The sequence below is a fragment of the Chryseobacterium sp. JK1 genome (assembly GCF_050632815.1).
GTDB lineage: Bacteria > Bacteroidota > Bacteroidia > Flavobacteriales > Weeksellaceae > Chryseobacterium.
The window spans coordinates 230,687-287,850 of sequence record NZ_JBODRU010000004.1 but is presented as its reverse complement, the minus strand read 5'-3'; the positions used below and the strand labels follow the sequence as shown (position 1 = coordinate 287,850).

Annotated in this window: 61 protein-coding genes and 1 riboswitch (2 of these 62 running past the window's edge); of the genes, 36 read left to right on the top strand and 25 right to left on the bottom strand. The window is 36.3% G+C overall.

The genetic code is table 11. The features are described from left to right. From ACQ76T_RS20265 to ACQ76T_RS20165, 21 genes are all read left to right on the top strand, one after another. Nucleotides 1-21 carry the end of a hypothetical protein gene (locus tag ACQ76T_RS20265; RefSeq protein WP_431345046.1) on the top strand. 621 nt of this gene lie to the left of the window's left edge, so 21 of the gene's 642 nt are visible here — the last part of the coding sequence; its start codon lies beyond the left edge, outside the window; it ends in the stop codon at nt 19-21. Between the two features lie 11 nt (nt 22-32). After that, nucleotides 33-533, top strand: a complete 501-nt coding sequence (locus ACQ76T_RS20260; RefSeq protein WP_431345045.1) for a DUF2004 domain-containing protein — start codon at nt 33-35, stop codon at nt 531-533. A 198-nt stretch (nt 534-731) separates the two neighbouring features. Next, the gene (locus tag ACQ76T_RS20255) at nt 732-1,367 is read left to right on the top strand and encodes a DUF7079 family protein (protein ID WP_431345044.1); all 636 of its coding nucleotides are present in this window, start codon (nt 732-734) and stop codon (nt 1,365-1,367) included. A gap of 76 nt (nt 1,368-1,443) precedes the next feature. After that, entirely contained in the window at nt 1,444-1,719 is a 276-nt protein-coding gene (locus ACQ76T_RS20250; protein ID WP_431345043.1) for a hypothetical protein, read from the top strand. After that, complete coding sequence (locus tag ACQ76T_RS20245) at nt 1,664-2,089, top strand: hypothetical protein (RefSeq protein ID WP_431345042.1); 426 nt, start codon at nt 1,664-1,666, stop codon at nt 2,087-2,089. The genes ACQ76T_RS20250 and ACQ76T_RS20245 overlap by 56 nt, the downstream gene beginning before the upstream one ends. A gap of 10 nt (nt 2,090-2,099) precedes the next feature. Continuing rightward, nucleotides 2,100-2,828 carry a phosphodiester glycosidase family protein gene (locus ACQ76T_RS20240; RefSeq protein WP_431345041.1) on the top strand — a complete coding sequence of 243 codons (729 nt, stop codon included), beginning with the start codon at nt 2,100-2,102 and terminating at the stop codon, nt 2,826-2,828. 81 nt (nt 2,829-2,909) lie between these two features. Further along, nucleotides 2,910-3,449 carry a dihydrofolate reductase family protein gene (locus ACQ76T_RS20235; protein ID WP_431345040.1) on the top strand — a complete coding sequence of 180 codons (540 nt, stop codon included), beginning with the start codon at nt 2,910-2,912 and terminating at the stop codon, nt 3,447-3,449. A gap of 41 nt (nt 3,450-3,490) precedes the next feature. After that, nucleotides 3,491-3,865: a VOC family protein gene (locus ACQ76T_RS20230; protein ID WP_431345039.1), complete on the top strand. Its 375-nt coding sequence runs from the start codon at nt 3,491-3,493 to the stop codon at nt 3,863-3,865. Between the two features lie 20 nt (nt 3,866-3,885). Next, nucleotides 3,886-4,674, top strand: coding sequence for a hypothetical protein (locus ACQ76T_RS20225; protein WP_431345038.1), 789 nt, complete (start codon nt 3,886-3,888; stop codon nt 4,672-4,674). Between the two features lie 91 nt (nt 4,675-4,765). After that, nucleotides 4,766-6,376 carry a serine hydrolase gene (locus ACQ76T_RS20220; RefSeq protein WP_431345037.1) on the top strand — a complete coding sequence of 537 codons (1,611 nt, stop codon included), beginning with the start codon at nt 4,766-4,768 and terminating at the stop codon, nt 6,374-6,376. A gap of 130 nt (nt 6,377-6,506) precedes the next feature. Beyond that, nucleotides 6,507-6,890 (top strand): 5-carboxymethyl-2-hydroxymuconate Delta-isomerase, encoded by a 384-nt coding sequence (locus ACQ76T_RS20215; protein WP_431345036.1) that lies wholly within the window; start codon nt 6,507-6,509, stop codon nt 6,888-6,890. A gap of 31 nt (nt 6,891-6,921) precedes the next feature. After that, nucleotides 6,922-7,419: a DinB family protein gene (locus tag ACQ76T_RS20210; protein WP_431345035.1), complete on the top strand. Its 498-nt coding sequence runs from the start codon at nt 6,922-6,924 to the stop codon at nt 7,417-7,419. 36 nt (nt 7,420-7,455) lie between these two features. Next, on the top strand, nt 7,456-8,463 hold the full coding sequence (locus tag ACQ76T_RS20205; RefSeq protein WP_431345034.1) for a DUF2268 domain-containing putative Zn-dependent protease: 1,008 nt from the start codon (nt 7,456-7,458) through the stop codon (nt 8,461-8,463). Between the two features lie 520 nt (nt 8,464-8,983). Then, nucleotides 8,984-9,814, top strand: coding sequence for a hypothetical protein (locus ACQ76T_RS20200; RefSeq protein WP_431345033.1), 831 nt, complete (start codon nt 8,984-8,986; stop codon nt 9,812-9,814). Nucleotides 9,815-9,943: 129 nt separating this feature from the next. Then, complete coding sequence (locus ACQ76T_RS20195; RefSeq protein WP_431345032.1) at nt 9,944-11,188, top strand: hypothetical protein; 1,245 nt, start codon at nt 9,944-9,946, stop codon at nt 11,186-11,188. A gap of 35 nt (nt 11,189-11,223) precedes the next feature. Then, a complete protein-coding gene (locus tag ACQ76T_RS20190; protein WP_431345031.1) occupies nt 11,224-11,979 on the top strand; it encodes a hypothetical protein in 756 nt (251 codons plus the stop codon). Nucleotides 11,980-11,993: 14 nt separating this feature from the next. Continuing rightward, nucleotides 11,994-12,752, top strand: coding sequence for an ATP-grasp domain-containing protein (locus ACQ76T_RS20185; RefSeq protein ID WP_431345030.1), 759 nt, complete (start codon nt 11,994-11,996; stop codon nt 12,750-12,752). Between the two features lie 135 nt (nt 12,753-12,887). Next, nucleotides 12,888-13,013, top strand: a riboswitch (FMN riboswitch). A 92-nt stretch (nt 13,014-13,105) separates the two neighbouring features. Further along, entirely contained in the window at nt 13,106-13,753 is a 648-nt protein-coding gene (ribB, locus tag ACQ76T_RS20180) for a 3,4-dihydroxy-2-butanone-4-phosphate synthase (RefSeq protein ID WP_431345029.1), read from the top strand. Nucleotides 13,754-13,887: 134 nt separating this feature from the next. Further along, nucleotides 13,888-14,886 carry a T9SS type A sorting domain-containing protein gene (locus ACQ76T_RS20175; RefSeq protein ID WP_431345028.1) on the top strand — a complete coding sequence of 333 codons (999 nt, stop codon included), beginning with the start codon at nt 13,888-13,890 and terminating at the stop codon, nt 14,884-14,886. Nucleotides 14,887-15,133: 247 nt separating this feature from the next. Further along, nucleotides 15,134-15,886: a DUF3575 domain-containing protein gene (locus tag ACQ76T_RS20170; RefSeq protein WP_431345027.1), complete on the top strand. Its 753-nt coding sequence runs from the start codon at nt 15,134-15,136 to the stop codon at nt 15,884-15,886. A 110-nt stretch (nt 15,887-15,996) separates the two neighbouring features. Further along, nucleotides 15,997-17,289 (top strand): MFS transporter, encoded by a 1,293-nt coding sequence (locus ACQ76T_RS20165; RefSeq protein WP_431345026.1) that lies wholly within the window; start codon nt 15,997-15,999, stop codon nt 17,287-17,289. A gap of 54 nt (nt 17,290-17,343) precedes the next feature. Here ACQ76T_RS20165 and ACQ76T_RS20160 read toward each other — a convergent pair whose 3' ends face one another. Continuing rightward, the gene (locus ACQ76T_RS20160; RefSeq protein ID WP_431345025.1) at nt 17,344-17,559 is read right to left on the bottom strand and encodes a hypothetical protein; all 216 of its coding nucleotides are present in this window, start codon (nt 17,557-17,559) and stop codon (nt 17,344-17,346) included. A 227-nt stretch (nt 17,560-17,786) separates the two neighbouring features. Between ACQ76T_RS20160 and ACQ76T_RS20155 the strand changes: the two genes are divergently transcribed. The 5 genes from ACQ76T_RS20155 (at nt 17,787) to ACQ76T_RS20135 (ending at nt 21,196) form a co-directional block, all read left to right on the top strand. Continuing rightward, nucleotides 17,787-18,461: a DUF4919 domain-containing protein gene (locus ACQ76T_RS20155; RefSeq protein ID WP_431345024.1), complete on the top strand. Its 675-nt coding sequence runs from the start codon at nt 17,787-17,789 to the stop codon at nt 18,459-18,461. 219 nt (nt 18,462-18,680) lie between these two features. Then, entirely contained in the window at nt 18,681-19,532 is an 852-nt protein-coding gene (locus ACQ76T_RS20150) for an alpha/beta fold hydrolase (protein ID WP_431345023.1), read from the top strand. Beyond that, nucleotides 19,532-20,002 carry an RNA polymerase sigma factor gene (locus tag ACQ76T_RS20145; protein WP_431345022.1) on the top strand — a complete coding sequence of 157 codons (471 nt, stop codon included), beginning with the start codon at nt 19,532-19,534 and terminating at the stop codon, nt 20,000-20,002. Before ACQ76T_RS20150 ends, ACQ76T_RS20145 begins: the two co-directional genes overlap by 1 nt. Next, nucleotides 19,992-20,582 carry a hypothetical protein gene (locus tag ACQ76T_RS20140; protein WP_431345021.1) on the top strand — a complete coding sequence of 197 codons (591 nt, stop codon included), beginning with the start codon at nt 19,992-19,994 and terminating at the stop codon, nt 20,580-20,582. The genes ACQ76T_RS20145 and ACQ76T_RS20140 overlap by 11 nt, the downstream gene beginning before the upstream one ends. Continuing rightward, entirely contained in the window at nt 20,582-21,196 is a 615-nt protein-coding gene (locus tag ACQ76T_RS20135; RefSeq protein ID WP_431345020.1) for a class I SAM-dependent methyltransferase, read from the top strand. The genes ACQ76T_RS20140 and ACQ76T_RS20135 overlap by 1 nt, the downstream gene beginning before the upstream one ends. Before the next feature lie 160 nt (nt 21,197-21,356). Here the strand turns inward: ACQ76T_RS20135 and ACQ76T_RS20130 are convergent, their stop codons facing one another. After that, nucleotides 21,357-23,114 (bottom strand): ABC transporter ATP-binding protein, encoded by a 1,758-nt coding sequence (locus tag ACQ76T_RS20130; protein ID WP_431345019.1) that lies wholly within the window; start codon nt 23,112-23,114, stop codon nt 21,357-21,359. 367 nt (nt 23,115-23,481) lie between these two features. Further along, entirely contained in the window at nt 23,482-24,219 is a 738-nt protein-coding gene (gene truA, locus ACQ76T_RS20125) for a tRNA pseudouridine(38-40) synthase TruA (RefSeq protein ID WP_431345018.1), read from the bottom strand. 110 nt (nt 24,220-24,329) lie between these two features. Here truA and lpxK point away from each other — a divergent pair, with 110 nt between their 5' ends. The 6 genes from lpxK to ACQ76T_RS20095 all read left to right on the top strand — a co-directional run bounded on the left by lpxK (nt 24,330) and on the right by ACQ76T_RS20095 (nt 29,904). After that, the gene (gene lpxK / locus ACQ76T_RS20120) at nt 24,330-25,355 is read left to right on the top strand and encodes a tetraacyldisaccharide 4'-kinase (protein ID WP_422694158.1); all 1,026 of its coding nucleotides are present in this window, start codon (nt 24,330-24,332) and stop codon (nt 25,353-25,355) included. Further along, the gene (locus tag ACQ76T_RS20115) at nt 25,339-26,154 is read left to right on the top strand and encodes a purine-nucleoside phosphorylase (RefSeq protein WP_431345017.1); all 816 of its coding nucleotides are present in this window, start codon (nt 25,339-25,341) and stop codon (nt 26,152-26,154) included. Before lpxK ends, ACQ76T_RS20115 begins: the two co-directional genes overlap by 17 nt. Before the next feature lie 100 nt (nt 26,155-26,254). After that, entirely contained in the window at nt 26,255-26,770 is a 516-nt protein-coding gene (locus ACQ76T_RS20110) for a TlpA family protein disulfide reductase (protein WP_431345016.1), read from the top strand. A gap of 20 nt (nt 26,771-26,790) precedes the next feature. After that, nucleotides 26,791-27,243 (top strand): GNAT family N-acetyltransferase, encoded by a 453-nt coding sequence (locus tag ACQ76T_RS20105; protein WP_431345015.1) that lies wholly within the window; start codon nt 26,791-26,793, stop codon nt 27,241-27,243. 45 nt (nt 27,244-27,288) lie between these two features. After that, entirely contained in the window at nt 27,289-28,386 is a 1,098-nt protein-coding gene (dinB, locus tag ACQ76T_RS20100) for a DNA polymerase IV (protein WP_431345014.1), read from the top strand. Nucleotides 28,387-28,443: 57 nt separating this feature from the next. Then, nucleotides 28,444-29,904, top strand: coding sequence for an alpha-amylase (locus ACQ76T_RS20095; protein WP_431345013.1), 1,461 nt, complete (start codon nt 28,444-28,446; stop codon nt 29,902-29,904). Between the two features lie 69 nt (nt 29,905-29,973). On the opposite strand, the gene ACQ76T_RS20090 is transcribed toward ACQ76T_RS20095, so the two are convergent. From ACQ76T_RS20090 to ACQ76T_RS20070, 5 genes are all read right to left on the bottom strand, one after another. Continuing rightward, the gene (locus ACQ76T_RS20090) at nt 29,974-30,147 is read right to left on the bottom strand and encodes a hypothetical protein (RefSeq protein WP_422694164.1); all 174 of its coding nucleotides are present in this window, start codon (nt 30,145-30,147) and stop codon (nt 29,974-29,976) included. Nucleotides 30,148-30,174: 27 nt separating this feature from the next. Next, the gene (locus ACQ76T_RS20085; protein WP_431345012.1) at nt 30,175-30,462 is read right to left on the bottom strand and encodes a hypothetical protein; all 288 of its coding nucleotides are present in this window, start codon (nt 30,460-30,462) and stop codon (nt 30,175-30,177) included. A gap of 60 nt (nt 30,463-30,522) precedes the next feature. After that, the gene (locus ACQ76T_RS20080) at nt 30,523-30,783 is read right to left on the bottom strand and encodes a hypothetical protein (RefSeq protein WP_431345011.1); all 261 of its coding nucleotides are present in this window, start codon (nt 30,781-30,783) and stop codon (nt 30,523-30,525) included. 153 nt (nt 30,784-30,936) lie between these two features. Then, complete coding sequence (locus ACQ76T_RS20075; RefSeq protein ID WP_431345010.1) at nt 30,937-32,301, bottom strand: carboxylesterase family protein; 1,365 nt, start codon at nt 32,299-32,301, stop codon at nt 30,937-30,939. A gap of 651 nt (nt 32,302-32,952) precedes the next feature. Beyond that, the gene (locus ACQ76T_RS20070) at nt 32,953-33,855 is read right to left on the bottom strand and encodes a helix-turn-helix domain-containing protein (RefSeq protein ID WP_431345009.1); all 903 of its coding nucleotides are present in this window, start codon (nt 33,853-33,855) and stop codon (nt 32,953-32,955) included. Nucleotides 33,856-33,986: 131 nt separating this feature from the next. Here ACQ76T_RS20070 and ACQ76T_RS20065 point away from each other — a divergent pair, with 131 nt between their 5' ends. Then, on the top strand, nt 33,987-34,391 hold the full coding sequence (locus ACQ76T_RS20065; RefSeq protein WP_431345008.1) for a cupin domain-containing protein: 405 nt from the start codon (nt 33,987-33,989) through the stop codon (nt 34,389-34,391). Between the two features lie 30 nt (nt 34,392-34,421). Then, nucleotides 34,422-35,474, top strand: coding sequence for an NAD(P)-dependent alcohol dehydrogenase (locus tag ACQ76T_RS20060; RefSeq protein WP_431345007.1), 1,053 nt, complete (start codon nt 34,422-34,424; stop codon nt 35,472-35,474). A gap of 55 nt (nt 35,475-35,529) precedes the next feature. Here ACQ76T_RS20060 and ACQ76T_RS20055 read toward each other — a convergent pair whose 3' ends face one another. Beyond that, the gene (locus ACQ76T_RS20055; RefSeq protein WP_431345006.1) at nt 35,530-35,958 is read right to left on the bottom strand and encodes a winged helix-turn-helix transcriptional regulator; all 429 of its coding nucleotides are present in this window, start codon (nt 35,956-35,958) and stop codon (nt 35,530-35,532) included. Between the two features lie 171 nt (nt 35,959-36,129). Between ACQ76T_RS20055 and ACQ76T_RS20050 the strand changes: the two genes are divergently transcribed. Beyond that, on the top strand, nt 36,130-37,008 hold the full coding sequence (locus tag ACQ76T_RS20050; protein ID WP_431345005.1) for an NAD(P)H-binding protein: 879 nt from the start codon (nt 36,130-36,132) through the stop codon (nt 37,006-37,008). 95 nt (nt 37,009-37,103) lie between these two features. On the opposite strand, the gene ACQ76T_RS20045 is transcribed toward ACQ76T_RS20050, so the two are convergent. The 8 genes from ACQ76T_RS20045 to ACQ76T_RS20010 all read right to left on the bottom strand — a co-directional run bounded on the left by ACQ76T_RS20045 (nt 37,104) and on the right by ACQ76T_RS20010 (nt 43,312). Next, nucleotides 37,104-38,387, bottom strand: a complete 1,284-nt coding sequence (locus ACQ76T_RS20045; RefSeq protein WP_431345004.1) for an ectonucleotide pyrophosphatase/phosphodiesterase — start codon at nt 38,385-38,387, stop codon at nt 37,104-37,106. Nucleotides 38,388-38,491: 104 nt separating this feature from the next. After that, nucleotides 38,492-39,337, bottom strand: a complete 846-nt coding sequence (locus ACQ76T_RS20040; protein WP_431345003.1) for a GNAT family N-acetyltransferase — start codon at nt 39,335-39,337, stop codon at nt 38,492-38,494. Between the two features lie 170 nt (nt 39,338-39,507). Continuing rightward, complete coding sequence (locus tag ACQ76T_RS20035; RefSeq protein WP_431345002.1) at nt 39,508-40,266, bottom strand: T9SS type A sorting domain-containing protein; 759 nt, start codon at nt 40,264-40,266, stop codon at nt 39,508-39,510. A gap of 1 nt (nt 40,267) precedes the next feature. Then, on the bottom strand, nt 40,268-40,792 hold the full coding sequence (locus tag ACQ76T_RS20030; protein WP_431345001.1) for an ankyrin repeat domain-containing protein: 525 nt from the start codon (nt 40,790-40,792) through the stop codon (nt 40,268-40,270). Beyond that, a complete protein-coding gene (locus ACQ76T_RS20025) occupies nt 40,789-41,334 on the bottom strand; it encodes a YceI family protein (RefSeq protein ID WP_431345000.1) in 546 nt (181 codons plus the stop codon). Before ACQ76T_RS20025 ends, ACQ76T_RS20030 begins: the two co-directional genes overlap by 4 nt. Before the next feature lie 10 nt (nt 41,335-41,344). Further along, nucleotides 41,345-41,692 (bottom strand): c-type cytochrome, encoded by a 348-nt coding sequence (locus ACQ76T_RS20020; protein ID WP_431344999.1) that lies wholly within the window; start codon nt 41,690-41,692, stop codon nt 41,345-41,347. A 1-nt stretch (nt 41,693) separates the two neighbouring features. Further along, nucleotides 41,694-42,536: a DUF5777 family beta-barrel protein gene (locus tag ACQ76T_RS20015; protein WP_431344998.1), complete on the bottom strand. Its 843-nt coding sequence runs from the start codon at nt 42,534-42,536 to the stop codon at nt 41,694-41,696. A 125-nt stretch (nt 42,537-42,661) separates the two neighbouring features. After that, on the bottom strand, nt 42,662-43,312 hold the full coding sequence (locus ACQ76T_RS20010; protein ID WP_431344997.1) for a Crp/Fnr family transcriptional regulator: 651 nt from the start codon (nt 43,310-43,312) through the stop codon (nt 42,662-42,664). Between the two features lie 364 nt (nt 43,313-43,676). Here ACQ76T_RS20010 and ACQ76T_RS20005 point away from each other — a divergent pair, with 364 nt between their 5' ends. Beyond that, nucleotides 43,677-44,027 (top strand): hypothetical protein, encoded by a 351-nt coding sequence (locus tag ACQ76T_RS20005; protein ID WP_431344996.1) that lies wholly within the window; start codon nt 43,677-43,679, stop codon nt 44,025-44,027. An 86-nt stretch (nt 44,028-44,113) separates the two neighbouring features. Here ACQ76T_RS20005 and ACQ76T_RS20000 read toward each other — a convergent pair whose 3' ends face one another. The 8 genes from ACQ76T_RS20000 to rplK form a co-directional block, all read right to left on the bottom strand. After that, the gene (locus ACQ76T_RS20000) at nt 44,114-44,419 is read right to left on the bottom strand and encodes a DUF3467 domain-containing protein (RefSeq protein ID WP_027375539.1); all 306 of its coding nucleotides are present in this window, start codon (nt 44,417-44,419) and stop codon (nt 44,114-44,116) included. A gap of 87 nt (nt 44,420-44,506) precedes the next feature. Continuing rightward, nucleotides 44,507-48,772, bottom strand: coding sequence for a DNA-directed RNA polymerase subunit beta' (gene rpoC, locus ACQ76T_RS19995; protein ID WP_431344995.1), 4,266 nt, complete (start codon nt 48,770-48,772; stop codon nt 44,507-44,509). 126 nt (nt 48,773-48,898) lie between these two features. Continuing rightward, a complete protein-coding gene (locus ACQ76T_RS19990; RefSeq protein ID WP_431344994.1) occupies nt 48,899-50,449 on the bottom strand; it encodes a hypothetical protein in 1,551 nt (516 codons plus the stop codon). Between the two features lie 53 nt (nt 50,450-50,502). Further along, on the bottom strand, nt 50,503-54,324 hold the full coding sequence (gene rpoB / locus ACQ76T_RS19985; RefSeq protein ID WP_431344993.1) for a DNA-directed RNA polymerase subunit beta: 3,822 nt from the start codon (nt 54,322-54,324) through the stop codon (nt 50,503-50,505). A 683-nt stretch (nt 54,325-55,007) separates the two neighbouring features. Further along, nucleotides 55,008-55,373 (bottom strand): 50S ribosomal protein L7/L12, encoded by a 366-nt coding sequence (gene rplL / locus ACQ76T_RS19980; RefSeq protein ID WP_431344992.1) that lies wholly within the window; start codon nt 55,371-55,373, stop codon nt 55,008-55,010. A 46-nt stretch (nt 55,374-55,419) separates the two neighbouring features. Beyond that, a complete protein-coding gene (gene rplJ / locus ACQ76T_RS19975; protein WP_431344991.1) occupies nt 55,420-56,010 on the bottom strand; it encodes a 50S ribosomal protein L10 in 591 nt (196 codons plus the stop codon). Nucleotides 56,011-56,027: 17 nt separating this feature from the next. Continuing rightward, entirely contained in the window at nt 56,028-56,720 is a 693-nt protein-coding gene (gene rplA / locus ACQ76T_RS19970) for a 50S ribosomal protein L1 (protein ID WP_047099699.1), read from the bottom strand. Nucleotides 56,721-56,731: 11 nt separating this feature from the next. Further along, a protein-coding gene (gene rplK, locus ACQ76T_RS19965; protein ID WP_034702033.1) for a 50S ribosomal protein L11 crosses the window boundary here: on the bottom strand, nt 56,732-57,164 show its 3' portion. 14 nt of this gene lie beyond the right edge of the window; only the last 433 of its 447 coding nucleotides appear in the window; its start codon lies off the right edge, out of view — the gene reads right to left on this strand; it ends in the stop codon at nt 56,732-56,734.

Below are 57,164 nucleotides of genomic sequence, written 5' to 3'. Positions count from 1 at the left end.
ATTAACACCCCTTATCACTAAAAATTTTAATTATGTCAGAATATATTTTACCCCATTTCGGAGCCCTATCAACAGACAACTTAGAAGAATATTACAATGTCACTATAGATTGTAATGGAAAAGAAATTCAGATTGATTTGAACTTTGAAGATGACAATATAGCAACTACACAACTCGAAAAAGTAAAGAGTTATCTGGAAAATATCGAAAAATTTGATAAACTCAACAAAGCCTATATTGTGGAAGATTATCATGATGAAGATGGTGATACGGTGAGATTCTATTTGGAACATCACCTTGAAGAAGTTGAAAAACAAGACCTTTCCACATTAATTAATTTTGAAGATACCAACACTCGGCCAGACCAACAGCTTCTGACAAAACTGGAATTGGTAAGAATTGGACTTTATCCTGACAGTGAAGATAATTTTGCTATTTCAGACTATTCCATCGGACAAGATTTAACAGATTATTTGGTTGTTATTAATACTGACGAAAATGGTCAGTTAGAGTACATGGCCATGGAAAGCTAAAAAGCTTCAGTACATTCAACAAAAAAATAACGGATCGCAAACATTAAAGATGCAATATTGAAAAAGAACTGAAAATTTGCAAAACACAATAATCTACTCTTAAAAAAATAATAAAACCGTTCACTTCAACAGAACGGTTTTTATTTGTAAATTTATTTACAAAAGACAGTGCTTACATCTATATCCAAAAAAAGAAAAATGAAGTTTTTAAGGAGGTTTTTAAAACAATTTGACATATCAAATAATAGTAAAGTAACGTTCGACAATCCGAGACCTGACCAGCAAAAACTTTTTATCCCATTGGGACAGCTTACTCTTTTCGATGATTTTTTAAAAATAGAAAATTATCCATTCAAACCTTCTATAGCCTATAAACAGAACATTTTTAAATCGGCGGAAATGGATGATATAGACTTTAGGTCTTACCCTCCTAACTTCAGAATTGAAAATGAGCTCATCTTTTTACCCAAAAGTCAAAATAATGAAATTGAACTTTTTGCAAAAAGAAATACTATTAAGACCGTACAGAGACCTCCCATTTGGAGCTGGTTACTAGAACCATTTCTGGATACTGAATATACGCAGGGAACCGATCAAAAGCTGATGGAGAATCTAAGTGAATACGGATTATCAGTGGATCAAATCAGCCTCCTTAGAGCCGAAGTGGAGTCTCAAATGCTTCAGTATAATTTTGACACCATGCTTTGGGAATGGGTTTCCTTTGATACTTCAGATGTCCTCAGAGCAATGCGACCAAAATACAAAAAAAACGAATTTGAAAGCTTTTATAAAAGAGTGATGAAAGTAGCCTTACTGACAAAACAAACCGACTGATGTAAAAACATCCCTGAATATTTTACTTTATAACATTGAACTTCATTAATTCTAGACAAAAACAAATTATCCTTCTATGAAAATCAGAATTTTATTATTTTTCGTATTGGCTTTTGTAAAAACGTGGGCTTGCAAATGTAGTGAAACACCCTCTTTACAGTCTTCTTTTACCAATGCTGATTTTGTTTTCATTGGTGAGGTTTATGATATCATTGAGGTACCTTCAGGATTTAAAACCGCTCAAAGTGTTCTTAGTAAAGTAAAGATTAATAACATCTATAAGCCAGGAGGCTATAATGGATTTTATACTCAGACAGCTACTTTTAGCAGCTTCTCCCCTCAATTCGTGTGATGTTTTTTTTACTGAAAAAGGGAAATATCTCATTTTTGCTTATGACAAACAGGATTCTGACTTTCTCCATTCCAGTCAGTGCTTTGTTCAAAAAAGATTGGACCAACTTTCTCCACAAGAATTGAAAGAACTCGAAGCATTAAGTACTGCATATAAAAAGAAAGCTATTGAAAATAATCAAAAGTTGACTAACGATATTATTGAAGAGATAGACCAATCAGACACAAAAGTTCACGAACTTACCCATGAAATAGATTTTCTCAGGCACCAGAATGACAAATACAAAATAATCATCTACACATTCTCTTTAGTCATCATTCTTTTTCTCATTACACTCATCATAATCTGGAAAAGAAGAACTCATCGATAATAATAAATCTATGATCAAAACAATATTGAATATTTTCCTACCTTTCCTTCTACTCTTCTGTGCATGCCGTAAAGAGAAAATAACCTATGAAGATAATTTTGTCATTTTTAAGACTGATCCTCAAAAAGAAAACATAAAATTCTACTGGAAAAATAAGAACGATACCATTCTGGGAAGCATCGGTCAATTAAAAAAAGAAATTGAATCCAGAAACGAAAAATTACTGTTTGCAATGAACGGAGGAATGTTTGAACACGACAACTCACCAAAAGGGCTTTATATTGAAAATTTTAAAATTCTCAAACCAATTGATACTGTTCAAAAGGGTTCTGGAAATTTTTATCTTCCTCCCAACGGAATATTTTATATCACCCGAAATCATAAAGCTGGAATCGCAGAAACTCAAAAGTACCTTCAAAACAGCGAGATTCAATATGCGACTCAATCCGGACCAATATTACTCATTAACGGCACTATTAATCCGGACTTCAAAAAGGATTCTAAAAATCTGAATATCAGAAACGGGGTTGGAATTTTAGAGAATGAAAAAGTCGTTTTTGCCATGTCGAAAAAAAAAATAAACTTTTATAATTTCGCACAACTGTTTAAAGAATTGGGGTGTAAAGATGCTCTCTATCTTGATGGTTATGTTTCCCGAGCTTATCTTCCGGAAAAAAAATGGATTCAGACCGATGGAAATTTTGGAGTGATTATAGGTGTTTCAAAAACTGAGAAATAGAGAGTATTGCTTCGATTACATTTGAAATATTCATAACTTTAAGAACCAAAAATTCTTTATCAAAAAACAATCAAAGCATTCATGAAAAAAGTAGTATTAGACCTCGCTACCACCTTAGACGGATTTATTGAAGGACCCAATGGAGAAACGGATTGGTGCATCATGGATGATGACATGGATTTTGAGGAATTTCTTTCTGGTATTGATACCATTTTCTACGGAAGAGTGAGCTATGATGCCTGGGGAAATTATCAACCTGAAGAAAATGCAGCTGCGGAAGAACAGAAACTCTGGAAAGACGTTCACTCAAAAAGTAAATTTGTCTTTTCACATCAAAACCGAGAAGATGAACAAGCAAATTTTATCAGTTCCGATATTGCAGAAAAAGTTTCGGAAATAAAAAACCAGGGAGGCAAAGACATCTGGCTGTATGGCGGTGCAAGCCTCATCAAAACTTTTATACAGCTTAACCTGATTGATGTGTACAGAATCTCAGTTCATCCTATTGCTTTAGGAAAGGGGAAACCTCTTTTTGAAGATTTAAAGGACAGATTACATTTAAAATTGGTCAAAACCAATGTCTTTAAATCCGGTGTTGTTCAGCTTATTTATGAAGCTTAAAAAAGACCTAAGATTCAAACCGTTCTAAACAATTTCACTCCATGAATGTAAAGCTCGACACCCTCATTTTATACGTAAAAAATACGGAATTGCTTAAAAATTTTTATGTTGAAAACTTTAACCTGAAAGTGATTGAGGAAGATCATATTTGGGTTTTGCTTGATGCAGGATCCGCCAATATCGGACTTCATAAAATAGGAGATGAATACCTTAAACAGATAGATTCCACTCATACTTTCGATAACAATACCAAAATAGTTTTTGAAATTGATACAGACATAGAAACAGCGAGGAATGAGCTGATCGAAAAAAATGTTCAGGTAAGGGAAATTAAAACATTTGATCATTATCCTTTCTGGCTCTGTGACGGCAAAGATCCTGAAGGAAATGTATTTCAGTTAAAAAGCAGGAAATAAAAACTAATCTCTTTACAGCCATGAAAAAAATATTGGGAATTCTGTTCTGCCTTTTCTTTGTCGGCATTCTATCTGCCCAGGATATAGCTACCATTGAAAAAAAACTGAATCGCTCTTTTCAAAGAATCCAATATTGGTATGATGCTATTGATCAACATAAAAATGCTTATGATTCTTTGTATGCTGCCAATAAAAAATTTGAAAAGATGCTGCACCACTACGGTTTCAATCCCCAAACCCTGAATCATGATTTTAAAACATTAAAAAGAGAAGGGGTAAAGATCAGCACTTCAGAAGATGGAAAATTCAGGATCTACTCCTGGGATACTCTTACTGGAGGAACCATGCATTTTTACAGATATGTATTTCAATATGAAGCAGGCAAAAAAGTGAAAGCAAAAATATCGGACAGTAATATGGAAGATGATTCGGAAAGTCTGTATTACCAAGTTAATGATGTAGTATCGGAGGGTAAAAAATATTACCTTACCCAGAACCAAGCTGTATACAGCAATGCTCTTCTCTACTATACCGCAAAATTTTTCACCATAGAAAACGGTCAATTAAAAAGTGATGCTAAGCTGATTAAAACTCCGTCAGGTCTCAAAAGTGAGCTTACCTGCGAGCTTGACTTTTCAGCAACTGTTAATCACAACAGTCCCATTACTTACGAGGATTATAAAAGTCTAAATCTTAGATATGATCCTAAAAAACAGATCATAAGCATTCCTCTTGTTCTTGACGATTCTAAAATTACAACCAGAAGAGTCCGCTATCAGTTTAATGGCAAATATTTTGAAAAATTATAGTGCGAAATTTAATCATCATTATTTCAACAAAAAATTATTCATAAAACATGTAACACAATGTCGGTTTTAGCTGTCTTATCTAAAAAAATACATGAGACTCATTTTAACCTGCCTGTTTTTGTTACTGGCTGCTAACCCTTTTTTTTCACAAAAAACAAAACAACTGGACCAACTGTTCGCTACTTATGACAAGGCGGGGTTGTTCAGTGGCTCTGTTTTGGTTGCTGAAAAAGGAAAAATTATTTTCGAAAAAAGTTATGGCTACAGAAATGCTCCTAAGCGAGAAAAAAACACCAACAACAGCCTTTACCGAGTTTATTCCACGACAAAAATGTTTACAGCGGCTGTTATTCTTCAGCTGGAAGAGCAGGGAAAATTATCTTTAAATGACAAACTTTCCAAATATTACCCCAACTTTCCCAAAGGGGATAGCATTACGTTGGCTCATATAATTTCCCATACTTCAGGAATTCCCAGCGATGAAGATTCGGACAATACAGTTGATGAAGATACCTTCATAAAGTATATTTCTGCCAAGCCATTGGATTTTTCTCCTGGTAAAAAATGGAACTATTCCAATTCCGGATATTATATTTTGGGCTACATCATCAAAAAAGTAACGGGGTTAAGCTATGACAAAGCAATAGAAAATTACATCCTGCAGCCATTACAAATGACTCACACCGGTTTTGATTTTAATCATGTTACCGATGACAATAAAGCTTTGGGCTATGAATTTCTGTCTGATCATTTTTCTCGTGAAGCATTCCGTTTCAAGACGGATCATCCTTTTTCGGCCGGAGCAATGTATTCTACCGTTGAAGACCTGTTTAAATTTAATGAAGCTTTAAAGAATTATAAGATTCTCAAAAAAGAAACAACTGAAAGAGCTTTCACTCCTTATCTCAATGATCAATATGGATTGGGCTTTCAAGTATCAACACTTTATGATAAAAAAAGAGTGGGTCACGATGGTGGCGGCCCGGGATATAGAAGTAGATATTACAGAGTTCTGGATGATGATATTTGTCTTATTATTATTTCAAATTCAGAATTGTCACATACCGATTTTCTTGTGCCTGCTATTGAAAAAATTCTCTACAATAAACCTTACAGTATCCCGGTAATTGGAAAAACTGATCCTAAAAATGTAGAAAGACTCGCAGGAACGTATTCCAACGAGAATACAGACTTCTTTATTTCCGTCATTGACGGTCAGATTATCTTCCGGGAAAGAAATTATGGTGCCTGCAGCTTAATTCCTATGAGCAAAACATTATACCAACTGGATGAGAATTTCACTTTTACTTTTAAACCCGGTTCCGACAAGCAAACGGATTCCATTGTTATTCATTTCCGAGACGGATCGGTAAAAACAGGTACAAGAAGTAACAAAAGTTTTCAGTGGGGAATGATTGGCGATGCTACACCAGCCGGATGGGACGGAAAAGATATTCCGTTGCAGACAGACTCTAAACGTCCGCATCTATATTTTCTGAAGAATTACCCGCTGAAAACAGGAGGTTTCAAATTCAGATTTGATAATGACTGGGGTAACAATTTGGGACTGAATAATGATGGAAAAAGTATCGCCCGCGATGCTTATAACTTTAAAATAGAAGAAAATGGTTCCTATGATATTTCCTTAGACCTTTCCGATACAATGAACCCTACCTATACCATCAAAAAATCTGTTCTGTAAATACTAACATTCATACTAACAAAGAACAGGTTTTTCAAACTACCCTATTATCAGGGGTAGTTTTTATTTTAAATAGGAGTCAAATTTTTCGTTATTTTTATACAATCCAAATCTTTTGACAAAATAAGTTATGCCACACTTTGTTATAGACTGCTCACAGGATATTCTTGAACAAAAAACACCTGATGAGATCATGAATAGGGTATATGAAACAGCTGTTTCCTCAGGTCTGTTTGCCAGCAATGATATCAAGGTCAGAGTTCAGCCCTTCCAGTATTTTAGGTTGGGAGATCACAAGAAAAATTTCCTGCATGTGTTTGGCTATATTATGGAAGGCCGCAGTACGGAGCAAAAAGCAGATTTATCCAAGCAGATTAACATCAGCCTTGCCGGGCTGCTTCCCTACATTTCTTTTCTGTCCGTTACGATCAGTGAATTTGAGATTGCCACTTACAGCAATAAAGCACTTATTAATCCGGAAAACATAGAGAAAAACCGTCATTTTGGATTATAATAACCCTTGAAACCAACAAAATATTGATAATATGAGCCTAAAAGCATTAGCCACAAAAAGTGTTCAGTATAACAACTGGGTAGTCCATAAATACATAGACTGGCTGGCCACAAAATCTGACGAACAGCTTAATCGGGAAGTTATTTCAAGTTTCCCCACCATTTTAAAGACTTTACACCACATCTGGCAATCTCAGGAGTTTTGGTGGAGTTATATTTCTGAAAGTCATGATTTTGATTTTGAGAAAACCTCCTCAATTACCGATAAAGAAGGAGTTTTCAACGCTATAAAAAACAACTCCCAAAAACTGGCTGATTACGTAGAAACGTTATCCGAAGAGGACCTGATCAAAAATATAAAAATAGAAACGCAATGGTTTCAGTGTGACTTTTCAAGATATGAATATATCCAGCATATTATTCTTCACGGAACCTATCACCGAGGGCAAATTGTAACGATGGGGAGAAATGCTGGAATTACAGATGCTCCTATGACCGATTTTAATTTCTGGAACATCTATAAAGACTAACTTTTACGTACACAATAAAAAAACATTCATTTATCCATGAAAAAAATTCTTTCGTTCTTATCTCTATTTATAATTCTTTTCTGTTCGGCTCAATATAATGGTGATAAAAATTTTGATTATAAAAAACTGGAGACCATCTCTGATAGCATAAAGATTGAAAATATTGTTATCCACAATTTGTTTAAACACCAGCTTCTTGCTCATCAGAGTAATCGATATGATTCTGCCAGAATAGTTCGAAATGTATATCTCCCTCACAAAAAGCTTTGGGACAGCTGCTACGGAGTCATTTTTGGAGATGAGAACGGGAAGCTCTTCAACAATCCCCGAGGAATGATAAAATGGAATAAATCTTTATATGAAAGCAACAGAAAGCAATGGGAAGATAAAGCCAACATTCTTTTAGGAATCAATATTAAAAAAGTATTTAAAGAAGCCCTTACTAAATTCAGCAAACTGGTTCCTTATCAACCCAAAGCTAAAATCAGTTTAATTTTCACTCCGTTAACGGGAATTTCTTTTGGGGGATGCAACGATGAACAATTTGCTTTGGAACTTAATAATGATCATGTGAACATCCTTTATGCTTTGGAAAAAGGACTTCCTCATGAACTTAACCATATGGTTTATGAACATTTCAGAAAGAATGATGTCAACGGAAATTCTGCTCTGAGCCAAACCATTGATGAAGGTTTTGCCTGCTATTTCACTTATCTATTTTTTGACCGGAAAATAGAGAAATCTGAAGCGGTTGAAAATATGACTCAGCCAAACTGGAACTGGTATATTAAAAACGAAAAAGAAATTTTCACCAAACTGAAACCCTATTTTTCTGATACTTCAGGTAACAATCCTCTGTTGAGAAACGACCAGCTGAAATTATTTCCAGACGCTCCCAAATCGATGAACTACTGGTTGGGATTCAGAATTATTGAAAAATATGTAGAAAAAAACGGACCTCATTCCTGGAAAGATGTTTATCGCTTAACAGCAAAAGAAGTTTTAGAGAAAAGTGGTTATGAACATTATATAGAAAGTCTATAGTTTTCCACAAAGAAATAAAAAATGTGGATAACTTTTAAATTTCGGTATCCTATGTGTGGATAAAGTATGGATAAGTTTTACAATACTCCTTTAAAACCTCACTAATATCATATATTCTAGAAAATTATAATAAAAATTGTTTTTTAACAACATTAAAAAATACTGTGGATAAGTTATGTGGATAACTTATCCACAATTGTTTTAAAGCCCTATTAGAAGCCTCTTCTTTCTCTTAATAATTAACTAGCAATCAGCTTTATAAATACAAATTCATAATCGTTTATGAATAGATTTTTGTAAATTGCATAAACAAATCACCAACAAAAGATATATTAATCATGAAAGAATCCCCTCCAGCAAAGGAAAAACATTAAGTCATACTTCTACTTTTATTATTCTATCCATAATTTCTGAAGTATATAGAAACGCTCCTTCTTACCAACTTTCTTCGTTGGTAATTACACCATAAGTTATCCACTATCTATGAAAATAAATTTAATAACCCAAAAACCTCATTCTAATGACAATTACCGAAATCAAAGAAAACATTATCCCTTATATTGGGGAAACGTCACCTTACATTACCATTCCTGAAAATATTATCTTCAAAGGGAATACCATAGAGACAGAAATAAAAGACTGGCATTTTGAAAACGAAAATTTTCCGAAATTAATAAAACAACTTTCGTCTTTAGGCAGTTTTTGTTTATACAAACTTCTAAATGATACTACAAAGGAAAAAATCTATTTCCTTGGTGAAAAATTAAGAGTCAGAAAACTTTCTTATAAAGAACCTACCTCTGTTACTATAAGCTGCGAAAGCAATCTAGAATCCAACAGAAAAGGAAAATCTTACATTTATGTAAAAGATACCGCTACAGGAGAACGGTTATATTCTTCTGAGTTCGATTATTATATTATTACAAAAGACGCATTCGAACAGTTTTACCAGGGTTTTCATCATCCGGAACCTGTAGAATATCATGATACGAGCCTTCCTGCAAGCAAAATAATCAAGAACGATATCCCTCATCATTTTACGATTTCTACCGAACCATTTACTCCCGCCCAGTGCAAAGGACATTTTGAGAACTATCCAATTGTTCCTTTTATATTTATTGCCAACTGTGTTCTAAAAGAGATTTTCAACTTTCTGAACCAGGAAAACACTTACGAAATAGACAGCCTGGAAGGATATGCTTCTCAAGCGCTTCCTACAGGAATAGTTATTCATACTGAAGTCTTCCATCAAAAGTTTTTAAAGAATCTGATTTATTTCAAATGTGAAATAAAAGATACATCCGGAAATTCATATGGCATTATCATCCTCAACATAAAAGCAAAAAATTAAAAATAATGATAAACACTGTAGCAATACAGTGTTTATTCTTTTAAATACCGCTGTAATTCAGGATTTGTCTTTTCCTTTTCGTAACTTAATGCGCATAAAATATAAACAGTATTATCAAAAAACATATCAATGTACGACACTAAAATCCAAAAAGAATGGTTCACGGAAGGAGAACGGTATGCAAAAGACATCAATGAAATGGTTGAATTCGGTGAAAAAAATGGTTGGGAAAACTGGAAAGGTAAAGAACCTGAAGACAAAAGAGAAAAATTGGCCAAAGAAGTTTTTGAAATGCTTAAAACCGCCAACAAGAATGAAGATACAGAAACGTTCAGAACATATTTTCCTCCGGCTCACACCCCGATAATTCCATTAATGGAGAACAAATCTCAAAGCATTGAGCATCTTCAGTTTATTGATGACCAAAAAATTGTTTTTCTTACCGGAACATCTTACGAAAAAAGATACGCTTACCTTCTTGATGGTGACAAGATTACCAAACTTGACGAAGAGATTCAGGCCATTGGAAAATCTAAACAAGGCGATATTTTTGCGGTTGCAGATTCTCAAAAAATAACTTTATATAAAGGATGGAACGGCGATATCATTAATGAAATCAAACTTGACGAAAACCCTGATTTTACCATTACGCAACTTCTGCCATTTAACGACGGAAGTCAGGTTGTGATTGTTTCTTCAGATGGAATTTTTCTTGTTTCAAACCATGGTCAAAAGCTCATCCATCCTATCAATGAAGATAACGAGGAAGACTGGAGTTCACAAATTGACATGGAAAATGCAGCATTGTCCAACGACAACTCGTATATCGTAGTGGGAGATCAATGTTACGATCACAGAATATTGGATCATGAAGGAAATACAATTGGCTCTATTGGTCCCCAATCTTCATATCCCCATTTCTGCCTCTTTGCCAAAGACGACAGCCAGTTAATTACCAACTCATGTCATTTTTACAACGGTGTTACGATCGGCATCTCATCCGAACAGTATGCCGGAGCAGATATTGAAGCTTATACTGAATCTGATGATTTCACTTACATTAATGAAGAAATGAGAGTGTATGCAGGAGTGGCTGCTAAGGATTATTATATTCTGGGAGATGCTTATGGCTACATCAAAGCTTTTGACAAAAATGGAAATACACTCTGGAGACACTTTCTTGGCTCTACCATTAGTGGAATGGCAATTTCTGATGATGAAAAAACGCTTTGGGTAGCAGCCTGTTCAGGTTTTTTACACAAGCTAACACTTGGCAAAGGACACAGAGATACCCACACTATAGGAAACGGAAACCATTACGAGGATTTCAGATTGGTGATCTGGAAAGATGAACCCCAAATCTGGAAATGGTAACACGGGTTATATAATATTAATATAGGTAGCTAAATATGACTCAGGAAGAAATTGTTAAAAAGTTTACAGATTTATCAGAAGGAAAGCTAACCGGTCCAGAATGGCTGAGCTGGTTTGATGATCATACTGATGATATAGAAAAATTATGTGGCAGAAGAGCTTTTCTTGCCGTAAAACCTAAGGAAAGCTTTAGTGAGATCAGAAACCTGTATATTGGTCAGCTGGGAGCTTTTGACTGGCTTCAATCTAAAAAAGTAGAAACCTCTTTATCCGATCTTTACAAAAAAGGTTGGGAGCAAGAATTTGAGGACTTTTGCAGACAGGAAAAACAAAAAGAAAAGGAACTTCAGAAGACTGTGGAAGAGAAATTCGGGTATCTGAAAACTGTCTACCCTAAGTTTTTCAAGCAGTTAACCCGATCTTACAGCAATTCAGACCATATTGAAAAAGGCGTAGAAGCAAGAATCATTAAAGAAAAAGAACAAGAGCTTTCTGTAACATTCTCTGATGAAATGATCATTTTCTATCAAAACATCTCAAAATTACAATTGGAGGGAATAGAAATAGATTTTACCGAATTAAGCATTGAAACAATACAAAAGAAGAACTATCTCTTCCTGGGAGAATTTTGGTTATATGGAGATGGAGACCATTTATTATACAATACTGAAAACCAAAGTGTATACATTCTCGCTCATGAAAACAGTCCTCCTAAAATGATTAAAATCAGCAATTCGCTACATGATCTGGTAGAGAAAAAGATCGTTGCTTATTTAAAAGAATACGAATAGGAAAACTACAATTTATGATCTCAAAGGCTTATATCCACGAATATGGTAATCAAAAACTGGAACGGGAACATGAGGATGTGATATCTATTCTGGAAAGCAGAAATATTCCGTTTGAGCTTTTTACAGATAAAAAAGTTTCCCGAAACCTATTAAGTCTAGATAACAGTACTTTCATTGTCGGAAACCACTTTGTCTTTTCCTCTATTTTCAAAAAATATAAAATAAAAGTTCCCTCGAATTGCTATCCTAAAAGTCTTCAGAAATACCTTCACAGAAATGTTCGGGAAACTACTGTACGTGAACTTGCTTTGAACTTTAGTGAAGATATTCCTTCTATATTTGTAAAGCCACGCTCAAGAACTAAACTTTTTACCGGATTTACCGTAGCATCCTCACTTGATGTATATCGTCTGGTGGAATTACCAAAAAACACAGAACTTTATATAGCTCCTGTTGTTGAATGGAAATCAGAATACAGGGTTTTCGTCAACAATTCAAAAGTTGTAGGAATAAAAAAATACAGCGGAGAAGATCTTTATACACTGGATATGACCGTCGTTGAAAATGCTATCAATGATTTGGAAAATTCCGAAGAAAAAACTCAGGGATACGGAATTGATTTTGGAATATTATCCACAGGTGAAACCGCATTGGTAGAATGGAATGATGGTTATGCTTTAGGTTCCTATGGATTAGATAAAGAAATATACACCGATTTATTACTCGCAAGATGGGTAGAAATTCTCAATCATATGTTTCCCTCTGAAAACTAAATATTATACTGACGTTATAAATAGGAAAAATCTCTTCTTCAATTCAAAAAACTTCCCGAAATTAGCGATCTGTGCGTTAAATATGATTCAATGAAATAACAATTTAAATTACAACAAACAGCAAAACTTAGTATAAGTTTTCTTCGGGGCGGGGTGCAATTCCCTACCGGCGGTTACAGTCCGCGACTCCTTTCTCCGGAAAGGACTGATCTGGTGAAATTCCGGAACCGACAGTTAAAGTCTGGATGGGAGAAGAAAATGAGATGATCAATAAGAGTCCTTATGGGTTCTTGTTGTGTCGTATTTCATTTCCATGTACCGAAGACTATTTTAACTTTTAAAAGTAAAATAACATGGAAAAATTATTAGAACAATTTGGAGCAACCTCCAAAGAACGTGTAGAAAAAGCACTTTCAACATTACAACAGGGAAAAGGTATTCTTTTAGTAGATGATGAAAACCGTGAAAACGAAGGTGACATCATTTTCCCCGCTTCCACTATTACAGAACAAGACATGGCACTTCTGATACGCGAATGCAGCGGCATCGTATGTTTATGCATCTCTGAGGAAAAGAGCAGGCACCTCAACCTCCGTCCGATGGTGGAAACCAACAATTCGAAAAATCAAACAGCATTTACCATTTCTATAGAAGCTAAAGAAGGCGTAGAATCTGGTGTTTCTGCAAAAGACAGGGTAACCACAATCAGAACAGCTGTTGCAGCAAACGCTCAGGCCGAACATATCGCAAGTCCGGGACACGTTTTCCCCCTGATAGCCAGAAAAGAAGGTGTTTTTGCAAGACGCGGCCATACAGAAGGTAGTGTAGACCTTGTAAAAATGGCCAACTTGGGGGACGATGCCGTGCTTTGTGAACTGACCAATGAAGACGGTTCCATGGCAAGACTTCCGGAAATCGTAGACTTCGCCATAAAAAAAGGAATGAGCGTAGTAACGATTGAAGATATTTACGCTTATCGCAAAATGATCATGAGCAACTAAACGTATACTTATTTGACGCACAGAATCGGCGGCTGATTTCATCAGCCGCCGACTTTATTTTATATATTTAATTAAAAAACAGGTAAATAAAAAATATAATCAAGTTTTTATTTAACTTTAGTAAAAAATTGGCCATGAAAAAATCTATACTCGTTTTGTTGGGAACTTCAATGATGTTTTCCGCACAGATTACGCTTACCAAAGCATCGAATGATCCTCTAATTGGAGATATTGTTAACAACAATCTGGTTATCGGCACTGTGGATAACACAGCATCCGGAGCAAATGCTACCTTTAATAACACAGCTTTAACGCTGGGAACAGCATCACAGGTTACTTACTCCACTCCCATTTCTACAGAAATCACAACATTTCCGGGGTCTAATCTTAAAATGGTGGATGGAACTACAACAATTTATTATAAAACATCAGCTACAAAACTTGAAATTACAGGAATTGTAAATCCTCAGGCTACTTTAAACTTTAATGTAGACAACGGAACTTACATGAACTATCCTACAACATATGGACCCGCTCAAAACGATACTGCAAAAGGAACTTTTTCGTCTTCTGTTGCGAATGGTCTTTTCAGCGGAACAATGGCAACGCAGGCTGACGGATATGGAACACTTCTTATAGGAAGTCAGGTTTACAATAATGTTCTTCGGGTAAAATATACGCAGAGCTTTAATTTATATGCATCTTTTGATGTCACCTATTCCAACGCAATAGGAACGGCTACCAACACGGCTTATGCTTATTATGATGCCACTCACAGATATTCCCTATTAAGTTCTACAAATGCTAATATCAGTGTTCCTTTGTTGAGTATCAACCAGTCTACCTCAAGCGCAGCAGCTTTATCGGCAGCTTTCTTAGCAGTTGATAAAGTATCCAAAAAAGAAAACCTGGCCATTTATCCAAACCCGGCACAGGATTTTATTGGATTTAAAGGAAATATAGATTCTTATTCCAAAGCAAATATTTACAGTTTGGATGGAAAACTGGTAAAAACATCTGATGTAAAATCAGGAAACATACAAATTTCAGATCTTCCTCCGGCATCTTATTTCATTGAAATCAGTGGAAAAAAAGCGGAAGACAGTCAAAATATAAAATTCATCAAGAAATAAAAAATAAAATCCCTGCCTATACCAATGAGCAGGGATTTTTTATTAACGCTCAATCCTTACAGCTGCTTAAAAACCTTCTAATTATTTAATATTTCCAGCTTTTTTAAACTCTTTTTTAGAAAGGTTGACAGCAAGATCCATTGAATCCCCAAATAAAAAGTGGTTTCATTTTTCTGTTAATTTAATTTATTATGTTAAATTCAGCCCGTTTTTTGCTGGTACTTTTTTACCACAAAATATTAACATCATGAAAAAAGCAGCCCTATTACTTCCTTATTTTCTGTTTTCCGCCATCGGCGCACAGGAAATTGAAAATACTTCGTCGGAAAAGATGAATATTGTTAAAACGAATGTTACCGCTTATGCTTTCAGAAACATCAACCTTTCGTATGAAAGAGCGTTCACTCAGTGGTTTTCATTAAATATTGGTTTTGGAACAATGCCGGAAGGAAAAGTTCCTTTCATCAATGCTTTTCTGAAAGATAAAGACGAGAAAAGATTTCAGAATCTTAGGGTAAAAGCTACCAATTTTACCGTTGAACCCAGATTCTATATAGGAAAAGGATATGGAAAAGGATTTTATTTCGCCCCATATTACCGATACTCAGATGTTTCGTCCAATACATTTGATTTTTATTATGACTATAATGGTCCCGATGGAAATACCTATCAGATTCCTTTAAAAGGAGGCGGAAGCGCCAAAGGAAATAGCGGTGGTCTCATGGTCGGAGTACAGTTTTTCCTGACAAGAAGCCAAAATCTCGTTCTTGATTTTTGGATTGCCGGTGCTCACTATGGCGGAGGAAAAGGAGATTTCAGCATGACTTCCGATTATGCTCTTACTCCAGATATGCAGGCACAGTTAAAAAAAGAAATAGAAAACCTGGATATCCCATTTGTGAAATACACCGTAGAAACAAATGCCAATGGAGCCAGAATAAAAGTAGATGGACCATGGGCCGGCTTCAGAAGCGGACTTTCTCTAGGATATAGATTCTAAAATTTTATATCCACATACTCAAACCGTTCTTTTTAAGAGCGGTTTATTCTTTTCTTGATTTTTGTATCTTGGCTTCTTTTATTAAAAAACTTTTCTGAAAAAATAATGCTATGAACTCTACTTCCATCACAACGGCACAAAGAATAAAAGCCATCATAGGTGGTTCCATCGGAAATCTTGTGGAATGGTACGATTGGTATGCCTATGCTGCTTTTGCTATTTATTTTTCCCATTCATTTTTTCCTGATTCAGACCTCAATGCACAACTCATGAACACCGCCGGTATCTTTGCTGTAGGTTTTCTGATGAGACCAATTGGCGGATGGATGTTTGGAAGTATCGCAGATAAAATTGGCAGAAAAAGAGCGATGACGCTTTCTGTATTATTAATGTCGTTCGGTTCTCTTCTTATTGCTCTTACACCAACTTATAAGACCATTGGGATTTTGGCTCCCGCGTTACTTTTACTCGCAAGATTGCTTCAGGGATTAAGCGTTGGAGGAGAATATGGAGTTTCCGCAACCTACCTCAGTGAAATGGCAACACAAGACCGAAGAGGATTTTATTCAAGCTTTCAATATGTAACGTTAATCGGAGGACAGCTTATTGCTTTAGGAATTCAGCTTATTTTACAAAAATTATTATTAACGGAACAACAGCTGGAAGAATGGGGTTGGAGAATTCCTTTTGTGATTGGTGCAATGCTTTCAATCATCGCATTATATCTGCGGGCGAATCTTCACGAGACAGAAGCTTTCGAAAATAAAAAAGTGATCAGTGAAGAGAAAAAGGGAACCGTAAAAGAACTTCTTAAACATCCGAAAGCGCTGCTTACAGTTGTGGGATTAACGTTAGGAGGAACCCTGGCATTCTATACCTATACCACTTATATGCAGAAATTCTTGGTCAATACCGTAAAGCTCACTAAAGAAGAGTCTACCTTGATATCGTTTATCTCTTTATTCATATTTGCCTGCCTGCAGCCTGTATTTGGAGCATTGTCAGACAGAATTGGAAGAAGACCCCTTCTTTTAGGTTTTGGAATTCTGGGAACTTTATGTACCGTTCCTCTTCTTACCGCATTAAGTACCACCACTTCAATGTTGAGCGCTTTCTTCCTGATTATGGCCGCTCTGATTATTGTAAGCGGTTATACTTCCATCAACGCTGTAGTAAAAGCAGAACTTTTCCCTTCTGAAATAAGAGCTCTCGGAGTGGGACTTCCTTATGCCATTACTGTAGCTGTCTTTGGAGGAACTGCAGAATATATTGCACTTTGGTTCAAAAAAATAGGCTCTGAAGAATATTTCTACTGGTACATCACAGGATGTATTCTTTTTTCATTAATTGTATACGTCGGAATGAAAGATACCAAGCATACCTCAACACTGGATAAAGATTAATATAAACCCATAAAAAACGTGCGCCGAAGATTCTCTTCGGCGCACGTTTTATTTTTAATGATAAGCTTGCTTAAATTTTTCTATGATATTGTCCAGATTATGGCGTTGGACATACACACTTTTTACCTCCTCATACCTTGGCGATTTGTAGAAAACCTCGTGGAAATCCATACTGCCATTTCCTACTTTTACGACCTTCTGTACTTCGATATTCAACTTTCTCAATTCGTCTTTAAAGACTTTAAATTCATCTTGGATACTGCTACTCATTAATATTTTTGGATTTTAATTAAAAAACTGTTTTTACCATTGAGCCCCCTGTCTATTTTAGGGGTTGCTTCTCAAATTCCGAATAAAGTTACTAAATTTATTGACACAACATAACAGTTCATCAATATTTTACTATATTTTTTATAAATAATCAGAATATTTTATTCCATTGGTACATATTCCGTATTTTTACATGAAAGATCAATTGTAATAACCTCATAAAAAACATGACTATCAAAGTATTTTTCTCTTTATTCTTCTTCATTGGGTTCACTTTACTACATGCCCAGAAACTGAAATTCAAGGCTCCGGATTATCCTTTAATTGAAAAGAATATTCAGGATAAAAACTCAGAACTCTATTATCCGAAGCTTTTAAAAAGATTACAGCAGAATGATACCCTCCTTACGAACGATCAGTATCGTCATCTTTATTTCGGTTATCTATTTCAAAAAAGCTATAATCCCTACAAAATAAGTAAGAAAGCAGAGGAAATGACCAGGTATTACCGCGGAGAAGGAATCACAGAGAAAGATTTACCAAAAGGTATTCAGCTGTTTAAGGAAGCTCTCGAAGAAAATCCGCTCGACATCCGTGCTATGAACTATCTGGCCTACATGTATCATCTCATAAATGATGAGGGGGCGGCTAAAAAAATTGCTGAAAACTTTCGTGGGTTATTAGAAGCTATCCTTTCTTCGGGAGATGGCTTAACGTGTGAAACCGGGTTTCATGTCATTTCAGTGACCGATGAATATGTTATGATGAACAGATTTCAAATGGAGTCCATATCTCAAAGCTATAAAGGACAATGTGATTATCAGAAGTTTGAAAAAGATAAATATACAGTTCCAGGCCTGTATTTTAATGTGAGTAAATTTTATGGGAAAATATTGGACTGATCTGCTCTTTCGCATAAAAATTATAATCTAATATCTTACTATCTATCATTTATTCTGAGAGTTATCATAATTCTGAAACACCATATTGAAAATAATACCGATGTAATAATATCCTAAACATACAAGGAAAACATTTTTTCTAAAAAAAGTAAAATTTGTTGTAACATTTTAAAAATGTTCGTCTCTAAAAGACAAATAAACCTTAAAACTTTAGAAATCATGAAAAAATTAACATTCCTTCTTGTCGTCATGTTATTCTTTTTAGCAGTATGCAATATATTTGGTCAGACAAAAGCCTATCCTTTTGAAGTAAAGAAAACCGGAAAAGGCAAACAGTCTTTAATTTTCATTCCGGGATTTGCTTCTTCCGGAGAGGTATGGAACGAAACCACTGCAAAGTTTGAAAAAAATTTCACCTGTTATACCCTAACGATGGCAGGTTTTGCCGGGATACCACCAGAAGCCAGTGCCAGCTTCGCAAGCTGGGAAAAAGAAATCGCAGCTTACATCAAAAATAATAAAATCGAAAAACCTGTACTTATAGGCCACAGCATGGGCGGAGGACTGGCTTTAGCTATTGCTGCAGATTATCCGGATCTCGTTGCAAAAATCATTATTGTAGATACTTTACCTTGCCTCGCTGCTTTTTCAGATCCTAATTTTAAGGCCAAAGAAAATAATGACTTTACTCCTATGATTAATAAATTGACAGCAATGACGGATGAACAGTTCCTCCAAATGCAGAAGCAGGCTATTCCAAGCCTTCTTGGAGACACTTCTATGCAGGAAACGGTGATCGGCTGGAGTATGAAATCGGACCGAAATACATTTGCTAAAATGTACTGTGATTTTTCCAATACGGATCTCCGAGACAAAATAAAAAATATACAATGTCCGTCACTTATTCTGCTGGAATCTTTTTTTGCTAATATGAAGCCTGCTATTGAAGCTCAATATAAAAACTTAAAAAATACAGATATGCAGTATGCTTCAAAAGGGTTACACTTCATCATGTACGATGACAAAGATTGGTACTTCAACCAGCTTACTAACTTTTTATCTGCGAAATAATGGCTTTCGAAGAGATATATGAACTCTACTGGCAGAAAATATTCCGTCTGTGCATGGGATATGTGAATGATCCAGAACAGGCACAGGATCTGGCGCAGGAAACCTTTATCATCGTGTGGCAACAGCTTCCGAAATTCAGAAACGAATCCAGTATAGGGACATGGATTTTCCGAATCGCTTCCAACAATTGTCTCCGGCAGATGGAAAGAGAAAAGAAATTCGCCAAAACAGATCTTCCCATGAATCTGGAAGAAAAGAAACAGGAATCTTTGGAACCTCAGATCCAATTGCTCTATCAGTTTATTTCTGAACTTCCTGAAACAGACAGAATTATTATTTCATTGGAGCTGGAAGAAATAAAGCAGGCAGAAATAGCTCATATTGTAGGGCTTTCAGAATCTAACATACGGGTAAAGATTCACAGGATAAAAGAAAAATTAACGCAAAAGTTTAAAGAAAATGGATTCTAATATCGACTTCAAAAATATCTGGAAACAACAGACTTCCAACAAACCCAATCTGGAAGAGCTTCTCGGAAAACTTAAAAAATTCAGGAATGAAAATCTGCGTAAGCTGATCTGCTCCAATCTTTCACTGATAGCTACGTCCCTGTTTATAGCTTTCATATGGTATTATTATCAGCCTCAGATGATCAGTACCAAACTGGGAATTGTTCTGGTGATTTTGGCCATGATTATTTTCCTGGCTGCTTATAACAGATTGTTCATGACATTTTATAAAATAGACAGCACCCAGTCTAACAATGAATATCTACAACGCCTATATGTGGTAAAAAACAAGCAAAAATTTATGCAGACTACGATGATGAATCTTTATTTCATCATGCTGTCTCTGGGAATCTGCCTTTATTTATATGAATATACTTCCCGCATGACGCTCTTTTCAGCTTGTTTGGCCTATGGAATCACTTTATTATGGATAGCCTTCAACTGGTTTTATCTGAGACCAAAAACAATAAAAAAACAAGAAAGTAAACTTGACGGATTAATAAGTAAATTTGAAGAGATAAATAATCAATTAAAAGAATAATGAGCTCTTCAGATCACAAAAATCACTGGGAAAACGTATATGAAACCAAAAATCCAGATCAGGTAAGCTGGACACAGAAAAAACCCAAAACATCACTCGATTTCATACAAGCCTGCGGACTTGGAAAAGAAGCAAAAATTATCGACATTGGTGGCGGAGACAGCAATCTTGTTGATTTTCTTCTCGAAGAAGGATATGAAAATATCACCGTGCTTGATATTTCTGCCAAAGCCTTGGAAAAAGCACAACACAGACTTGGAGCCTTAGCCGGCAAAGTTAAATGGATAGCCACAGATATTACTACTTTCGAGCCTGTAGAAGCCTATGATATCTGGCACGACAGAGCTGCTTTTCATTTCCTTACAACACCGGAACAGGTTTCAAAATACATTGCTACTGCAACAAAAAATGTAAATAATTTCATGATCCTTGGAACCTTTTCAAAAAACGGACCTACAAAATGCAGCGGATTGGATATTCAGCAGTATGATGAAACCTCGTTATCCGAAAAGTTTGAAGAAAGTTTTCAAAAGGTACAATGCATTACTGAAGATCACACCACTCCTTTTGAAACCGTTCAGAACTTTGTATTCTGCCGTTTTGAAAAGAAATGAAAAAACATTATAAAAGCTGTAAAATATTAACACACTAAAAAGTGTCTACAAAATATTATCGATAAACACTAAAAAATAATGGCTTAGAGAATAACAGTTGATACTTTTCTCTAAGCCATTTTATATCTTACAATATTTTTTTTGGTACTTTTCTTACCAACTAAGATTCTTTTTCCTCTTCCACTTCCACTTCGTGTCTCAGCTGAGCTTTGTATAGGGTGGCATAATAACCGTTCTGATCAAGAAGATCCAGGTGTTTACCCTCTTCCACTATTTTCCCATGTTCCATTACAATAATTTTATCTGCTTTCTCAATGGTTGATAGTCGGTGGGCAATGATAATGGAAGTTCTGTTTTTGGTAATTTTTTCTGTTGCTTTCTGTATTAATTTTTCACTTTCATGGTCGATAGAAGAAGTGGCTTCATCCAGAATTAAAATTTTAGGATCAGAAAGATAAGCTCTCAAGAAAGACAATAGCTGTCTCTGACCTAAAGAAATGGAAGATCCTCTTTCGCTTACAACATAGTCATAACCTCCAGGAAGCTGTTCGATAAAATCATCTACTTCAATTTCTCTGGCTCCTGCCTTGATTTTTTCTAAAGTAATACTGTCATCACCAAAAGCAAGATTCTCAAAAATACTTCCATGGAAAAGGAAGACATCCTGCAACACTACTCCAATGTGGCTTCTCAGATTATACAATTCATAATCTTTCAAATTCACGTCATCGATAAGGATATTTCCCGAATTGATATCATACAGTCTTGTTATTAAGCTAATAATCGTAGACTTTCCAGCCCCTGTAGCCCCTACAATTGCAACGGTTTCTCCAGGATTTACTTTAAAATCAATTCCTTTCAACACTTCCTGCTTCTCATCGTATGCAAAATGTACTTTTTCGAATTCTATTTTACCGGCAAAGTGATCTTTTTTCACGGTTCCTGTATTCAACATGGAATTATCTTCATCCATTATTCCCAATACTCTCTCAGCCCCTACAATACCTCTCTGGATATTATTGAAACGGTCTGCGATCTGCCGCAAAGGGCGAATCAGCATCGAAATATACTGTATAAAAGCAATGACAACCCCTGCACTGATGGTAATATATCCACCGTAGAAAAGAATAAAACCGATAAACAGAGAAGAAATAAGTTCTACCACCGGAAAGAATAGGGAGAAAATAAAAACGGTTCTCAGTAAGGCTCCTTTCAGGGTAATATTGATATCATCAAATTTGTTGTATTCCGCTTCCTGTCTGTTGAATACCTGTATAATAGGCATCCCGGCCAATCTTTCCTGTACAAAAGAGTTTTGATTGGCGGTCCAGGTTCTTTCATCTCCAAATGCTTTTTTAAGTCTTTTCTGAAAAAACCTTGTGATAACTACCATCAAAGGAAGAATCGCCAATGTGATATAACTCAAATGAACATTCGTGCTGAACATCATGATCAGTACGAAAAGAATTCTAAGAATATCTCCAAAAACCATTAAAAATCCGTCTGTATACACTGTAGCAATAGTTTCCACATCTCCCACAGCACGGGTTACCAACTGTCCGATTGGCGTTTTATCAAAAAAAGAGGTTTTAAAATAAATAAGTTTCGCATACAGCCTTTCTCTGATGTCTCGGATAACGTTCTGCGAAATAAAATTTGAAAAATAAACCAGAAAAAAGTTTAAAATAGTTTCAGCAAATACCAACCCTACCAGGATATAAATATGCTTCATCATCAAAGCTTTATCCTGAAGTTTGGTAATATCATTATCTACCACCTGCATTGTCAGATAAGGCCTGTAAGTAGAAACAATAGAAAGTATTACGGAAATTATCAGAGTAAGAATGAACCAAGAACGGAATTTCATTCCGATAAAGAACAGTCTTTTTATAATTCCCCAGGTATCTTGTTTTTTCATTGTACGAATCGAAGAAAAGAATTAAAATAAAATTCTATGCAAAAATAAGACATTATAACCGGACTGCCTTTACAACTTCTACAAATCGTTATAGAAAATTTCAGATACCAGTCATTTACAGAATGAATATCCTTCCTCTGTTTAGACGCTGTATTCCGGATCATTAAGAAATGATGAAACTTATCAGAAAGAATTTCTTACCTGCCAATTTCGTAATTTATCAAAACAGCCCTGTTTTAACCCTTCCCGACATCTCACGAGGTTTAAAACAATAATGTTTGTGACTTCCGGAGTCCTCCGGTGATTTGTTTTAAGTCGTAACCACAGGACTTTTTTACTGCCCCTAAAATTGAGGGCTGCTTATTTCTCAGTATTCAAATTCGTATCCTACATCTACAAGATACAACCCATGTCCCGGTGCCGAGGTACCAGCTGCATTTCGGTTTTTGTCCTCAATCACTTTACGAAGATCTTCCGGCTTCAGTTTTCCTGTTCCTATTTCTACCATGGTACCTACGATAGCACGAACCATATTTCTCAGAAAACGGTTGGCAGAAACGGTGAATTTCAATTCTGTTCCGTTTTGTTCCCATTCTGCTTTATATATTTTGCAGATATTGGTTTTGTTATCGGTTTTGAGTTTTGCAAAACTGGTAAAATCTTCATACTCGAACAGAATCTTACAGGCTTCATTCATTTTTTCAATATCCAGCGGTCTTTTCCAATGCTGCCAGGCAGATTCCTGGGTAAATGGGTTCTTCGTTAATGAAATATAATATTCGTACGTTCTGTAAGTGGCATCAAAACGGGCATGAAAATCATCCTTTACCTGGAAAATTCTTTCAATAGAAATATCAGGTGGCAGAAAACTGTTCAGCCTTCGTGGAAGTTCTGAACTGATTTCCTTTTCTGTATCGAAATGGGCAAATATTTTTTTGGCGTGAACTCCTGTATCGGTTCTTCCGGCTCCTGTTGTTTTAATGTCTTCCCGTAAGATGGTGGAAAGGGCTTTTTCCAGTTCTTCTTGTACAGAAATGGCATCCGGCTGTATCTGATAGCCGAAATAATTCTTGCCGTTGTAAGAAAATTCTATAAAGTATCTCAATTGTATAGTAATAACTCCACAAAAATACTGTAATTTAACGAAATATTTATTGAAAAGTCTTTGAGAATGTTGCGCCAAATGCTTCTGAAAATTCCTATTTTTGCAATCGTATGAAAAGATGGTACCTTTATCCTTTTTCCCTCGGTTATCATTTGGTAACGGGTATCCGGAACACAATGTATGATCTGGGAATTTTTAAATCGACAAAATTCAAAACTCCGATAATCAATGTCGGAAATCTTTCTGTGGGCGGAAGTGGAAAATCGCCTATGGTGATGTATCTCGCTCAGTTTTTATCCAAACATTACAGAACAGGCGTTTTATCCCGAGGATATGGAAGACTCACCAAAGGGTATGAAGTCACCAATTACGACAGCAACTACAAAATAGTAGGTGATGAAGCGATGCAGCTTTTTGAACGTTTCAAAAACCGTTTTGTGATTGCCGTTTCCGAAGAACGTGTTCCCGGAGCCAAAAAAGTAATTGATGATATGGACCTGGGAGTTTTGGTATTGGATGATGCTTTTCAGCACAGAGCGATAAAAGCTGGTTTCAATATTCTGATGACCGACTTTAACGATCCGTTTTTCAAAGACTATATTCTTCCTGCGGGAGATCTGAGAGAATCGAGAGCAGGTTATAAAAGAGCTGATATTATTATGGTCAGTAAATGTCCTGACGAACTGACGGAGGAAACCAAGAGATATTATATTTCAAGGATAAGACCTTCATACGGGCAGAAAGTATTCTTCTCATCCATTGGCTACGATGAAAATGTATACGGAAAAGATAAAATCCTTCCTGATAACAACCTGAACTATTATGATATCCTTCTCATCACAGGAATTGCCAATCCGAAACCGCTTCTGGAACATCTGGCAAAATTCTCGAAAAGGGTAAAACATTTAAAGTTTAGAGATCATCATAATTTCACGGATGATGATATTAAAAAAATCGTTGCCGAGTATAAAAAATTAGGAGAATATAAGCTGATATTAACCACAGAGAAAGATTACGTACGTCTGAAAACTTTTGACTATCTTAGAGAAATTGTTTACTACTGGCCTATCAATGTTGTCATTGATAAGAAAGAAGAATTCAATCAAATCATCTTAGATTATGTTAAAAAAAATTAAAGAGACTGCTGATTTTATCAAAAATATCATTCAGGAAACTCCTGATTTTGCAGTCGTTTTAGGATCAGGACTGGGTAAGTTACAGAATGAGGTAGAACCGATCTATGTTTTAGAATACGAAGAGATTCCTCATTTTCCACAAACAACGGTTGCCGGACATACCGGAAAGTTGATTTATGGAATTTTAGAAGGAAAAAAAGTACTGATGATGAGTGGCCGTTTTCATTATTATGAAGGACATTCTATGGAAACAGTAACCTTCCCTGTAAGAGTGGTTCATCAGCTGGGAATTAAAAACCTCATCCTTTCCAACGCTTGTGGCGGGGTAAACCAGGCTTACAGTGTTGCAGATATCGTTATCTTAAAAGATCACATCAATATGATGCCTGAGCACCCGCTTCGGGGAAAGAATATTGACGAACTCGGACCACGTTTTGTGGATATGAGTGAACCTTATAACAAAAAAATGATCAGCACCGCTGAGCAGGTTGCCTCAGAAAACAATATTAAAATTCATCAGGGAGTGTACGTTGCCCTTCAGGGCCCCACCTTTGAAACTCCTGCAGAGTATGGCATGATCAAAGCCATTGGCGGAGATATGGTAGGTATGAGTACCGTTCCGGAAGTCATTGTTGCAAAACACATGGGAATGGATGTATTCTGTATGTCTGTTATTACAGATCTTGGCGGACCGGATATTGCTTTCGCTGTTTCTCACGAAGAAGTTCTGGATGCGGCCAATAAAGCAATGCCCAATGTAATCACCATAGTTAAAGGACTGATAAAAACATATCCATAAATTCTATACTTCAAAATTCATAGAATTTTTCAATGGATTAATTTTCCTACTCTCCAATTCCAATTCATTGTTTAGATTTGTATAAATGAAATTGTACGAAATGAGAAAGTTGTTATTAATGTTTATGATCGGTATTTTTGGAATCAGTTATTCACAAAAAGTACCTGCAGTTCTTAAAACCAGTTTTTCCAAAGAAGCTTTACAGCAAAAACTTGAAGATGAAGATGGAAAAGCGATTACCATTCAACAGATCCTTGATCAGCATAAAGGAAAAGTTTTATTAATTGATTTTTGGGCTGGATGGTGCAGAGACTGTCTTCAGGCCTTTCCAAAAGCTGAGATATTAGAAAAAAACAATCCTAATATAGATTTTGTATTCCTTTCCCTGGAAAGATCTAAAGAAGGTTTTGATAAAAGCCTTGTAAGATTCAATATGAAAGACAAAGAGAACTATTGGTTTGCTTCAGGGTGGAAAAATGATTTTAACAATTATATTGATCTGAACTGGATTCCGAGATATATGATTATTGATCAGAAATCTGCTATTGCCAAATATTATGCTATCGCTCCGGACGACCCGGAAATTCAGCAGACTATAGACAAGCTTTTACAATAGTTCCCCATTCCAATTACACCATGATTACAAGAGAAGCCACAAAAGAAGACCTTCAGGTTCTTCTAGCATTTGAACAGGGAATGGTTTCGGCAGAAAGGCCTTTCAACAGTACCCTTATCGATGGCGAAATTCATTATTATGATCTGAATGAGTTTATTAATTCTCCGGATGCTATTTTAATCGTAGCAGAAGAAAATGATGAAATTGTTGCCTCAGGATATGCGCTGATAAAAAAATCAGAGAAGGAATATAATACCTTTAAAAAGTATGCCTATCTGGGATTTATGTATGTAAAACCCGAATACAGAGGAAAAGGAATCAACAAAATAATTACGGATGAACTCCTCCATTGGTCCAAAACCAAAGGTGTTTCAGAAGTAAGACTGGATGTATATGCCCAGAATGAATCTGCTATAAAAGCTTATAAAAAAGCGGGTTTTGAACCTTTATTTCTTACCATGAGACTGAAATAGTAACGAATAATATATCGTAAATAAAGGAATCCATATCTTTGTGATATGGATTCTCTGGTACCACTCCGTAAAATTATTCACGTGGATATGGACGCATTTTATGCTTCTGTAGAACAGCATGATAATCCGACACTGAAAGGTAAACCTATCGCTGTGGGAGGTCAGCACCGCGGAGTTGTTGCTGCGGCAAGCTATGAAGCAAGAAAATATGGCGTTCGTTCGGCAATGCCCAGCAAAACAGCGAAAGAAAGATGTCCTCATCTGATCTTTGTTCCTCCCCGTTTTGCCAGATATAAAGAAATTTCCAAAAAGATCCGGGAAATTTTCTATGAATATACCGATCTGGTAGAGCCTCTTTCCCTGGATGAGGCCTATCTGGATGTCACGGAAAATAAAAAAGAAATAGAATCGGCCAACCAGATCGCAAGAGAGATCCGTCAAAAAATATTTGAACAAACGGGATTAACGGCTTCTGCGGGGATATCCGTCAATAAGTTCCTTGCCAAAGTAGCTTCTGATATTAATAAGCCTAATGGTCAAAAAACCATTCATCCTGATAAAGTAGAACATTTTCTGGAAGAATTGCCTGTTGAAAAGTTTTATGGAGTAGGAAAAGTTACGGCTAATAAAATGTTCAGTTTGGGAATTTATAAAGGAAAAGATTTAAAGAAAAGGTCACTGGAAGAACTCGTGAAGATGTTCGGAAAATCCGGAGGACATTATTACAATGTGGTACGCGGCATTCATACTTCAGAAGTGAAACCTCATCGCATTCAGAAAAGTGTAGCGGTGGAAAGAACATTTTTTGAAGATCTTTTTGATGAGCAGCAAATCAATGAAAAACTGGAAAGTTTAAGTGAAGAGCTTCATCAGCGTCTGCAGAAAAATAATATCATGGGAAGAACGTTGACCTTAAAAATCAAATATAAAGATTTTTCTCTTTTCACAAGGAGCATCACGAGAGAAGAATATTTTACAAATCCTGAACAGTATTTCAATACTGGGAAAAAACTTTGGGAACTTCGCCCTTATGACAAAGCTGTCCGTTTACTGGGATTATCTCTTTCTCACCTCAATACAGAAGAAAAAAAGCAGATTTCCGTTCAACTAAAAATTCCGTTTGAAGAATTTGAGAATCAATAGATCATATTTTTTCGCTAAATTGTATCCAACAAATCAGCAAAATTTATGAACCCAACTATGATTCAGTTTTTTCACTGGTATTCTGAAGGAGACGGAAAACTATGGAAAGAAGCGGAAAAACAGGCTAAATATCTCGAAAAATTAGGAATCACTTCAGTATGGTTCCCTCCAGCTTATAAAGGAACGAATGGCGGTTATTCTACCGGATATGACGCTTATGATCTCTATGATCTGGGAGAATTTGACCAAAAGGGAACAATTTCTACCAAGTATGGTCTTAAAAAAGAATATCTCAAAGCCATTCATGCTTTAAAAAAACAAAATATAGAGGTGATTGTTGATATCGTCCTCGGCCATAAAGCCGGTGGTGATGAGCTGGAAAAATTTAAAGTGGTAAAGGTAGATGAGAACAACAGGGAGAAAGTTATCTCCGACATTATTGAGATAGAATCATACACCAAGTTTACATTTCCGGGAAGAGGAAAAAAATATTCAGATTTTGAGTGGAACTTTACTTGCTTCAGCGGTGTGGATTATGCGGAAGGTATGGATTCCCACATCTACAAAATACAGTCTGAATACGGAAACGACTGGGAAGAAATGATAGATGATGAAAAAGGAAATTACGATTATCTTATGTACAACGACGTTGAGCATCGCAATCCTTTTGTTCGGGAAGAGCTCAACAACTGGGCAAAATGGTATTTTGACCAGACTGATTTTGATGGGGTAAGGCTGGATGCTTTAAAACATATTTCTTTTGATTTTTATAAAGAATGGATCACTCTTCTGCGCTCCAATTCTGGGAAGAATATTTTTGCTGTTGGGGAATATTGGGCTCCGGGATATCTTCATCTGCTTCAGAAATATATTGATGTAACGGAAGGTTGCATGAGTTTGTTTGACAGTTCTTTGCAGAATAATTTCCATACGGCGTCAAAAGAAGGAGCTTCTTATGATCTCAGAAATATTTTTGAAGAAACTCTTACTCAGGCAGATCCTTTGCATTCGGTGAGTCTTGTTGCCAATCACGACACACAACCCCTACAGGCTCTGGAAGCTCCTGTTGAGCCTTGGTTCAAGCCTATAGCGTATGCTTTGATCTTATTGCGAAAAGACGGCTATCCATGTATTTTTTATCCGGATCTTTATGGATCACATTATGTGGATAAAGACAAAGATGGAAATGATCAGGAAATCTTCATGCCGAAGATAGATGGTATTGAAGAGCTTCTGAAAGCAAGAAAAGACTATGCTTACGGAGAGCAAAAAGATTATTTTGAGGACGCTAACTGTCTGGGATGGGTTCGGGAAGGAGATGATCAGCATGCAGGATGTGCCGTAGTTCTAAGCAATAAAGACTCTTACAACAAGCCTATGGAAATGGGAATGCTTTATGCCGGTAAAAAATTCAAAGATCTTTTGAAACGATTTAAAGATAAAGTAACCATCGATGAAAACGGATGGGGAAATTTTCCTGTTCCTGCGGGTAATGTAAGTGTTTGGATCTCCGAATAACATGAATGTATGAAAAATAAAAAGCATACATAATAGAGTCATGTATGCCTTGTATCCTTTCAGAGTATTTTAGCAGTAAATATATTGGCAATACCAAATATCTTTTGCCCATTCGCAGCAGTAGCCGTCTTCGTTGGAAGTACAGCATACCCGATCCCTATTAAGACCTTCTCCTTTGATATTCATCAGTTTTTTACGATCGAGCTTTCGCCCTTGATTCAATGTTGTGTTTGGATTTTTCATAGTAAAGTATTTTTGAATTGATATAACTTAATCACTGAAACAATTATTTGGACACGGATCTGAAGTCACATAAGAATAGGTCCCACAATAGCAGGTATGCGTAGGACCTGTTGTCCCCCCTCCTGTTCCACCAGGGCCTCCGCCGGATGGGTTATAGGGAACACAACGTCCGTTTTCACATATGTCACCTGGATTGCAACCTCCTTCTCCAGGACCTCCACCTGAAAAACAATAAGCAGGTTCTCCGGGAGATCCTGCGAGCAAATTACGGAGTGTTTCTCTGCTCAGCTCATGCCATTTCAATTTTGTATTCATAGTCTATTTGATTTTGGTAAATGGTTTTTAAAATTCATAAGTATGTAGTATACTCTTTATTTATACGGTTTGTTCGGGATCAGGGCCACCTGTATTACCACCACCGCCAATTCCGCCGCCGGTGCCCCAGCCTCCTGTACCACCAGCATTACCATTACCACCACTATTCCCGGAAAGTTCACATCCGTAAGGGCCACAAACATATGGATATAAACATTGTCCTCCCCTGGCTGAAACATTTGTACAAATGTCTATAGTACCTGCCTGTATTCTTTTGAGAATATCCCTGCTCAATTGGTACTGAAAAATTTTAGTTTTCATAATTATTATATTTTAAGGTTTGGCAAATCAAATATACACAAAAAATAAAATAATAACCATTTCATTAACAATATAATACTAATCCTATCTTATACACTTGTTTCTTCACAAATAAACAGAAAACCGATATTTATCCTTTTTTCAGATTTTGAATTACTGTTTTCTTTCTCCAATACTACGTTCAATCTTTTGCAAGTCTAAAATTTCAGGGATCTCAGAACTGTCGGAAATTCTCCCTGTTCTGGCGAACTCAGCCCAAAGAGCTCTTAGTTTTTTTCCATTCTCATGAATGCGATTCCAGGGAATATCTTTCAGCATTTCGGATGACTTCCATGCAGATTCATTACCGAAGATCAAAGGAAGATCAATACAGTGAGAGGCTCCTATGTGATTCGCTTTTAATTTGGAAAATATTCTGAACAGGTAAACATTTCCTCCTCCATTAGCATGATTCTCTGCAAATTTACGGGCCGGATTTCCATAAATGAATTCTGTAGTTTTTTTGACAGTCTTATCAAGTATTTTCAAACCTATTCCCTTTCCAAAATATTTATTCAAGGCTTCGGAAGTTTTGAGATAAAAAGCTGTTTCATCATTATTCAACCCAATCAGTACATCATATTGATGAGCATTTTCTTTCCATTTTTCTACAGCCTCATCTTCTCTACATAACGGAGGAAAACCATATTGAGTACCAAATGGCATGGCGGCTTTCAAACCATATTTAATTACAGGGGGAACCAGTTTTCCATAGTCATCCATCATTTTCATTACATCTGCTTCATCTTTCAAAAATTCAGTTTTCTTCAGAAACTCTTCAGACATTTTCTGCCTTTTATCACGCAGCCCCAGAGGAGCACTCTGGATAATCAGGCGCTGAAAAAGGTTTTCTACTCCATCTGAAATCATGAGGTGAGCAATGGCATCTCCTCCTGAAGATTGTCCTAAAAGGGTAATATTATTTTCATCCCCTCCAAAATCTGCAATATAATTTTTGATCCATTGTAAAGCTTCTATGATATCAAACAAACCTAAATTGGCCGGTCTTTTTTCATCCCCACCCAAAAACCCAAAAAGTCCTAGGCGATAGGAAACGGTAACAACAATAATATTCTGCTCTTTTACCCATTCTGAGGGATCTGCTGTGGATAAGTCTCCGCATCCTATTTCATGAGAACCTCCATGAATCCAAACAACAACAGGAAGCTTTTCATTTTCAATTCTACTCTCGGGGCGAGTTATGGAGAGGTATTGCGTAGATTCATCGGCTTCGAAATTGTCAACAGGAGTAGCACCGATCATTTTTTCCACAAGCGGACTCAACTTCTGTGGGCAAACAGGAGTTTTAGCAGGTGCGATAATTTCTGAGTCTGAAGGTTTTTCAGGTAAAGGTTTTTGGTACCTTTCAGAATGAGCATAACGGATACTTCTTGCTCTGATAATTCCATTTTCCTTTAATGCCACGATTTTTCCAAAACGGGTCTTAAAAATAAGGATGTTCTGTTGATTGGGTGTCATCTCTAAAACTGTGAAAACTTTTCTCTTTAAATTTAATTATTTAAACACAAATGACACAAATACAAGCACAAATATTCACTAAAGATTATTGTGTTATTCGTGAAAAGGATTAGTGCTATTCGTGTTAAAAAAATCTAAACACAAATTCCACAAATGCAAGCACAAATATTCACTAAAGATTATTGTGTTATTCGTGAAAAAATTAGTGTTATTCGTGTTGAAAAAAATCTAAACACAAATTCCACAAATGCAAGCACAAATATTCACTAAAGATTATTGTGCTATTCGTGAAAAAATTAGTGTTATTCGTGTTAAAAAAATCTAAACACAAACTCCACAAATGCAAGCACAAATATTAACTAAAGATTATTGTGCTATTCGTGAAAAAATTAGTGCTATTCGTGTTAAAAAAATCTAAACACAAACTCCACAAATGCAAGCACAAATATTCACTAAAGATTATTGTGCTATTCGTGAAAAGGATTAGTGCTATTCGTGTTAAAAAAATCTAAACACAAATTCCACAAATGCAAGCACAAATATTCACTAAAGATTATTGTGCTATTCGTGAAAAAATTAGTGTTATTCGTGTTGAAAAAAATTCTAAACACAATTCACAAATTGATGGAGCTCTGTTACTGTTAAAAAAACTTAGTTCAGAATTTTATACTCACTCGGAGAAATACCCACTTTGGTTTTGAACAGTCTTGTAAAATGCTGTGGATATTTAAAGCCTAGATCATAAGAAATTTCACTGATTGTTTTTGCCTGATCCAAAATCTGTTCTTTGGCAATATCAATAAGTTTGTTGTGAATAAATTCCTGAGCGGAAATCCCCAATTCTTTTTTGATCAGATCGCCGAAATAATTAGCCGAAAGATTCAGTTTTTCTGCAAAATAATTAACCATAGGAAATCCTATATTTTTTGGATTTTCAGATTTTAAATAATCGTCTACCAGATTTTCAAATTTTCCAATCACTCCCTGATTGATATAATCTCTTGTAATAAACTGACGGTCGTAGAAACGCATACAGTAATTTAGAAAAAGTTCAATATTATTAACAATGAGAGATTTGCTATGCTTATCAATGGACTGCTCGAGTTCAAGTTTGATATTTTTAAAGCATTCAAGAACAATTTCACGCTCTTTTTCTGAGAGATGTAAAGCCTCGTGTACTTCGTAAGAGAAGAATGAATAGTCTTTGATATGTTTTCCCAGGTTGGTTCCTTTTATGAGATCCGGATGAAAAATCAATGCAAAACCTGCCGGCTGAACAAATTTGTCTTTATTATAAATTCCATAGGTTTGTTCAGGAGCAATAAAAACCAGTGTGCCTTCCTGATAGTCATAGCTATTTTTACCGTAAAACATATCTCCACACATCACATCTTTCAAAAAAACGGTATAAAATCCGAATTTTCTCTTATGCTGACAGATAGGATCGGACTTGGAAAAATCAATGACACTTACCAATGGATGCAGTGTTTCATGATTGGCCATTTTATTGTATTCCGAGACACTATTATAGATTTCAACTTCCTGATTTTCCATAGAATGAATTTAAATTCTTACTCAAAATTACTACTTTCTCAGGGAACTGAAATTGTGTCTGTAAAATTGGTAAGTAATTCGGTAATCTGTATAAGCAGGGTTTGTTTGAAAGTTTCGAATTTTGTACCGTTATGGAAACTTTTAATTCAAACATTTTTCCGAAAGGAGAAAAAGCTCCATCCGATTATTTTTCGGGAGGAACAGCCTGGGTTCAGATTCTAAAACCCAACGATAACGAACTGAATTGCCAGATTGGAAACGTCACTTTTGAACCGGGATGCAGAAATAACTGGCATTCTCATGGTGGCGGACAGATTTTAATCGTAACTTCAGGAAGAGGATTGTATCAGGAGAAAGGTAAACCGGCACAGGTTTTACATCCGGGAGATATTGTCAATATTCTTCCTAATGTCATCCATTGGCATGGTGCGGCTCCTGACAGTGAGTTTACTCATATTGCCATTAATCCCAATACGCAAAACGGAATTGTGGAATGGCTGGAACCGGTAACCGATGATGAATATAGCAACTTATAACATATACTTATTAAAACTTACATTAAAAAAATGAGCACATTTACAGTAAAAGCGTATGGCGCAGAGTCCACAACTGCGGACCTGAAAGAAATGAATATTGAAAGAAGAGAAATCACCGCTAAAGATGTTGAGATTGAAATTCTTTATTGCGGAGTATGCCACTCTGATCTTCACACCGCAAGAAATGACTGGGGCGGATCTTTGTATCCTGCTGTTCCGGGACATGAAATCGTAGGGAGAATCACAAAGGTAGGAAGTGAAGTTTCGAAGTTCAAGGTAGGAGATCTTGCGGGAGTAGGATGTATTGTAGACTCGTGCGGACATTGCGACAGCTGCCAGCACGATTTGGAACAGTATTGCCTGAATGGTTTCACAGGAACTTATAATGGCAAAGACAAGCATTTGGGAGGTCATACTTTTGGAGGATATTCTCAAAAAGTGGTTGTAGATTCTCACCATGTATTAAAAGTACCTGAAAATCTTGATCTTGCAGCAGTAGCTCCACTTCTTTGTGCAGGTATTACAACATGGTCTCCTTTAAAGCACTGGAACGTAGGTCCTGGTTCTAAAGTTGCCGTTGTCGGATTAGGAGGCTTAGGACACATGGCGATCAAACTTGCAAAAGGATTGGGGGCTGAAGTCACTTTATTTTCGAGAACTCCGGGAAAAACTGAGGATGCTAAGCAATTGGGAGCTGATCATGTAATAATTTCTACAGATGATTCACAAATGGAATCTGTAAAAGGAAAGTTTGATGTAATCATTGATACAGTTCCTTATGTACATGATGTGAACCCATATGTTACTACTTTAAATATTAACGGAACGCACGTTCTCGTAGGTTATTTAGGTGGTTTGGAACCCATTCTGAATACTGTTCCTATGATTATGGGAAGAAAATCTGTAGCAGGTTCTGTTATTGGAGGTATTGCAGAAACTCAGGAATTGCTTGATTTCTGCGGTGAGCACAATATTGTTTCGGAAATTGAGCTGATCAAAATGCAGGATATCAACGAGGCCTATGAAAGAATGCTGAAAAGCGACGTAAGATACCGTTTCGTAATTGATATGGAGTCTTTGTAATTCTTCTATAACATATATTAACAGAAGCAGGCTTTTCAGATTGAAGGGCCTGTTTTTATTTTTTTAGATTCTGGCTAAAAGCATTCTGATCATTATTCATCATATATCTGTTTCCTTCCGCATCTTTGTTATCATTTCTTTCCATATCGTGGAAGGCCCAGGCCGCCATGGCATCAATAACAGGAGCCAGTTCATTTCCTGCTTCACTCAGTTTATAGGTTACATGAGGAGGGACTACAGGTTTTGCAGTTCTGATAATTAAACCATCGGCTTCCAGCTGCTTTAGATGTTGAATCAGCATCTTTTCTGTTACTGCCGGAATCGACTTTTTCAATTCGCTGTATCTTTTTTCTCCGGTAGAAAGATTGAACAGGATGATAGGTTTCCAAAATCCTCCGATTCTTTCCATAACGTACATTACAGGGCAATCCTGTACACTCTTTTTATTTTCCTGAATGGTTGAACTTTCTTTAATGGCTGTCATCTTTACATACTTTAGGGTAAGTACTTGTATAAAAGTAAGTACAAATATAACTTTGTTGTCAGAAATAAAAAAATATTTATCATGAAATCGCATATATTTAATCAATTCATAAAGGATGGTGAATATTCAGCGATTACATATGACCATTAAACAACAATAAAAAACTTACATATGAAAATTGTAATCACCGGATCATTAGGAAATGTAGCCAAACCGTTAACACAACAATTGCTTGCAGCAGGTCATCATCTTACTGTAATCAGCAGTACAGATGCAAGAAAGCAGGATATTGAGTCTTTAGGAGCTACTTCCGCCATAGGATCTATAACGGATGTAGATTTTTTAACAAAAACGTTTGAGGGAGCAGATGCTGTTTTTGTAATGACTCCTCCTGCCATCAGTGCCAGCAATATTGTTGAAAACACGATACAGGCAGGAAAAAATTATGCTGAAGCATTGAAAAATGCTCATGTGAAAAGAGCGGTTATGCTAAGCAGCGTTGGTGCTGCATCCCCAATAGAAAATGGACCGATAAAAGGTCTTCATCACATTGAAAATCTATACCGCGAGGTAGAAAACACTTCTTTTACTTTTTTGAGAGCCGGATATTTTTATAATAATTTCTTCAATGATATTCCATTGATACAAAATGCAGGAATCATGGGTGGAAATTATCCGGAAAGTACTGAAATTCCAGTTGTACATCCTCAGGATATCGCTCAGGCAGCTGCAGAAGAGCTTGTGAAAGATGAAAACGGAAAAAATATACGATACATTGTAAGTGATCTCCGAAAGGCTTCTGATTTTGCAAAGATCTTAGGAACTTCTGTAAGCAAGCCAGAACTTCCATGGGTTGAATTTACGGATGAGGATGCATTAAATGGAATGCTTCAGGCAGGTCTTCCAAAAGATATGGCAGAGTTATATGTAGAAATGGGCCTTGGAATGAGAAAAGGAGTGGTACAGAAAGATTTCATTGAACATGGTTCTCCTGTTACCGGAAGTATTAAACTGGAAGATTTTGCAAAGGAATTTTCTTCTAAGTTTTAATAATCTTTTCAGGGAAGCTCAAGAAATAAGATTTTTAATGAGATTCGGCGCACCTTTGGTGCGCCGAATCCCGTTGTATTTGATTGCATTCTTTATTATTTGTCTTCTTTCAGTATTCCTTTTAATACTTTGAATTTTCCATCAATCGGCTGTTCTATCTTTAAGCCTAAGATATCGGCAACCAAAGGATAAACGTTAATATTGGCAAACTCATCAATAACGAGGTTATTTTTAAATTCAGGTCCCCATGCATAGAAGGTTGCTTTCATTTCAGGAACTGTTTTAGGATTATAGCCATGTTTTCCTACTGAGCTCTTCTTTCCTTTTTCTAAGAAGATTTTAGGTGCTTTTGGGATCAGAAGAATTTGTCCTATTCTGTTGTATTGATCGTCTCTTGTTGCAAAGTGCAGATATTTAGGAAGCTTTTTATCCAAATAAACTTCGTAATCTTCGGTTTTGTTAGCTTTAAGTTGTTTATACACCAATTTTACCTCATCCGGATTTTTAACATATACTCTTAGCAAAGTCTGCGAATTATAGAAATCGAATCTATTTTTATCAAAAAGAAGAGCCGGAATTTCCAAAGGTGTACCTCCGTCTACTTTGATCATTCCATGATCTGAAACAAAAACAAAGTTGACATTTTTTAATCCTAATCCATTTACTTTCTGTACCAGATCACCTATTGCCTGATCGATCAGATGAACGGCATTTTCAGTTTCTGGAGTATCGGGCCCGTAGTGATGTCCGCTTCCGTCTACTTCAGGGAAATATAAGGAAATAAAGTGTGGTCTTTTATCTTCAGGCAGCTTCAGCCAGTTTACTACTTTATCCACTTTTTCGGAAGGGGTAAATTTTTCGTGATAAGGATAATAATAAGTAGGTCTCATTCCTCCGGCATCGCTGGCAGACCCTACCCACATCAAAGAAGCAGATACCATTCCCTGTTTTTCAGCTAGTCCCCAAAGTGGAGTTCCTCCGTACCAGCTTCCATCTTCTGCATTTTTCTTGCTGCTCATCGTATAAGATTCTTTTCTCTTATAATCATAGAAAAAGTTATCGATAAGCCCATGATGAGAAGGATAAAGTCCAGTGATCAGACTCCAGTGGTTAGGAAATGTGATGCTTGGATAACTTGGGATCATTGCTTTTGCCTGTACTCCGCTGTTGGATAGCTTTAGCAGGTTCTCAGCATTATATTTTTTAGCATAATCGTATCGAAAACCGTCTGTAGAAATCATGATTACATAAGGCTTCGATTGGGCTTCCGGGCTGTTATGACGGCCTGGAACAATTACCTGAGCTGTATCAACAGTTGTCTGTTGTGCAAAAACCGTAAATGAGATCAGCAGCAGTAAAAGATGTATTCCTCTCTTCATTATTTAAAATTTTCAGCAAAGTTACGTTCTATCCTCCGGCCTGAAAAGTTCACTGTATTAAAAGTATATTAAAACCTTTTATTCTACTATAAATCAACACATTATTAAATATTCTTTTTCATTTCGAACTGAGACACCCAGTTGTTTAATCCAATAGTTTTTTCAAGAAATTTTGTAGTATTCTCAGAAGCTTCATCCACGTTATTGAAAGATATTGGCTGCTTTTGATTGATATCTTTTATCGCTTTAAAAAGTGTTGTTCCTATTCCTTTATTTCTATATTTCTTATCTACCGCAATTTGATATACTTTTTTTGAAACAGGGTGATAAACGATATATCCTACAAGTACCTCATCTTTGAAGGCTCCTAATTTCAATACGTCTTTCTTAATATCTTCAAGAATCAAATTTTTTCCCTGCCATGAAGGTTCAATATCCCAGAAAGAACGGAATTTTTCCCATTGAAAATCTTCAAGCTCCTGAATAGACACTTCATTAATTTCTTTTACTGAATTAATATTTCCATTGAAGCAAAGGAATTTTCTCACTATGGTAAAACCTAAGTTTTCATATGCTCTAATTGCTCCATCATTTCCTTGAATAACTTCGAGAAGCAATACCTCAGCATTTCTTTCTTTCAATTGAGGAATAATAAAGTCATACATCTTCCTCACCAGACCTTTTCCCCTAAATTCCGGAACGATACCTGTTCCTCCGTTATAGATTGTTTTTCTACCTTCCTCCTCTTTTTCTGCCTGAAGGATAAAACTTACCAGTTGATCATTTTCAAAGGCTCCAACTGAGATATTCAAATCCAATTTTTCAGAATCAAGCTTTAGGAGTAAAACTTCTTTAGTAAGATGAAAAGGAACAATATAATCCGAAAATGAATGATTGAAAACTGATAAAAGTTCGTCTATTGAAATATGGGATAAGGTTTTAAATTCCATTGTCTGCAAAAATTACGAAGGCCGGGAAACGGCCTGTTATTGAGAATTGAGATATACACAAAGATATGAATTTTAATGCTCGCTCCCTGATATTGGTCTTCTGAAAAAAATGATACCCCTGAAAAATCAGAGGTATTCATCACTAAATATTTAAGGTGTATTAAAAAAAATTATTCTTTAATCAATTTTTCATAAGATATACTGCCATCTTTAAGCTGAATTTCAAGATAATAACTTCCTGTTTTAAGATCCTGAACATTGATGTTTTCTCCATTCACTTTTACAGATTTCACTTTTCTTCCTGTAGCGTCGTAGATATCAACAGCCTTTATTTTATCAGCATTCTTAAAATTCACCGTTTCTTTTGCCGGATTTGGATAAACAGATACCTGTGTATTCTTTGCAGAAGCTTCATTTACTGCTAAAGTTCCTGTTAAAGTAAGTGCAGCATATCCTCTTCCTGCATCATGATATCCTAAAGAAGTTCCCGATCCTTTTCTTGAATAAAAGATATTAATGGTACCTGCTGCATTAGGAATTGCAAAGTCCCCTGCCCCTCCGGAAAGTGATCTTGTTGCAACCACTGTTCTTGTAGTTCCCGATACCGTATTGGAAGTTTCTGTCCAATCCTGAGAAGCGTCAACTGTAGGGGTTGTCATTCCGATGAATGTATAATCTCTGTTCGCCGAAGAGTTATAGATAAAACCATCAGTACCTGGAGCCATTCCTCCGGAAGTTGATCCGTTACCTCCAAATCCTATTCCCAGCATCGAGTTACTGTCTCCCGTCACTGTAAGAGTTACTCCAGTAGGAGAAGTGTCTAATTTTACCGTCATAGATGTAGCAGGTAAGTTTACCGTTCCCGACGAAAACTGTGCCCACGCGAGGTTTGTCAGGGCTAAACTAATTGTTAGTAGAGTTTTTTTCATATCAATTTTTTAAAAGATTTATAATTTCCTTGTTGTTGGCTTGCAATGCATATTCAAATGGGGTCATTCCCGATGAATCTTTTTTTGTTTTGTCTGCTTTATATTGTATCAACAGTTCTACCAGTTCTTTGTTTCCAAATTTCACAGCCCAAAATAAAGGGGTAAATCCGGTAGAATCTGCAATATTAGGGTCTGCATTTTTCTTTAAAAGGCTTTCTGTAAGATCTCTGTTGTATTTTACAGCCAACCCGGCCAATGCTGTTCCTTCGCGGCTTTTATAGTTGACGTCTTTTACATGGTTAATCAGAAAGTTGGCTACTTCTGTATTTCCTCTGTAACAGGCCAGAATGAGGGGTGAAAAACCGTTGTCATTAACCTGGTTAATGATATCGGGATTCTGTTTCATCAAATCCTGTACTTCGGTAACCGTTCCGCTTCTTGCAATATCAAAGATTGACTTTGCTTTTTCCTGAGCATATAATAATGAGCCCAGGAAAATTCCTAAGACTAACATTACTGTTCTCATTGTTTCAGCATTGTATAGTTATATTCAACATTTACATTTTCTGCTACTTTCTTAGTGACCATTTTAGGAATGGTAACTTTATAATCTGCGGGTTTTACCACAAAAGCTCCCTGCATATAGATTTTACCGTCTTTAGAATAGATTGTAGCTGATGAAGAAATCGCTTTGTCTACGCCATGGAAGTTGAGAGTACCCTGAACGGTATATTTCTGAGGACTTGCTGTAAGTTTTGTTTTATCAAAATTGGCAATCTTTCCTTTGAATGTTGTTTTAGGATACTTGGCAGTTTCTGCGTAACTTTCGTTAAAGTGCTCTTCCATTAATTTTGTTTTAAAGTGAAAGTTTTTAACAGTTGAAACAGATGCCATTTCACCATTATCCGCATTTAGGATCACCACGTTATTATCATCCTGAGCATAAATATCATCAAAGAGAGGTACTGAAGCTTCAAAGCTTAGCTTTCCTGTTTTTGTGCTATATTTCTGTGCGGAAACATATCCTGCAGAAAATACCAATACGCCTAATAATACTAATTTTTTCATATCAATTTTTTTAATTTTCAGTTAATCCGTCTGCTTTCCATTTTATGAAAATATTGATCTGCGCTGAAGATAAAGATCCTCCTTGCGGCATTTTACCAGGAACTCCATTAGCCCTCTGGATACGGTCTAGAATACCATCAATATTATTTTTCACCTGATCGTAGGTAACCAATGGCTTAAAGCTTGTTGCCGAATGGCAGCTTGCACAGTTGTTATCCATGATGGGTTTTATATCTGCGGTATAGTTCGCAGGCAATGTAATGGGTGTATTGTCTGAGATTTCTTCATAGGTTCTACTTTCACAGGCTACCAATAGAGTTGCTGCTGCTGCCACCAATAATAATGTTAACTTTTTCATATTAAAAAACTCTATAAAGATTAAACCCAAAGAAAATATGTCCTTTTCCCCAATTTCCTGTAGCATTGGTAAGATATCCGATGTCGGAATTGATCTGAGAATTGGTAAATAAAAGCTGAAAGATATGGCCTCCCGTTTCCAGATCCAATCCTAATGAAAGAGGATTTTTGTAAAAACTGTGATTGTCAAAATTCACAAAGTATTCTGCATTCACAGAAATTCTTTTAGAGATCTTGTAACGTCCTCCCAGTCCTGCTAAAAACTGGTTTTTATTTTCAATATTGGGTTCATAAAGATTTTTATGAACATAAGAAGGTGTAAGCTGCAGTGATAGCTTGTCATTGAAACGTCTTGAAATAAGAGCCTGAGTAAGGTAAGAAAGCCTGTCGTTGAACTTAAGATATGGATAAGTATCTTTACTCAGTTCCGTATTGGCTGCCATCACATTGTATCCTACGATATCTACCGGGAAGTTTTCATTTTGTCTTACTAATCGATATTTTACCCCTCCTTCAAAAGTTTTCATATTGGTTTCTCTTGAAAGGCTGACTGATACGGCATCTGTAAGTCCATAGATTACGCCTAGTTTGGTAGAGGCATGATCAAGTCCAAAAAAGTCTTTGAATCCTGCACTTACATCTCCGAATCTGTGGGCAACAACAATGTACCATTCTTTTTTGGCTGCGAGTTTTGTAGATTGGCCTGTAGCAATCTGAAGTGCTTTAAAGGCGGGTTGTGAAATTTCTGTGGTGGTTTTTACAGTGTCAATATCTTTCAACAGATCTTCCTGTGCAAAGGTGAGACCTGATGAAAATATCGACAAAAATAAGAGAGTTTTTGTCATAAACTAATCCATTAAATTATTGTTATGACAAACTTATAGAGTTATCAATTCAAAATCAGGTGATAAAAGTCACCGAAAGAATTGTTTTTATCAATCATAAAGATAAACTTTTCAAACAAAGTAAATTAGACGTTACTAACATTTTCATTTACAGGTACTTTTATACCAGCTTTGGTTTGCAAAATTTCTCCTTCATTTTCAATTTTTTTCATCACACGGCTTACTACTTCTCTGGAGGTTCCCAAACTGTTGGCAATTTCACGATGAGTGATCTTGATAGGATTGTTTCCTGTGGAAGAGATCTGCTGTTTGATGTAATTGAGAACCCGTTTATCCAATCTGTGAAAAACAGCGTCATTCACCATGTTCATCACTTCCGAAAACCTACGGTCATATTCATGGTAAAATACTTTATTGATCTCCGGATATTTGGTAAGCCAGTCATGCATAATGGAAACAGGAATCAGGATTGCTTTGGAGTCTTCTTCTGCAATGGCGTATACTCTGCTGATATAGTCTGTAAGAATAGATGAAAAGGTCATCAGACAGCTGTCTTTCGGCTTTATGTAATAGTAGATAAGCTCTCTTCCATCATTCAGCGTGAACACTTTAATGGAACCTTCTACCAGAAAGGGTACAAATTTATTCTTCTGCCCTTCCCTTATGATTTCTGTTTTTGCTTTGATATCAATAACAACAGCGTGCTTCTCCAGTTCAGATAAAAAATCAGCTCCTAAAAACCCAAATTTACTTATAGCGAATGAGTTATCAATCATATTTTATATTTTCTACTTTTTCTTAAACAAATATATAAAATTGCTATATGGTTATGATATGTTTTTATTTTATTAAAAAAAATTAACAATTCTAAAAAATCTATTAGAAACAAAAAATCAGGAGAATAGCTGTTATGATATTTCTTAGAACTTTTTTCACACCCACAACTTATTTTACGGGAAACCTTAAAAACATAAGGAAAGGTTTATTTAGCTTAGTCTAGAAATTTCAGGAAGGTTTGACTATCCAAAGAATAACTTATAAATTTTAAAATAATATTATATAAGTCTAAAATTTTACTGGGACCTTATTAAGACAGAATTGATATAACGATACTATAAAGACAACTTTAAAACTAATACAATGAAAAAAACTGTATTCCTGCTCTGCATTCTAGCTTTTATGTATTTATTATATAGAACTATAAGTCAAACTCCTGTTGAGGCTGCTATTTATTTTACAAAGAAACTTCATGAAGGAAACTACGAAGCTGCAAGGGAGCAAATAGATGACACTGATAAAGAAATGTTTAATATTTTTATTCTACAATCTCCCATTAAAGAAGCCCAAAGAGATCCCATAGACTTAGTTGGGAAAGTGGATTCAATTGTTTCTGATATTGCTTATGTAACTTTAACCAATAACTTTAATCAGAAAAAAACAAAAATGAAATTAAAGAAAAGAATAGTGGGCTGGGGTATCCTATTTAAATAATATAGCCCCAAATGTTCTCTCTTCTTTTTTATATTAAAAATGCCTCAGTTTTCACTGAGGCATTCTATTTTATTGTTAAAGAAATCTTACGCTTGAACGTTGTTTCCTCCTAATACGAAAGGCTCAACTTCTTTGATTTCTCCGAACTGCTGCTCGTAGTTAGCGATGTTCTGTTGAAGAGCGCTTAATACTCTTTTAGCGTGAAGTGGAGCAAGAATAACTCTTGATCTTACTTTAGCCTGCTGAACACCCGGCATCAACTGAATAAAGTCTACTACAAATTCAGATGGAGAGTGGTTTACCAATGCTAAGTTAGCATAGATACCAGCAGCTACCATTTCGTTTAATTCGATGTTGATGTTTCCGTCTTGTGGATTTTGATTGTTGTCCATTGTTATAAATTATGTTTTTAAAATTCGAAATTTGAGATTGTGAAAATATAAAAATAATTCCAAATCCCAAATTTCAAATCATTAATTTTAGTTAAGGTCTTCGAATTCTTTCTTAGAACCTACGATAACACTTTGATACTCTTTAAGACCTGTACCTGCAGGGATTCTGTGCCCTACAATTACATTTTCTTTAAGACCATTAAGATCATCTACCTTACCAGCAACCGCAGCTTCGTTAAGAACTTTAGTTGTTTCCTGGAATGATGCAGCAGACATGAACGACTTCGTTTGAAGTGCCGCTCTTGTAATACCCTGCAATACAGGAGTTGCCGTAGCAGGAAGAGCTTCTCTTACTTCTACTAAGCTTTGATCTTCACGTCTCAGTTTAGAGTTTTCGTCTCTTAATTCTCTTGCAGTAATCATCTGACCTGGTTGGAATTCTTTAGAATCACCAGCATCTACTACTACTTTAAGACCAAATACTCTGTTGTTTTCTTCCAAGAAGTCATACTTGTGCTCAAGAGCTCCTTCAAGGAATTGAGTATCACCTCCATCTACGATAGATACTTTTGTCATCATCTGTCTTACGATGATTTCGAAGTGCTTATCATCAATTTTTACCCCCTGTAGACGGTAAACTTCCTGAATTTCGTTTACTAAGTATTCCTGAACCGCAGTTGGGCCTTTAATTCTTAAGATATCTTCCGGAGTGATAGATCCGTCTGATAATGGAGAACCAGCTCTTACGAAGTCATTCTCCTGAACCAAGATCTGGTTAGAAAGTTTCACTAAGTAAATTTTTCTTTCTCCAGTTTTAGCTTCAACAATAAGTTCACGGTTACCTCTCTTAATTTTTCCGTAAGAAACTACCCCGTCGATTTCAGTAACAACCGCTGGGTTTGAAGGGTTTCTTGCTTCGAATAATTCGGTAACTCTCGGAAGACCTCCGGTGATATCCCCTGCTTTTGCAGATTTTCTTGGGATCTTGATTAGGACTTTACCAGCCTTAATTTTTTCACCGTCGTTAACCATTAAGTGGGCTCCTACCGGAAGGTTATATCCTTTTTGTTCAACTCCTTTAGAGTCTACTACTTTTAAGGTAGGTACCGCTTTTTTATTTCTAGATTCAGAGATTACTTTCTCTTCAAATCCTGTTGCTTCGTCAATTTCCAATTGGAATGAAATACCCTGGATGATATCCTCGTATTCTACCTTACCGGAAGTTTCTGCAATGATTACCGCGTTATACGCATCCCACTTACAGATTGTATCTCCTTTTTTCACTTTATCACCTGGTTTCACAGATAATATAGATCCGTAAGGTACGTTAGCTACCATTAATGGAGTTCTAGACTCATTATCAGCAACTAATCTGAATTCTGTTGAACGGGAAACTACTACTTCAGTGGTGTTACCGTTTTCGTCTTCAGAAGTAATTGTTCTTACTTCATCCATTTCAACGATACCATCTCTTCTCGCAACGATAGATGGGTTTTCTGATACGTTTCCTGCAGTACCCCCTTGGTGGAAAGTTCTCAACGTAAGCTGAGTACCTGGCTCCCCAATTGACTGTGCTGCAATTACACCTACCGCTTCACCCATGTGGATCACTTTACCTGTTGCTAAGTTTCTACCGTAACATTTTGCACAGATACCTTTCTTAGCCTCACAAGTTAATGGTGAACGAACCTCCACTGCTTCTAATCCAGCTTCTTCGATTCTCTTCGCCAATTCTTCAATGATCACCTGGTCTGCACTAGCAATAAGCTCATCAGATTCAGGATCGTAAATATTATGAAGAGATACTCTACCTAAGATTCTTTCAGAGATTCTTTCAACGATCTCGTCATTTTTCTTAAGTGCAGTAACTTCTGTACCTCTTAGCGTTCCACAGTCGTCTTCTGTAACGATAACGTCCTGAGCAACGTCTACCAATCTTCTCGTTAGGTAACCAGCATCGGCTGTCTTAAGAGCGGTATCCGCAAGACCTTTACGAGCACCGTGGGTAGAGATAAAGTACTCTAGAATGGAAAGACCTTCCTTAAAGTTTGCAAGGATCGGGTTTTCGATGATCTCCGCACCGGTAGAACCAGCTTTCTGCGGTTTCGCCATCAAACCTCTCATCCCTGATAACTGACGGATCTGTTCCTTAGAACCCCTCGCCCCAGAGTCAAGCATCATATATACAGAGTTGAAACCTCCTTGGTCAACTTTCATTCTGCTCATGATCATTTCAGTTAATCCAGCGTTGGTATTAGTCCAAACGTCGATTACCTGGTTGTAACGTTCTGTATCGGTAATTAGACCCATGTTATAGTTAGCTCTAATTTCGTCTACTGTTTCAATGGAAGTAGCGATCATTTGTTTTTTCTCAACAGGAACTACAATATCCCCTAGTGAGAATGAAAGACCTCCTTTGAATGCGTTTGAATATCCTAAGTCTTTCATTGCATCCAAGAACTTCACAGTTGTAGGGAAATCTGTATCAGCAAGGATCTTACCGATAACGTTTCTCAATGATTTCTTAGTAAGAAGTTCATTGATATATCCTACCTGCTTAGGTACAATTTGGTTGAATAGGATTCTACCTACAGAAGTTTCGATCAATCTTGTTACGATTACTCCATCTTCTTTAACTGGTAGCCTACATCTTACTTTAGCATTTAAAGATACTCTACCTTCAGCATAAGCGATTTCCGCTTCTTCAGGAGAATAGAATGCAAGACCTTCTCCTTTTACTTTCATCGTCTCTGTAGAGCTTAGTTCTTTAGTCATGAAATAAAGACCAAGAACCATGTCCTGAGATGGTACTGTAATTGGAGAACCGTTTGCAGGGTTCAAGATGTTTTGAGAACCTAACATCAATAACTGAGCTTCAAGGATCGCTTCTGGTCCTAACGGTAAGTGTACCGCCATCTGGTCACCATCGAAATCGGCATTGAAGGCCGTTGTTACTAATGGGTGTAGTTGGATTGCCTTACCTTCGATCATCTTAGGTTGGAAAGCCTGAATACCCAGTCTGTGAAGAGTAGGTGCTCTGTTCAATAGAACAGGGTGACCTTTCATCACGTTTTCTAGGATATCATAAACTACTGGTTCTTTTCTATCGATAATTCTCTTTGCAGATTTTACTGTTTTTACGATACCTCTCTCAATTAGTTTTCTAATGATGAATGGTTTGTAAAGTTCAGCCGCCATATCTTTAGGAATTCCACATTCGTGAAGCTGTAAGTTTGGACCTACAACAATTACCGAACGCGCAGAGTAGTCAACCCTTTTCCCTAGTAGGTTCTGACGGAAACGACCTTGCTTACCTTTCAATGAATCTGAAAGTGATTTCAATGGTCTGTTTGATTCAGATTTTACTGCAGAAGATTTTCTTGTATTATCGAATAATGAATCTACTGATTCCTGAAGCATACGCTTCTCGTTTCTTAAGATTACTTCAGGAGCTTTGATCTCCAATAATCTCTTCAAACGGTTATTTCTGATAATAACTCTTCTATAAAGGTCATTCAAGTCAGAAGTTGCGAAACGTCCTCCATCCAATGGAACCAATGGTCTTAGTTCTGGTGGGATAACCGGAAGTACACGCATGATCATCCACTCTGGTCTGTTGATCATTCTTGTATTAGCACCTCTTAATGCTTCTACAACGTTCAATCTTTTTAGAGCTTCAGTTCTTCTTTGTTTTGAACCTTCGTTGTGAGCTTTGTGTCTCAAGTCGAAAGACAATGCATCAAGGTCGATTCTTTTTAATAGATCTTCAACAGCTTCAGCACCCATTCTGGCGATAAATTTGTTTGGATCAGAATCGTCAAGATATTGGTTTTCTACAGGAAGAGTTTCCATGATGTCCAGGTACTCTTCTTCTGTAAGGAATTCCATATTTTCAAAATCAGAACCGTCTAATTTCTTAGCAATACCTTGCTGAATCACTACATATCTTTCGTAGTAGATGATCATATCTAATTTCTTAGAAGGAATTCCAAGAAGATATCCGATTTTGTTTGGTAATGAACGGAAATACCAGATGTGTGCAATTGGAACTACAAGGTTGATGTGCCCGATTCTCTCTCTTCTTACTTTTTTCTCAGTAACTTCTACTCCACAACGGTCACAAACGATCCCTTTGTAACGAATTCTCTTGTATTTACCACAAGCACATTCGTAATCTTTTACAGGACCAAAGATTTTCTCACAGAATAGCCCGTCTCTTTCAGGCTTGTGAGTTCTGTAGTTAATTGTTTCCGGTTTTAAAACTTCTCCTCTTGAGTCCTGTAAAATAGACTCTGGTGAAGCTAAACCGATGGTTATTTTATTAAATCTACTTGATTTATTTTTATTTGACATAAAAAATGTTTTATTCTTTATTTCTAAATCTTTTATTGTAATATTATTTTCTTAGTTTCAGGTGGATATTTTTATCCTCATCTGAATACTTAACAAGCATACTCCAAAGATCAAACTTTAATCTGTTTATTGTTCTTTTTTAAGCTTTAGCAGGATTACGTTATCATATTCCGGCTGCCAGACTTTAAGAGGGTTAGAAAAAGTTTTAACAAGATCGAAATCTGTCATTTTTATTTTACTAACATTTCTTTTCAGAAGACTGCTTCTCATTGTATAGGAAACAGTATCGTTCTGGTTATCTGCTTCAATTCCGATGAACGTCATCGTTTCTTTTTTCTGGAACCCCGACGGAAGTATAACATACTGAATGTTATTTTCTGCCAGATATCTTTCAAAAGGTATTGATGCAATCTGCTCAAAAAAGCGTTTGTCTGCCACCAATCCATCTGCAGGTATAATCTGCAGATCTGAATAAAATGCAAGTTTCCCAGGCATATCATAGGTAAAAACCTTAGAACCTGCGGGAAGGTTTTTTTTCAACTCTTCTCCAAGAGCCTGCACTTTATCTTTTTTAACTTCTGTAATGGCTTCATTGTTTCCTCCTACATTATATCCCAAACTTACGTTGGTATTAGCTTTCATCAATGCAACTGCACTTAGAAAAGCGACACCTCCCAGCAACATAGACGTTGTTACAGTTTTACCCGGTTTAATCCCTGATTTCTGTAACACTAAATGTACAGCATCATACAGCATAAAGGCAACTGCCAGCATCTGCATTACAAAGTACCACTGCCCTATCTGCGACTGAAAGTATAGGTTATATAATAACTGTACTATAGCCCCAGCAACGAAGTAGAGTTTTAATTTCTTAAAATCAACTTTCGTAAGAGAAAGCAATACTGCATATAATATATTTGAAACGAGAAAAATAGTTCCCCACTTATTTCCGAAAACAGAACCTTCTGCATGGGGGAAACTTGATTTTATTCTCCCGCTTATTGGAACCATATTTCCGAATTCAAATTTATTATACAGTAGATATACACCTGCCAGTGTAATAAATACTGCTGCTGCTTTTAATAAGTCTTTTGTTTTGGGTTTTGAATCACCGGATAAACAATATAATCCTAAAAAAAGAAGGATAAAAGCATTGTCTAACCGGGATAAAAACACCATACTGGCTGCAAGTCCCAGAAGCCATCCGTTTACTGCTCTGCCCTGCATCAACAGATTGAGCAATAAAGCGGTACAAAATAAATTAAGGTGCGCCTCTGTTAAATATAAGGTTCCGAGTGAGAAAAATACCAATCCCAAAAATCCGACTCCTACTATTTTCCCAATTCCTCCGTCTTTAAACAAAGGCTGCAGACATTTTATACTTAAAAAGAACAATACAATCTGTGCTAACCATAGTATGTAAATCATTTCCTGCTTAGGAATTGCTATCATACTATCTGCTATGATACAGAATACCATCCATAAAGGATGAAAACCATTTGTCGGGTAAATGTCATTGAATTTAAATCCTAATCCATTCACAAAATTATGCGCTATCTGTGGATAAAAAAATCCGTCGTCAGCAGGAAATTTTGCAGGACTCAACAAAAAAAATAAAGCAGGAATTATAAAAAGCCAATAGCCGTATTTTTCCGTTTTGCCTAAATTCTGAAACATTATCCTTTCAATAGGGTTTTAAATTAAAGATTGTTCTAATTAAAAGATTTAATTTATTCTTCCAATCTTACGTCTAATCCAAGACCTTGTAACTCGTGAAGTAATACATTGAATGATTCTGGAATACCTGGTTCAGGCATAGATTCACCTTTTGCAATAGCTTCATAAGTTTTTGCTCTACCAATTACGTCATCCGACTTCACAGTCAAGATTTCTCTTAGGATGTTCGATGCACCGAATGCTTCAAGTGCCCAAACCTCCATCTCTCCGAATCTCTGACCTCCGAACTGAGCTTTACCTCCTAACGGCTGCTGAGTAATCAATGAGTAAGGACCAATAGAACGAGCGTGCATTTTATCATCAACCATGTGACCTAGTTTCAACATATAGATGATACCTACTGTAGCTGCCTGAGTAAATCTTTCTCCGGTACCACCATCATAAAGGTGAGTGTGACCGAATTTAGGAAGACCTGCTTTCTCAGTATACTCAGTAATTTGGTCTAGGCTAGCTCCGTCGAAGATTGGTGTAGCGAACTTCATTCCTAATTTTTGACCAGCCCATCCAAGAACTGTTTCATAAATCTGACCGATGTTCATACGAGAAGGTACCCCTAGTGGATTCAATACGATATCTACTGGTGTTCCGTCCTCAAGGAATGGCATATCTTCTTCACGAACGATTCTTGAAACGATACCTTTGTTACCGTGACGTCCTGCCATTTTATCTCCTACATTCAGTTTACGTTTCTTAGCGATGTAAACTTTAGCTAACTTCATGATCCCTGCTGGAAGTTCATCTCCGATTGAAATTGCGAATTTCTCACGGTTTTTAACTCCCTGGATGTCGTTATATTTGATTTTGTAATTGTGAATTAACTGTTTGATCAATTCATTCTTGTCAGCGTCTACTGTCCAGTCTGCACCGCTAACGTTTACATAATCTTCAACTGAAGTTAATAACTTGTGAGTAAACTTCACTCCTTTACCGATGATTTCTTCGTCAAGGTCGTTTTGTACTCCCTGAGAAGTTTTACCGCTTACAAGAGTATTTAATTTTTCAATTAAAGTGTTTCTCAACTCGTCAAACTTAGCTTTGTAAGTGTTTTCAATCTCTTCAAGTCTAAGTTTTTCTTCCGTTCTTTTCTTTTTGTCTTTGATGTTTCTAGAGAACAATTTCTTGTTGATAACAACTCCTCTTAATGAAGAGTCAGCTTTCAGGGATGCATCTTTCACATCACCAGCTTTATCACCGAAGATTGCTCTAAGAAGTTTTTCTTCAGGAGTCGGGTCAGATTCACCTTTTGGAGTAATTTTACCAATCATGATATCTCCAGGCTTCACTTCAGCACCGATTCTGATCATACCGTTCTCGTCAAGATCTTTAGTTGCTTCTTCAGATACGTTTGGAATATCTGCTGTAAGTTCTTCCATACCTAATTTGGTATCACGAACTTCCAGAGAGTATTCATCTACGTGGATTGAAGTAAACCAGTCTTCACGTACAACTTTTTCGTTGATTACGATCGCATCCTCGAAGTTGTACCCTTTCCAAGGCATGAACGCTACCACTAAGTTTCTACCAAGAGCCAATTCTCCTTTTTCAGTAGCATAACCGTCGCAAAGTACCTGTCCTTTTTCCACTACATCACCTACTCTTACGTTTGGTCTTAGGGTAATGGTTGTACTCTGGTTAGTTTTTCTAAACTTAGTAAGTTTGTATGTTTTAGTAGCAGACTCGAATTGTACTAAATCTTCGTCTTCGCTTCTTTCATATTTAATAACAATTCTGTCAGCATCTACGTACTCTACAGTACCTGTACCTTCAGCGTTAATTAAGATTCTTGAGTCTCTTGCAACTTGTTGCTCAAGCCCTGTACCAACGATTGGAGCCTGTGGCTTCAATAGAGGAACGGCCTGACGCATCATGTTAGATCCCATCAATGCACGGTTCGCATCATCATGCTCCAAGAATGGAATTAACGAAGCGGAAATACCAGAAATCTGGTTTGGTGCAACATCGATAAGGTTAACCTGAGAAGGTTCAACTACAGGGTAGTCACCATCCAGTCTTGCAATAATTCTGTCTGTTAAGAAATCACCGTTATCGCTCAACTCAACGTTTGCCTGAGCAATTACTTTGTCTTCTTCGTCTTCTGCATTTAAGTAGATAGGATCTGCATTCAATTCAATCTTACCATCTTCTACTTTTCTGTACGGAGTTTCGATGAAACCTAGTCTGTTGATTTTCGCATAGATACCTAAAGATGAAATCAATCCAATGTTTGGTCCTTCCGGAGTTTCAATAGGACAAATTCTTCCGTAGTGAGTATGGTGAACGTCACGAACCTCGAAACCTGCTCTTTCTCTTGATAAACCACCAGGCCCTAGTGCAGATAATCTTCTTTTGTGAGTGATCTCTGAAAGTGGGTTGGTTTGGTCCATAAACTGAGAAAGCTGGTTGGTACCAAAGAATGAGTTGATTACAGATGTTAATGTCTTAGCATTTACAAGATCAAGTGGAGTAAAGATTTCGTTATCTCTAACGTTCATTCTTTCCTTGATTGTTCTTGCAATTCTTGAAAGACCTACTCCGAACTGCCCTGCTAATTGCTCACCAACAGTTTTAATTCTTCTGTTTGATAAGTGGTCAATATCATCAACATCAGTTTTAGAGTTTACCAACTCGATCAAGTGTCTTACAATTGCAATGATATCTTCTTTAGTAAGAACTTCAGTTGTAGTTGGGATGTTCAGACTTAATTTTTTGTTTAGTCTGTAACGTCCTACTTCACCTAAAGAGTATCTCTGCTCAGAGAAGAATAATTTTTCAATAATTCCTCTTGCAGTTTCCTCATCTGGTGGATCTGCGTTTCTTAACTGACGATAGATGTATTCTACTGCTTCTTTCTCAGAGTTCGTAGGGTCTTTTTGTAATGTATTCTGGATAATAGAGAATTCATTGCTGTTTTCTTTGTGGATCAAGATTGATTTCACACCAGCATCCAGGATAAGATCTAAGTGTTCTTTTTCAAGGATTGTCTCTCTATCCAAGATGATTTCGTTTCTTTCGATAGAAACTACCTCACCTGTATCTTCGTCTACGAAGTCTTCGAACCAAGTGTTCAATACTCTCGCAGCCAATGTTCTCCCTTCCACTTTTTTAAGGGCAGCTTTAGAAACTTTCACTTCTTCAGCAAGGTCAAAGATCTGAAGGATATCCTTGTCAGATTCGTACCCGATAGCTCTTAATAAAGTTGTTAATGGTAACTTTTTCTTACGGTCGATATACGCGTACATTACGCTGTTGATATCTGTTGTAAATTCCATCCAAGATCCTTTGAAAGGGATAATTCTTGAATAGTAAAGTTTGGTTCCGTTAGCGTGGTAAGTCTGTCCGAAGAATACACCAGGTGAACGGTGAAGCTGCGTAACAATAACTCTTTCTGCACCATTGATGATGAAAGATCCACTTGGTGTCATATAAGGAACCGGACCTAAATATACATCCTGAACCACAGTTTGGAAATCTTCGTGTTCCGGGTCAGTACAGTACAGTTTAAGTCTTGCTTTTAGAGGAACTGAATAAGTAAGTCCTCTTTCCACACACTCATCGATTGAATAACGTGGAGAATCTACCAGATAGTCTAAGAATTCTAATACGAATTGGTTTCTTGAATCCGTAATTGGGAAATTCTCTTGGAAAGTCTTGTAAAGAGCTTCTGTCTTTCTGGCTTCAGGAAGTGTATCAAGCTGGAAAAATTCTCTGAAAGACTCAATTTGGATATCCAAAAAGTCTGGAGTGATGATTTTTCCTTTCGCTGATGAGAAATTAATTCTCGGATTTCCTTGAGTTGTTGATTTTGTTTTACTCATAAAACTTTTAAGAAAGGGTTAAAAAATATTTTGATTCATTAAAAAATATCAGGAGAGAGAAGAGAAAAAGAGTCTTAAAAAAAGAAAAAAGTAAAGAAAATTTTGGCGCAATTATCGGTCTTTGTTCTTTATTCTATGATCTTTAGGTCTTTGATCTGATTCCTAACTGCAACACTGGTATATCTTTTCACAGCGTAATGCAAAATATTTTTATTACTTTTGAGGCTGTTATTACCCGAAACATCTATAAACACAAAATCCCCTTCATGTTTTTACACAATGAAAGAGTTGATTTTCAATATTTTATAGGTTTACAAACAATTTTTCGCGCCAAAAGAAGGGCAAAGATACAAAAATTTATCCACAATAACAAACAAATCCTCTCATTTTGAGTAGATTAAAATAAAAGGGCAAGCTACAAAAGCTGTTAATTCCTCATCATTGCTCATTTCTTCAAGAGTTATATTGCCCGACATTTTCTTATTATAGTCATTGCAAATAGGTCTCAATTCTCAGATTTACCTTCTTTTTATCATACAGGAAATTTCGATCCAGTATTTACCGTTAAATGATAAAGACTTAAAGATATTCTTATACAAAAACATAAGCTTGATTTATTATATACATGATACAAAAAAGCCCGGGCAAATTGCCCGGGCTCTTATATTTATAATAAAATTGAATTATTTCAATTCTACTTCAGCACCAGCTTCTTCTAATTGCTTCTTAAGAGCTTCAGCTTCGTCTTTAGATACACCAGTTTTGATTGGAGCTGGAGCACCGTCTACGATATCTTTAGCTTCTTTAAGACCAGCACCTGTTAAATCTTTTACTAATTTAACGATAGCTAATTTAGAAGCACCTGCAGACTTAAGAATTACATCGAATTCAGTCTTTTCTTCAGCAGCTTCACCAGCAGGACCAGCCATTACTACTGCAGCAGCAGCAGGCTCAATTCCGTACTCATCCTTAAGGATAGCAGCTAATTCGTTTACGTCTTTTACAGTTAGGTTTACTAGCGTTTCAGCTAAATTTTTTAAATCTGACATTGTTGTAATGTTTTTGTTGATTATTTATTTAATTTTTTGAGTCAATTTATTCAGCACTTGTTTCTTCAGTGCTTTCTGCAGCAGCTTCTGGAGCTTCAGCAGCAGGAGTTTCTTCTACAGCAGGAGCAGCAACTTCTTCAGTTGTAGCTTCTACAGCTTCAGATTTGTTTTGAAGAGCAGAAACAACTCTTTGGATTGGAGACTGAAGTAATCCGATGATTTCACCGATCATTTCTTCTCTAGACTTGATGTTAGCCAACATATCTAGGTTGTTGTCACCAACATAGAAAGTTTCTTGAACAAAAGCAGACTTTAAAGCTGGCTTCTCTTCTTTCTTTCTAAATCCTTGGATTAATTTTGCAGGAGCGTTTGCAGTTTCAGCAACCATTATTGCTGAGTTACCTTTGAAAGATACAAACATCTCAGAGTAATCTACTCCTTCGATTTGCTCCATTGCTTTTTGTAAAAGAGTATTTTTTACAACTTTTACTTTGATATTTTGTTTGAAAGCCTGTCTTCTGAAGTCAGAAGATTTAGCAGCGTTCAATCCCTCTAGATCTGCTACGTATACTACTTTTGCATCCTGAAGCAAGTCTTTGATCTCTTGTATTGCTACAACTTTTTGGTCTTTTGTCATTGTCTTAAGGATTATTATTAGTTAACAGATTTAGTATCAATTGCAATACCTGGGCTCATTGTAGAAGACAAATAGATGCTCTTCACATAAGTTCCTTTAGCAGCAGTTGGCTTCATTTTGATCAATGTAGAGATCAATTCCTGCGCGTTTTCTTTGATTTTAGCAGCATCGAAAGATACTTTACCAATACCAGCGTGGATGATACCATACTTGTCTACTTTGAAATCAATTTTACCTGCTTTCACTTCAGTTACTGCTTTACCAATTTCCATTGTTACAGTTCCTGATTTAGGGTTAGGCATTAGACCTCTTGGACCTAATACTCTACCTAATGGACCTAATTTACCCATTACAGCTGGCATAGTAACGATAACGTCAACATCTGTCCAACCTTCTTTGATTTTTTGTAAATATTCGTCAAGACCTACATAGTCAGCACCAGCAGCTTTAGCTTCTGCTTCTTTATCTGGAGTTACAAGAGCTAATACTTTAACATCTTTACCAGTACCGTGAGGAAGAGATACAACACCTCTTACCATTTGGTTTGCTTTTCTAGGATCTACTCCTAATCTTACAGCGATATCTACTGAAGCATCAAACTTTGTAGTGTTCACTTCTTTTACAAGAGCTGAACCTTCTTCAAGGTTATAGATTCTTCCTTTTTCTACTTTGCTTAAAGCTTCCTTTTGCTTTTTAGTCAATTTTGCCATTTCTAATAGTTTTAAGCGTTAAAAGTTGGTTTAGTTCCTGTTACTCTTAATCCCATAGATCTAGCAGTACCTGCCACCATAGAAACTGCAGAATCCATTGTAAAGCAGTTAAGGTCAGTCATTTTATCCTCAGCGATTTTCTTCACTTGATCCCAAGATACAGAACCTACTTTGTTTCTGTTTGGTTCACCAGAACCACCCTTGATTTTAGCCGCATCCATTAACTGGATTGCTGCAGGAGGAGTTTTAATTACGAATTCAAAAGATTTGTCTTCGTATACTGTAATTACTACAGGTAAAACTTGTCCTGGCTTATCTTGAGTTCTTCCGTTAAATTGCTTACAAAACTCCATGATGTTCACACCTGCAGAACCCAATGCTGGACCTACTGGTGGAGAAGGGTTAGCAGCGCCACCTTTCACCTGAAGCTTTACCATTTTAAAG

What these genes read in the sequence shown, in the direction of transcription:
- ACQ76T_RS20145 (WP_431345022.1), top strand. Translation starts at nt 19,532, where the DNA reads ATGGCTTTCGAAGAGATATATGAACTCTACTGGCAGAAAATATTCCGT.
- ACQ76T_RS20020 (WP_431344999.1), bottom strand. Translation starts at nt 41,692, where the DNA reads ATGAAAAAGTTAACATTATTATTGGTGGCAGCAGCAGCAACTCTATTG.
- ACQ76T_RS20010 (WP_431344997.1), bottom strand. Translation starts at nt 43,312, where the DNA reads ATGATTGATAACTCATTCGCTATAAGTAAATTTGGGTTTTTAGGAGCT.
- rplL (WP_431344992.1), bottom strand. Translation starts at nt 55,373, where the DNA reads ATGTCAGATTTAAAAAATTTAGCTGAAACGCTAGTAAACCTAACTGTA.
- ACQ76T_RS20170 (WP_431345027.1), top strand. Translation starts at nt 15,134, where the DNA reads ATGAAAAAAGCAGCCCTATTACTTCCTTATTTTCTGTTTTCCGCCATC.
- ACQ76T_RS20110 (WP_431345016.1), top strand. Translation starts at nt 26,255, where the DNA reads ATGAGAAAGTTGTTATTAATGTTTATGATCGGTATTTTTGGAATCAGT.
- ACQ76T_RS20105 (WP_431345015.1), top strand. Translation starts at nt 26,791, where the DNA reads ATGATTACAAGAGAAGCCACAAAAGAAGACCTTCAGGTTCTTCTAGCA.
- ACQ76T_RS20025 (WP_431345000.1), bottom strand. Translation starts at nt 41,334, where the DNA reads ATGAAAAAATTAGTATTATTAGGCGTATTGGTATTTTCTGCAGGATAT.
- ACQ76T_RS20210 (WP_431345035.1), top strand. Translation starts at nt 6,922, where the DNA reads ATGAGCCTAAAAGCATTAGCCACAAAAAGTGTTCAGTATAACAACTGG.
- ACQ76T_RS20140 (WP_431345021.1), top strand. Translation starts at nt 19,992, where the DNA reads ATGGATTCTAATATCGACTTCAAAAATATCTGGAAACAACAGACTTCC.
- ACQ76T_RS20245 (WP_431345042.1), top strand. Translation starts at nt 1,664, where the DNA reads ATGGATTTTATACTCAGACAGCTACTTTTAGCAGCTTCTCCCCTCAAT.
- rplJ (WP_431344991.1), bottom strand. Translation starts at nt 56,010, where the DNA reads ATGACAAAAGACCAAAAAGTTGTAGCAATACAAGAGATCAAAGACTTG.
- ACQ76T_RS20075 (WP_431345010.1), bottom strand. Translation starts at nt 32,301, where the DNA reads ATGACACCCAATCAACAGAACATCCTTATTTTTAAGACCCGTTTTGGA.
- ACQ76T_RS20205 (WP_431345034.1), top strand. Translation starts at nt 7,456, where the DNA reads ATGAAAAAAATTCTTTCGTTCTTATCTCTATTTATAATTCTTTTCTGT.
- ACQ76T_RS20200 (WP_431345033.1), top strand. Translation starts at nt 8,984, where the DNA reads ATGACAATTACCGAAATCAAAGAAAACATTATCCCTTATATTGGGGAA.
- dinB (WP_431345014.1), top strand. Translation starts at nt 27,289, where the DNA reads ATGGATTCTCTGGTACCACTCCGTAAAATTATTCACGTGGATATGGAC.
- ACQ76T_RS20005 (WP_431344996.1), top strand. Translation starts at nt 43,677, where the DNA reads ATGAAAAAAACTGTATTCCTGCTCTGCATTCTAGCTTTTATGTATTTA.
- ACQ76T_RS20000 (WP_027375539.1), bottom strand. Translation starts at nt 44,419, where the DNA reads ATGGACAACAATCAAAATCCACAAGACGGAAACATCAACATCGAATTA.
- ribB (WP_431345029.1), top strand. Translation starts at nt 13,106, where the DNA reads ATGGAAAAATTATTAGAACAATTTGGAGCAACCTCCAAAGAACGTGTA.
- rpoC (WP_431344995.1), bottom strand. Translation starts at nt 48,772, where the DNA reads ATGTCAAATAAAAATAAATCAAGTAGATTTAATAAAATAACCATCGGT.
- ACQ76T_RS20035 (WP_431345002.1), bottom strand. Translation starts at nt 40,266, where the DNA reads ATGAAAAAAACTCTACTAACAATTAGTTTAGCCCTGACAAACCTCGCG.
- ACQ76T_RS20215 (WP_431345036.1), top strand. Translation starts at nt 6,507, where the DNA reads ATGCCACACTTTGTTATAGACTGCTCACAGGATATTCTTGAACAAAAA.
- ACQ76T_RS20165 (WP_431345026.1), top strand. Translation starts at nt 15,997, where the DNA reads ATGAACTCTACTTCCATCACAACGGCACAAAGAATAAAAGCCATCATA.
- ACQ76T_RS20185 (WP_431345030.1), top strand. Translation starts at nt 11,994, where the DNA reads ATGATCTCAAAGGCTTATATCCACGAATATGGTAATCAAAAACTGGAA.
- ACQ76T_RS20095 (WP_431345013.1), top strand. Translation starts at nt 28,444, where the DNA reads ATGATTCAGTTTTTTCACTGGTATTCTGAAGGAGACGGAAAACTATGG.
- ACQ76T_RS20030 (WP_431345001.1), bottom strand. Translation starts at nt 40,792, where the DNA reads ATGAGAACAGTAATGTTAGTCTTAGGAATTTTCCTGGGCTCATTATTA.
- ACQ76T_RS20230 (WP_431345039.1), top strand. Translation starts at nt 3,491, where the DNA reads ATGAATGTAAAGCTCGACACCCTCATTTTATACGTAAAAAATACGGAA.
- rpoB (WP_431344993.1), bottom strand. Translation starts at nt 54,324, where the DNA reads ATGAGTAAAACAAAATCAACAACTCAAGGAAATCCGAGAATTAATTTC.
- ACQ76T_RS20220 (WP_431345037.1), top strand. Translation starts at nt 4,766, where the DNA reads ATGAGACTCATTTTAACCTGCCTGTTTTTGTTACTGGCTGCTAACCCT.
- ACQ76T_RS20190 (WP_431345031.1), top strand. Translation starts at nt 11,224, where the DNA reads ATGACTCAGGAAGAAATTGTTAAAAAGTTTACAGATTTATCAGAAGGA.
- ACQ76T_RS20255 (WP_431345044.1), top strand. Translation starts at nt 732, where the DNA reads ATGAAGTTTTTAAGGAGGTTTTTAAAACAATTTGACATATCAAATAAT.
- ACQ76T_RS20225 (WP_431345038.1), top strand. Translation starts at nt 3,886, where the DNA reads ATGAAAAAAATATTGGGAATTCTGTTCTGCCTTTTCTTTGTCGGCATT.
- ACQ76T_RS20135 (WP_431345020.1), top strand. Translation starts at nt 20,582, where the DNA reads ATGAGCTCTTCAGATCACAAAAATCACTGGGAAAACGTATATGAAACC.
- ACQ76T_RS20080 (WP_431345011.1), bottom strand. Translation starts at nt 30,783, where the DNA reads ATGAAAACTAAAATTTTTCAGTACCAATTGAGCAGGGATATTCTCAAA.
- ACQ76T_RS20260 (WP_431345045.1), top strand. Translation starts at nt 33, where the DNA reads ATGTCAGAATATATTTTACCCCATTTCGGAGCCCTATCAACAGACAAC.
- ACQ76T_RS20090 (WP_422694164.1), bottom strand. Translation starts at nt 30,147, where the DNA reads ATGAAAAATCCAAACACAACATTGAATCAAGGGCGAAAGCTCGATCGT.
- ACQ76T_RS20115 (WP_431345017.1), top strand. Translation starts at nt 25,339, where the DNA reads ATGTTAAAAAAAATTAAAGAGACTGCTGATTTTATCAAAAATATCATT.
- ACQ76T_RS20060 (WP_431345007.1), top strand. Translation starts at nt 34,422, where the DNA reads ATGAGCACATTTACAGTAAAAGCGTATGGCGCAGAGTCCACAACTGCG.
- ACQ76T_RS20015 (WP_431344998.1), bottom strand. Translation starts at nt 42,536, where the DNA reads ATGACAAAAACTCTCTTATTTTTGTCGATATTTTCATCAGGTCTCACC.
- ACQ76T_RS20160 (WP_431345025.1), bottom strand. Translation starts at nt 17,559, where the DNA reads ATGAGTAGCAGTATCCAAGATGAATTTAAAGTCTTTAAAGACGAATTG.
- ACQ76T_RS20130 (WP_431345019.1), bottom strand. Translation starts at nt 23,114, where the DNA reads ATGAAAAAACAAGATACCTGGGGAATTATAAAAAGACTGTTCTTTATC.
- ACQ76T_RS20055 (WP_431345006.1), bottom strand. Translation starts at nt 35,958, where the DNA reads ATGACAGCCATTAAAGAAAGTTCAACCATTCAGGAAAATAAAAAGAGT.
- lpxK (WP_422694158.1), top strand. Translation starts at nt 24,330, where the DNA reads ATGAAAAGATGGTACCTTTATCCTTTTTCCCTCGGTTATCATTTGGTA.
- rplA (WP_047099699.1), bottom strand. Translation starts at nt 56,720, where the DNA reads ATGGCAAAATTGACTAAAAAGCAAAAGGAAGCTTTAAGCAAAGTAGAA.
- ACQ76T_RS20040 (WP_431345003.1), bottom strand. Translation starts at nt 39,337, where the DNA reads ATGGAATTTAAAACCTTATCCCATATTTCAATAGACGAACTTTTATCA.
- ACQ76T_RS20070 (WP_431345009.1), bottom strand. Translation starts at nt 33,855, where the DNA reads ATGGAAAATCAGGAAGTTGAAATCTATAATAGTGTCTCGGAATACAAT.
- ACQ76T_RS20250 (WP_431345043.1), top strand. Translation starts at nt 1,444, where the DNA reads ATGAAAATCAGAATTTTATTATTTTTCGTATTGGCTTTTGTAAAAACG.
- ACQ76T_RS20240 (WP_431345041.1), top strand. Translation starts at nt 2,100, where the DNA reads ATGATCAAAACAATATTGAATATTTTCCTACCTTTCCTTCTACTCTTC.
- ACQ76T_RS20175 (WP_431345028.1), top strand. Translation starts at nt 13,888, where the DNA reads ATGAAAAAATCTATACTCGTTTTGTTGGGAACTTCAATGATGTTTTCC.
- ACQ76T_RS20195 (WP_431345032.1), top strand. Translation starts at nt 9,944, where the DNA reads ATGTACGACACTAAAATCCAAAAAGAATGGTTCACGGAAGGAGAACGG.
- ACQ76T_RS20050 (WP_431345005.1), top strand. Translation starts at nt 36,130, where the DNA reads ATGAAAATTGTAATCACCGGATCATTAGGAAATGTAGCCAAACCGTTA.
- ACQ76T_RS20085 (WP_431345012.1), bottom strand. Translation starts at nt 30,462, where the DNA reads ATGAATACAAAATTGAAATGGCATGAGCTGAGCAGAGAAACACTCCGT.
- ACQ76T_RS20065 (WP_431345008.1), top strand. Translation starts at nt 33,987, where the DNA reads ATGGAAACTTTTAATTCAAACATTTTTCCGAAAGGAGAAAAAGCTCCA.
- ACQ76T_RS20150 (WP_431345023.1), top strand. Translation starts at nt 18,681, where the DNA reads ATGAAAAAATTAACATTCCTTCTTGTCGTCATGTTATTCTTTTTAGCA.
- ACQ76T_RS20045 (WP_431345004.1), bottom strand. Translation starts at nt 38,387, where the DNA reads ATGAAGAGAGGAATACATCTTTTACTGCTGCTGATCTCATTTACGGTT.
- ACQ76T_RS20235 (WP_431345040.1), top strand. Translation starts at nt 2,910, where the DNA reads ATGAAAAAAGTAGTATTAGACCTCGCTACCACCTTAGACGGATTTATT.
- ACQ76T_RS19990 (WP_431344994.1), bottom strand. Translation starts at nt 50,449, where the DNA reads ATGTTTCAGAATTTAGGCAAAACGGAAAAATACGGCTATTGGCTTTTT.
- ACQ76T_RS20155 (WP_431345024.1), top strand. Translation starts at nt 17,787, where the DNA reads ATGACTATCAAAGTATTTTTCTCTTTATTCTTCTTCATTGGGTTCACT.